This is a genomic window from Candidatus Symbiopectobacterium sp. 'North America' (assembly GCF_015762685.1).
Taxonomy (GTDB): Bacteria; Pseudomonadota; Gammaproteobacteria; order Enterobacterales; family Enterobacteriaceae; genus Symbiopectobacterium.
In genome coordinates this window covers 1-57,671 of the sequence record NZ_PEHF01000012.1, presented here as the reverse complement: position 1 = coordinate 57,671, position 57,671 = coordinate 1, and the positions used below count along the sequence as shown (strand labels likewise).

General features: G+C 52.9%; 49 protein-coding genes and 20 pseudogenes (1 of these 69 running past the window's edge). 19 read left to right on the top strand and 50 right to left on the bottom strand.

Translation table 11 applies throughout. From position 1 onward, the window contains the following. The 8 genes and pseudogenes from CS369_RS02850 to CS369_RS02815 form a co-directional block, all read right to left on the bottom strand. On the bottom strand, nt 1-31 hold the 5' portion of the coding sequence (locus tag CS369_RS02850) for a peptidase (protein ID WP_244664740.1). The gene continues 284 nt to the left of window position 1, outside the view; the window shows 31 of its 315 coding nt (coding positions 1-31); its start codon is at nt 29-31; the stop codon falls past the left edge of the window. A 237-nt stretch (nt 32-268) separates the two neighbouring features. Then, a pseudogene (locus tag CS369_RS02845) lies at nt 269-805 on the bottom strand (lysozyme); the annotation flags it as partial. Next, the gene (locus CS369_RS02840; protein ID WP_196905896.1) at nt 789-1,091 is read right to left on the bottom strand and encodes a phage tail protein; all 303 of its coding nucleotides are present in this window, start codon (nt 1,089-1,091) and stop codon (nt 789-791) included. The pseudogene CS369_RS02845 and the gene CS369_RS02840, both read right to left, overlap by 17 nt. Then, the gene (locus CS369_RS02835) at nt 1,082-1,282 is read right to left on the bottom strand and encodes a tail protein X (RefSeq protein WP_196905895.1); all 201 of its coding nucleotides are present in this window, start codon (nt 1,280-1,282) and stop codon (nt 1,082-1,084) included. The genes CS369_RS02840 and CS369_RS02835 overlap by 10 nt, the downstream gene beginning before the upstream one ends. Next, a complete protein-coding gene (locus tag CS369_RS02830; protein WP_196905894.1) occupies nt 1,282-1,776 on the bottom strand; it encodes a head completion/stabilization protein in 495 nt (164 codons plus the stop codon). The genes CS369_RS02835 and CS369_RS02830 overlap by 1 nt, the downstream gene beginning before the upstream one ends. 97 nt (nt 1,777-1,873) lie before the next feature. Then, a pseudogene (gpM, locus tag CS369_RS02825) lies at nt 1,874-2,677 on the bottom strand (phage terminase small subunit). A gap of 42 nt (nt 2,678-2,719) precedes the next feature. Continuing rightward, on the bottom strand, nt 2,720-3,757 hold the full coding sequence (locus CS369_RS02820) for a phage major capsid protein, P2 family (RefSeq protein WP_196905892.1): 1,038 nt from the start codon (nt 3,755-3,757) through the stop codon (nt 2,720-2,722). Between the two features lie 25 nt (nt 3,758-3,782). Continuing rightward, nucleotides 3,783-4,622 (bottom strand): annotated as a pseudogene (locus CS369_RS02815) (GPO family capsid scaffolding protein). Between the two features lie 153 nt (nt 4,623-4,775). Here CS369_RS02815 and CS369_RS02810 point away from each other — a divergent pair. Then, nucleotides 4,776-6,467, top strand: coding sequence for a terminase large subunit domain-containing protein (locus CS369_RS02810; RefSeq protein ID WP_196905891.1), 1,692 nt, complete (start codon nt 4,776-4,778; stop codon nt 6,465-6,467). A gap of 35 nt (nt 6,468-6,502) precedes the next feature. After that, nucleotides 6,503-7,565: pseudogene (locus tag CS369_RS02805) on the top strand (phage portal protein). Nucleotides 7,566-8,003: 438 nt separating this feature from the next. On the opposite strand, the gene CS369_RS02800 reads toward CS369_RS02805, so the two are convergent. From CS369_RS02800 to CS369_RS02740, 14 genes and pseudogenes are all read right to left on the bottom strand, one after another. Beyond that, nucleotides 8,004-8,366 (bottom strand): type II toxin-antitoxin system HicB family antitoxin, encoded by a 363-nt coding sequence (locus CS369_RS02800; protein ID WP_196905890.1) that lies wholly within the window; start codon nt 8,364-8,366, stop codon nt 8,004-8,006. Then, complete coding sequence (locus tag CS369_RS02795) at nt 8,363-8,638, bottom strand: type II toxin-antitoxin system HicA family toxin (protein WP_196905903.1); 276 nt, start codon at nt 8,636-8,638, stop codon at nt 8,363-8,365. Before CS369_RS02795 ends, CS369_RS02800 begins: the two co-directional genes overlap by 4 nt. 68 nt (nt 8,639-8,706) lie before the next feature. Beyond that, nucleotides 8,707-9,384 (bottom strand): annotated as a pseudogene (locus CS369_RS02790) (DNA adenine methylase). After that, nucleotides 9,384-9,713: a ClpX C4-type zinc finger protein gene (locus CS369_RS24815; RefSeq protein ID WP_196905889.1), complete on the bottom strand. Its 330-nt coding sequence runs from the start codon at nt 9,711-9,713 to the stop codon at nt 9,384-9,386. The pseudogene CS369_RS02790 and the gene CS369_RS24815 overlap by 1 nt, the downstream one beginning before the upstream one ends. Before the next feature lie 92 nt (nt 9,714-9,805). Further along, nucleotides 9,806-12,349 (bottom strand): annotated as a pseudogene (locus CS369_RS02780) (replication endonuclease). Then, on the bottom strand, nt 12,346-13,260 hold the full coding sequence (locus tag CS369_RS02775; RefSeq protein ID WP_196905888.1) for a DNA cytosine methyltransferase: 915 nt from the start codon (nt 13,258-13,260) through the stop codon (nt 12,346-12,348). Before CS369_RS02775 ends, CS369_RS02780 begins: the two are co-directional and overlap by 4 nt. Continuing rightward, a pseudogene (locus tag CS369_RS02770) lies at nt 13,260-14,206 on the bottom strand (DNA adenine methylase). Before CS369_RS02770 ends, CS369_RS02775 begins: the two are co-directional and overlap by 1 nt. Further along, entirely contained in the window at nt 14,203-14,772 is a 570-nt protein-coding gene (locus tag CS369_RS02765; protein WP_196905887.1) for a 3'-5' exonuclease, read from the bottom strand. Before CS369_RS02765 ends, CS369_RS02770 begins: the two are co-directional and overlap by 4 nt. Further along, on the bottom strand, nt 14,769-14,870 hold the full coding sequence (locus CS369_RS25020; protein WP_374191021.1) for a DUF2732 family protein: 102 nt from the start codon (nt 14,868-14,870) through the stop codon (nt 14,769-14,771). The genes CS369_RS02765 and CS369_RS25020 overlap by 4 nt, the downstream gene beginning before the upstream one ends. Continuing rightward, nucleotides 14,827-15,003, bottom strand: a complete 177-nt coding sequence (locus CS369_RS02760) for a DUF2732 family protein (protein WP_374191020.1) — start codon at nt 15,001-15,003, stop codon at nt 14,827-14,829. Before CS369_RS02760 ends, CS369_RS25020 begins: the two co-directional genes overlap by 44 nt. A gap of 64 nt (nt 15,004-15,067) precedes the next feature. Continuing rightward, on the bottom strand, nt 15,068-15,409 hold the full coding sequence (locus tag CS369_RS02755; RefSeq protein ID WP_196905886.1) for a DUF5347 family protein: 342 nt from the start codon (nt 15,407-15,409) through the stop codon (nt 15,068-15,070). Nucleotides 15,410-15,413: 4 nt separating this feature from the next. Further along, nucleotides 15,414-15,647: a phage filamentation protein Fil family protein gene (locus CS369_RS02750; RefSeq protein WP_196905885.1), complete on the bottom strand. Its 234-nt coding sequence runs from the start codon at nt 15,645-15,647 to the stop codon at nt 15,414-15,416. Further along, complete coding sequence (locus CS369_RS02745) at nt 15,637-15,855, bottom strand: DUF4761 domain-containing protein (RefSeq protein WP_196905902.1); 219 nt, start codon at nt 15,853-15,855, stop codon at nt 15,637-15,639. The genes CS369_RS02750 and CS369_RS02745 overlap by 11 nt, the downstream gene beginning before the upstream one ends. Beyond that, nucleotides 15,840-16,112: a Cox family DNA-binding protein gene (locus CS369_RS02740; protein WP_196905884.1), complete on the bottom strand. Its 273-nt coding sequence runs from the start codon at nt 16,110-16,112 to the stop codon at nt 15,840-15,842. The genes CS369_RS02745 and CS369_RS02740 overlap by 16 nt, the downstream gene beginning before the upstream one ends. 150 nt (nt 16,113-16,262) lie before the next feature. Here CS369_RS02740 and CS369_RS02735 point away from each other — a divergent pair, with 150 nt between their 5' ends. Beyond that, on the top strand, nt 16,263-16,496 hold the full coding sequence (locus CS369_RS02735; RefSeq protein ID WP_196905883.1) for a hypothetical protein: 234 nt from the start codon (nt 16,263-16,265) through the stop codon (nt 16,494-16,496). Between the two features lie 144 nt (nt 16,497-16,640). Here CS369_RS02735 and CS369_RS02730 read toward each other — a convergent pair whose 3' ends face one another. Further along, nucleotides 16,641-16,865, bottom strand: a complete 225-nt coding sequence (locus CS369_RS02730; RefSeq protein ID WP_244664739.1) for a hypothetical protein — start codon at nt 16,863-16,865, stop codon at nt 16,641-16,643. 165 nt (nt 16,866-17,030) lie between these two features. Between CS369_RS02730 and CS369_RS02725 the strand changes: the two genes are divergently transcribed. Beyond that, the gene (locus CS369_RS02725) at nt 17,031-17,324 is read left to right on the top strand and encodes a DNA-binding transcriptional regulator (RefSeq protein ID WP_196905881.1); all 294 of its coding nucleotides are present in this window, start codon (nt 17,031-17,033) and stop codon (nt 17,322-17,324) included. A 69-nt stretch (nt 17,325-17,393) separates the two neighbouring features. After that, a pseudogene (locus CS369_RS02720) lies at nt 17,394-18,377 on the top strand (tyrosine-type recombinase/integrase). Between the two features lie 238 nt (nt 18,378-18,615). Here CS369_RS02720 and CS369_RS22935 read toward each other — a convergent pair. Further along, nucleotides 18,616-18,813 (bottom strand): annotated as a pseudogene (locus CS369_RS22935) (Spy/CpxP family protein refolding chaperone); the annotation flags it as partial. 15 nt (nt 18,814-18,828) lie between these two features. Next, nucleotides 18,829-19,119: a hypothetical protein gene (locus CS369_RS22930; protein WP_244664737.1), complete on the bottom strand. Its 291-nt coding sequence runs from the start codon at nt 19,117-19,119 to the stop codon at nt 18,829-18,831. A gap of 148 nt (nt 19,120-19,267) precedes the next feature. On the opposite strand from CS369_RS22930, the gene cpxR reads away from it, so the two are divergent. Then, nucleotides 19,268-19,966, top strand: a complete 699-nt coding sequence (gene cpxR, locus CS369_RS02710) for an envelope stress response regulator transcription factor CpxR (RefSeq protein ID WP_196905880.1) — start codon at nt 19,268-19,270, stop codon at nt 19,964-19,966. Between the two features lie 16 nt (nt 19,967-19,982). Further along, nucleotides 19,983-21,356 (top strand): envelope stress sensor histidine kinase CpxA, encoded by a 1,374-nt coding sequence (cpxA, locus tag CS369_RS02705; RefSeq protein WP_196905879.1) that lies wholly within the window; start codon nt 19,983-19,985, stop codon nt 21,354-21,356. A gap of 43 nt (nt 21,357-21,399) precedes the next feature. Here the strand turns inward: cpxA and CS369_RS22925 are convergent, their stop codons facing one another. Genes CS369_RS22925 through CS369_RS02690 form a run of 4 tightly spaced genes read right to left on the bottom strand, consistent with a single transcriptional unit; the run spans nt 21,400 to nt 24,385 of the window. After that, nucleotides 21,400-21,597, bottom strand: a complete 198-nt coding sequence (locus tag CS369_RS22925; RefSeq protein WP_280514703.1) for a metal-sensitive transcriptional regulator — start codon at nt 21,595-21,597, stop codon at nt 21,400-21,402. 9 nt (nt 21,598-21,606) lie between these two features. Continuing rightward, on the bottom strand, nt 21,607-21,744 hold the full coding sequence (locus CS369_RS22920; RefSeq protein WP_244664735.1) for a hypothetical protein: 138 nt from the start codon (nt 21,742-21,744) through the stop codon (nt 21,607-21,609). Beyond that, entirely contained in the window at nt 21,728-21,940 is a 213-nt protein-coding gene (locus tag CS369_RS02695) for a heavy-metal-associated domain-containing protein (RefSeq protein WP_195313109.1), read from the bottom strand. Before CS369_RS02695 ends, CS369_RS22920 begins: the two co-directional genes overlap by 17 nt. Nucleotides 21,941-21,997: 57 nt before the next feature. Next, a complete protein-coding gene (locus CS369_RS02690; RefSeq protein ID WP_196905878.1) occupies nt 21,998-24,385 on the bottom strand; it encodes a heavy metal translocating P-type ATPase in 2,388 nt (795 codons plus the stop codon). 336 nt (nt 24,386-24,721) lie between these two features. On the opposite strand from CS369_RS02690, the gene CS369_RS02685 reads away from it, so the two are divergent. Genes CS369_RS02685 through CS369_RS02680 form a run of 3 tightly spaced genes read left to right on the top strand, consistent with a single transcriptional unit; the run spans nt 24,722 to nt 27,592 of the window. Continuing rightward, on the top strand, nt 24,722-26,515 hold the full coding sequence (locus CS369_RS02685; RefSeq protein ID WP_244664734.1) for a hypothetical protein: 1,794 nt from the start codon (nt 24,722-24,724) through the stop codon (nt 26,513-26,515). Further along, entirely contained in the window at nt 26,496-26,879 is a 384-nt protein-coding gene (locus CS369_RS22915; protein WP_244664733.1) for a hypothetical protein, read from the top strand. Before CS369_RS02685 ends, CS369_RS22915 begins: the two co-directional genes overlap by 20 nt. Next, entirely contained in the window at nt 26,849-27,592 is a 744-nt protein-coding gene (locus CS369_RS02680) for a DUF3142 domain-containing protein (RefSeq protein ID WP_196905901.1), read from the top strand. Before CS369_RS22915 ends, CS369_RS02680 begins: the two co-directional genes overlap by 31 nt. Nucleotides 27,593-27,599: 7 nt before the next feature. Here the strand turns inward: CS369_RS02680 and CS369_RS02675 are convergent. Next, nucleotides 27,600-28,059: pseudogene (locus CS369_RS02675) on the bottom strand (tRNA (cytidine(34)-2'-O)-methyltransferase). 135 nt (nt 28,060-28,194) lie between these two features. Here CS369_RS02675 and CS369_RS02670 point away from each other — a divergent pair. After that, nucleotides 28,195-28,470 (top strand): DUF2756 domain-containing protein, encoded by a 276-nt coding sequence (locus CS369_RS02670; protein ID WP_196905877.1) that lies wholly within the window; start codon nt 28,195-28,197, stop codon nt 28,468-28,470. Nucleotides 28,471-28,474: 4 nt separating this feature from the next. On the opposite strand, the gene CS369_RS02665 is transcribed toward CS369_RS02670, so the two are convergent. The 6 genes and pseudogenes from CS369_RS02665 to ugpB form a co-directional block, all read right to left on the bottom strand. Continuing rightward, the gene (locus CS369_RS02665) at nt 28,475-29,431 is read right to left on the bottom strand and encodes an AEC family transporter (RefSeq protein WP_196905900.1); all 957 of its coding nucleotides are present in this window, start codon (nt 29,429-29,431) and stop codon (nt 28,475-28,477) included. A gap of 167 nt (nt 29,432-29,598) precedes the next feature. Then, nucleotides 29,599-30,348, bottom strand: a pseudogene (gene ugpQ, locus CS369_RS02660) (glycerophosphodiester phosphodiesterase). A 14-nt stretch (nt 30,349-30,362) separates the two neighbouring features. Then, complete coding sequence (locus tag CS369_RS02655) at nt 30,363-31,421, bottom strand: sn-glycerol-3-phosphate import ATP-binding protein UgpC (RefSeq protein ID WP_196905876.1); 1,059 nt, start codon at nt 31,419-31,421, stop codon at nt 30,363-30,365. A 6-nt stretch (nt 31,422-31,427) separates the two neighbouring features. Then, nucleotides 31,428-32,273 carry a sn-glycerol-3-phosphate ABC transporter permease UgpE gene (gene ugpE / locus CS369_RS02650; protein WP_196905875.1) on the bottom strand — a complete coding sequence of 282 codons (846 nt, stop codon included), beginning with the start codon at nt 32,271-32,273 and terminating at the stop codon, nt 31,428-31,430. Nucleotides 32,274-32,284: 11 nt separating this feature from the next. After that, entirely contained in the window at nt 32,285-33,115 is an 831-nt protein-coding gene (gene ugpA / locus CS369_RS02645) for a sn-glycerol-3-phosphate ABC transporter permease UgpA (RefSeq protein WP_244664732.1), read from the bottom strand. 147 nt (nt 33,116-33,262) lie between these two features. Then, a pseudogene (gene ugpB / locus CS369_RS02640) lies at nt 33,263-34,554 on the bottom strand (sn-glycerol-3-phosphate ABC transporter substrate-binding protein UgpB). A gap of 439 nt (nt 34,555-34,993) precedes the next feature. On the opposite strand from ugpB, the pseudogene CS369_RS24380 reads away from it, so the two are divergent. The 3 genes and pseudogenes from CS369_RS24380 to CS369_RS02620 all read left to right on the top strand — a co-directional run. After that, nucleotides 34,994-36,558: pseudogene (locus tag CS369_RS24380) on the top strand (methyl-accepting chemotaxis protein); the annotation flags it as partial. Between the two features lie 337 nt (nt 36,559-36,895). Continuing rightward, entirely contained in the window at nt 36,896-37,246 is a 351-nt protein-coding gene (locus CS369_RS02625) for a hypothetical protein (protein ID WP_374191019.1), read from the top strand. Nucleotides 37,247-37,558: 312 nt separating this feature from the next. Then, nucleotides 37,559-39,211, top strand: coding sequence for a methyl-accepting chemotaxis protein (locus CS369_RS02620; protein WP_196905873.1), 1,653 nt, complete (start codon nt 37,559-37,561; stop codon nt 39,209-39,211). Nucleotides 39,212-39,244: 33 nt separating this feature from the next. Here the strand turns inward: CS369_RS02620 and CS369_RS02615 are convergent, their stop codons facing one another. The 4 genes and pseudogenes from CS369_RS02615 to CS369_RS02600 all read right to left on the bottom strand — a co-directional run bounded on the left by CS369_RS02615 (nt 39,245) and on the right by CS369_RS02600 (nt 42,948). After that, entirely contained in the window at nt 39,245-40,105 is an 861-nt protein-coding gene (locus CS369_RS02615) for a fumarylacetoacetate hydrolase family protein (protein WP_196905872.1), read from the bottom strand. 42 nt (nt 40,106-40,147) lie between these two features. Next, nucleotides 40,148-40,756: pseudogene (ttdB, locus tag CS369_RS02610) on the bottom strand (L(+)-tartrate dehydratase subunit beta). Further along, nucleotides 40,753-41,619, bottom strand: a pseudogene (gene ttdA / locus CS369_RS02605) (L(+)-tartrate dehydratase subunit alpha). Before ttdA ends, ttdB begins: the two co-directional pseudogenes overlap by 4 nt. A gap of 69 nt (nt 41,620-41,688) precedes the next feature. After that, entirely contained in the window at nt 41,689-42,948 is a 1,260-nt protein-coding gene (locus CS369_RS02600) for an MFS transporter (RefSeq protein ID WP_244664741.1), read from the bottom strand. A 429-nt stretch (nt 42,949-43,377) separates the two neighbouring features. Here CS369_RS02600 and CS369_RS22900 point away from each other — a divergent pair, with 429 nt between their 5' ends. Next, nucleotides 43,378-43,587, top strand: a complete 210-nt coding sequence (locus tag CS369_RS22900; RefSeq protein WP_244664730.1) for a LysR family transcriptional regulator — start codon at nt 43,378-43,380, stop codon at nt 43,585-43,587. Beyond that, on the top strand, nt 43,580-44,263 hold the full coding sequence (locus CS369_RS02595; RefSeq protein WP_244664729.1) for a LysR family substrate-binding domain-containing protein: 684 nt from the start codon (nt 43,580-43,582) through the stop codon (nt 44,261-44,263). Before CS369_RS22900 ends, CS369_RS02595 begins: the two co-directional genes overlap by 8 nt. A gap of 80 nt (nt 44,264-44,343) precedes the next feature. Here CS369_RS02595 and CS369_RS02590 read toward each other — a convergent pair. From CS369_RS02590 to CS369_RS02565, 6 genes and pseudogenes are all read right to left on the bottom strand, one after another. Beyond that, nucleotides 44,344-45,531: pseudogene (locus tag CS369_RS02590) on the bottom strand (PLP-dependent aminotransferase family protein). Nucleotides 45,532-45,610: 79 nt separating this feature from the next. After that, complete coding sequence (livF, locus tag CS369_RS02585) at nt 45,611-46,312, bottom strand: high-affinity branched-chain amino acid ABC transporter ATP-binding protein LivF (protein ID WP_196905871.1); 702 nt, start codon at nt 46,310-46,312, stop codon at nt 45,611-45,613. Nucleotides 46,313-46,317: 5 nt separating this feature from the next. Then, nucleotides 46,318-47,071 (bottom strand): annotated as a pseudogene (gene livG / locus CS369_RS02580) (high-affinity branched-chain amino acid ABC transporter ATP-binding protein LivG). Continuing rightward, nucleotides 47,068-48,302 (bottom strand): annotated as a pseudogene (locus CS369_RS02575) (high-affinity branched-chain amino acid ABC transporter permease LivM). Before CS369_RS02575 ends, livG begins: the two co-directional pseudogenes overlap by 4 nt. After that, a pseudogene (gene livH, locus CS369_RS02570) lies at nt 48,299-49,218 on the bottom strand (high-affinity branched-chain amino acid ABC transporter permease LivH). Before livH ends, CS369_RS02575 begins: the two co-directional pseudogenes overlap by 4 nt. A 100-nt stretch (nt 49,219-49,318) precedes the next feature. Next, nucleotides 49,319-50,425 (bottom strand): annotated as a pseudogene (locus CS369_RS02565) (branched-chain amino acid ABC transporter substrate-binding protein). A 426-nt stretch (nt 50,426-50,851) separates the two neighbouring features. Here CS369_RS02565 and panM point away from each other — a divergent pair. Further along, a complete protein-coding gene (gene panM, locus CS369_RS02560; protein ID WP_196905870.1) occupies nt 50,852-51,253 on the top strand; it encodes an aspartate 1-decarboxylase autocleavage activator PanM in 402 nt (133 codons plus the stop codon). A gap of 362 nt (nt 51,254-51,615) precedes the next feature. Next, a complete protein-coding gene (locus CS369_RS02555; RefSeq protein ID WP_196905869.1) occupies nt 51,616-52,434 on the top strand; it encodes a hypothetical protein in 819 nt (272 codons plus the stop codon). An 87-nt stretch (nt 52,435-52,521) separates the two neighbouring features. Here the strand turns inward: CS369_RS02555 and rpoH are convergent, their stop codons facing one another. From rpoH to ftsY, 4 genes are all read right to left on the bottom strand, one after another. Further along, nucleotides 52,522-53,379: an RNA polymerase sigma factor RpoH gene (gene rpoH, locus CS369_RS02550; protein ID WP_196905868.1), complete on the bottom strand. Its 858-nt coding sequence runs from the start codon at nt 53,377-53,379 to the stop codon at nt 52,522-52,524. 236 nt (nt 53,380-53,615) lie between these two features. Continuing rightward, nucleotides 53,616-54,584, bottom strand: coding sequence for a permease-like cell division protein FtsX (gene ftsX, locus CS369_RS02545; protein WP_196905867.1), 969 nt, complete (start codon nt 54,582-54,584; stop codon nt 53,616-53,618). Next, the gene (ftsE, locus tag CS369_RS02540) at nt 54,574-55,242 is read right to left on the bottom strand and encodes a cell division ATP-binding protein FtsE (RefSeq protein ID WP_196905866.1); all 669 of its coding nucleotides are present in this window, start codon (nt 55,240-55,242) and stop codon (nt 54,574-54,576) included. The genes ftsX and ftsE overlap by 11 nt, the downstream gene beginning before the upstream one ends. A gap of 43 nt (nt 55,243-55,285) precedes the next feature. Next, nucleotides 55,286-56,644 carry a signal recognition particle-docking protein FtsY gene (gene ftsY, locus CS369_RS02535; protein ID WP_196905899.1) on the bottom strand — a complete coding sequence of 453 codons (1,359 nt, stop codon included), beginning with the start codon at nt 56,642-56,644 and terminating at the stop codon, nt 55,286-55,288. 312 nt (nt 56,645-56,956) lie between these two features. On the opposite strand from ftsY, the gene rsmD reads away from it, so the two are divergent. Further along, a complete protein-coding gene (gene rsmD, locus CS369_RS02530; RefSeq protein WP_196905865.1) occupies nt 56,957-57,574 on the top strand; it encodes a 16S rRNA (guanine(966)-N(2))-methyltransferase in 618 nt (205 codons plus the stop codon). Nucleotides 57,575-57,671: the final 97 nt, after the last annotated feature.

The following is a 57,671-nucleotide window of genomic DNA, read 5'->3' as shown; positions in this document are numbered from 1 at the left end:
TCGGCTTGCATATCAGAGCGCATCTGTTCACGGCGTTCTTCCCCTTGTGCATTGCGTTGTTGGTCACGGGCACGTATCTCGGCCAGCATCTTTTGCGTGTCCGTACTCAGCGCCCGCACTTCTGCCAAGACTTCCCTCTGCTGGTTAGCGCTGGTCGTTAACGCCTCACGGGTGGCGCTATCAATACCGCGCTGGTAGGTCTGCCACAGCAAACCGGCAACGGCCAATGCCAGCAACACGCCAAGCGCAGCAGCCAGCCTCGTGGCGTTGTACTCACATCACGCAGGCACCAGGCTTTAAAGTCAGTACGGCGATTCACGAGCCCGGCGGATCGCTTGCCGTCGCTGTTAACGAAATCCGTTAACCGGCCACAAATCGCGACCCACTCATGCGCCTGTGCATGTTTCCAAATCGTGGTGCGCTGCTTGCTGCCCTGCGCGTTGGTAAACCACATCAGGCCGGTACACCCGACGTTGAACGCCGCATCGGTCATCGCATCAAAGGGCGATTGCGGCATTGCCTGCCCCTCAAAACTGCTGTTGATGCAGTTTTCTGCCAGCTGCATATCGTTCACCCAGCGCCGTGCAATTTCTTCGTTGCTGTACTCGCGTTTTTGCACATTGCCGGTAGATCCAATCCCCACCGTCAGCACACCCGCCGGGCAGTAATAGGCCGATTGGCGGCAATCTTCCCAACTGGCGGTTTTTTGCTGTGCTTCCGGCGAGTTACGCAATGCGCCAGGCGAGAGCGTGACACCGAGTGCAACTATCAGGGCGATAGAACAACGTTTAACAACGGGTTTCATCGTCAACGTCTCCCTGATGCAAAATGGCAACGGCGCGGCGCTCAGATTCGGTCATGGCACGGTGTTCAGCCTGGCGTAATATCTGCTCAATCAAATCATTGCGGCGGCGCTGTGACTGCTCGATACGACGCCGGAACAACCAGTCGCGCCAGGCAGTGATCACGCCAACAATCAGGCCGGCCAGTGCCACTTTTTCACTGACGGTCATCACGCCTATGCTGGTGACCATGGCTGACATAGCGAAGGTCACCCAGTCATTAAGGCGCTGCAAATCACTTAATACCATAACTGCACCGTTTCCTGTTCTGCTTTGCGGGTAATGTCCGGTAACTCAACAGCCTGACCGGCGTTAAGGAAAATCTGGCGGCTCATGCCTGGATTGGCGTCAATCAACTGCTCGGTAACCCCCTGTGACCTGCCGTAATGGCGGTAACACAGCAAGTCCACCGTATCGCCCTGAAGGGCGTTAACCATCATCAGCACAACTCGGCAAACAGGCGTTCTTCGTCGCGGATATCGGCAATGCTCCAGCGCACATCACGCCACAGATCGTCTACCTGCTTCTCGAAGGTGTCCGTTTCCTTGTCGCCTTTGGGCGTGGTGTCCACATCGCGATGACGCTCCAGCAATGCCGCACGGCTGTGGGCATAAACCGCGTTCTTGTAGCTGTGTACCTTCACGCTTTCGCCATTGACCTCAGGCGCAAGCACGGCCTGCAATGTGGGATAACCGGCGGATACCTGCGCTTGCTGCAAGTCAGCCAGTTGATCGGTGACGTGGATCACCGCCTCAATGGCAACATGCATCAGGCGCGTGGTGGTAATACTGCCGGTGATACGAACCGCAAGACGCAATTCACGCAGCAGGATAGGCGGCCAGAAATCACCGGCGCTCACGCTTGCCTCGCCATCGTCTATGTCTGGCACGTCACTCGCAGCAGGGGTAACGCGTTTGGTTGCTACCAGACTCATGATCACATATCCCAAAAGTCAGGCGGTGGGCGCGCGGTCAAAATACCGTAACGGGCAGATCACCGCGTGCGCCGCCTGTCGGACGGGGCCGAAGTCGTTAATTCTGTTTGGTGGCTTTACGCGGCCGGGGTGTTTTTCCGGTTGCCGTTTTGCGCGCCCCTTTACGCACCGTGGTACGTTTGGCCGCCGCCGTGTTTTCACTGGCGGCCGTTGGCGGTATGGGTTATCGCTGCGTCTTCCTGGCCCGCGCCAGCCCGGCAATCTCTTTTTTCACACCGGCGTTAGGGTTGAGGCTGATAGCTTCACGGAACAGCTTCAGCGCTTCGCCCTTGGTTTCGGCATCGCGGGTTGCACGACGAGAGAACGCACGGGCTTTGCACAGCTTGGCGCACACCTCATCGGGCATATCCTTTCCGGCGACAATCTCCGCGACTTCATCCAGTGTCACGGTATAACCGGAAAGGTCGGTCTCTGCGTCGGTGGTTGCCAGCGTCAGCACCGGATTACTCATTTCCTCAACCAATACCGTTACCGCATCGCGGCGGAACCGGTCGGCAGGCAAAGACAGACCATGCTTAACCACATAGCGCCCCAGCTTCAGCGCAAGCGCGCTGTCCTGGCAGTCAATCGCCCAGACCATCAGCGTGGCAATCACTTCATCCTGACACCCTCTGTCACCCTCGATCGTGCCGTCAATCCAGCCCTCATAGGCGGGCAACATGGCCTTTTTCATCTCGGCTTTGGTAGCGTCTGACTGCACCCGGCTCAGTGACGCCATATCAAGGTGCAGTCGGTGCAATATCTCTTCATGGGCCGTGCGCGCGATATCTGATTGTTCATCAACCTGCCCGCGCCGCTCGGCCATTACCCGCTGAAAATGTCGCTGTGCTGGTGTCAGCATCGCGTGATCTCCCGTTAGGGCGGGGTTTCCCCCGCCGTACTGTTACTCGCCGCCGTTTTGTGACTGCGCCTGCGCAAACTGAATACCGTCGATAAAGGCCGTCTTGCCGTAATCCTCCACCACAAAATCGTCGTTAGAGGATTGGTAGGTCGCAATGCGGTTGTATTGTGGCTCTTCAATCACGCTGCGGCGCAGTCCACCCAACTGGTAATAAACCGACAGGTTTTTGAAGGAGGTGATTAACACGCCATCTGACGGGAAATAAGGCGCAAGAAAAGTCGGTAACCCGCCCACGCGTTCCTGACTGACAATCAACTGACCGGCCAGCAATTCGGTGTTGGGGTTGCTTTGGCTCAGCGCGTTGAGTTTAGGGAAGTTGCTTACAGTCAACAGGTCAGGGGCCTTACGGTGCCAGGGATCCAGCAGGCTGTTTTTGGCATCAAAAACGGCAGTATCAAGGTTGCCGTAGGTGCCTTTAACAATCACCTTGTTATCTTCATCGCGCGAGGTGAGCGTGACGTCATTGATAATGCGATGGGATGCTTCATTGCGGATTTTTTGCAACCAACCAATGCCGCAATCCTGGAATAACGGATTGACCACCCGATCAGACTTTTCGGCGTAGGTGGTGCCGTTAAAGCCGATCATGATGCGGTCAAGGCCAATTTGCTGAGCGTTCGCCTGGCTGATCAGCGCCTGAAAATTAGGTTGCTGTGACCAGGCATCAAGCTGGGCGTAGCCAAGTGCCGAATCGTAGTTAACTTTGCGGCAATGATGATTGCTCGGTTTTTTGGAATGATTATCTGCCGGGTTACGGCGTGATGATCCGTCGCTGCTGTTGTTGGTGCTGGCAATGGGAACTTTGCTGCCGATTAGGATTTTTTGCCCTTCCTGATCTTTTACGCCAAACACGTTTATTTTTTTCAGAAACTCATCACTTTCCTGTGAAGCCTTTTCCAAACGCTGCTGCACCGACGGTTCAACACTGAAGGTTGCCGCAAGGTCACCAATCTGCACGCCGTTAAGTTGTGCCTGACGAGCGCGGTACTCGTTGTAAAGTTTACGGATGTCATTTTGCATGTTCGTTTTTCTCGCTTAACGGGGCTTAAAAATCGGCCAACTGTGCGCCGCTGGTTGCACCGGGGGCCGCTGGGCGTTGGGTGAAACTGTTATCCTGTGTCGCCAGCGTTTGCTTGAGCGCGGCAAGTTCGGTAGTCAACTTCTGAATGGTCTGTCCGTCCTGCTGGCGCTGCGTCGTCAGATCGTTGAATTTATCCGGCAGGTCAGCATGGGATTGCGCGACGTTCTACACCGCTTCGCGTACCTGGGTGAATTGTTCGCTATCTGATTTACGGCCCTTGCCAATGATCCCCATCATGCGCGAAAACCACTGTTTCCCCTCATCGCTGTGTTGGCTGGCAAGTTCAATGATTTCAGCCTCAAGGGCGTCAGAAAACAGCGGGGCTTCGCCTTGCTGCTTGTTGAATGCCTGGATTTGGGCGCGTTGCTGGGCGGCAAACTTGAGGCGCTCAGTGCCAAGGCTGGCCGGGGTGTAGGTCATGGCAAGCCCCACAACATAGGCCTTGCCGTTGAGCGCAAACTGAGGATGTAACTCAATACTGGAGTACACCTTTTTGCCTTCATCGGTCAGCTGCTTCATGCGCGCTGAGGGTTCGATTTCCGCATAGAGTGCGGTGCGCCCGGCAAGCGGCCCCTCGCTAATATCTTCCGTGCTTAAAGCGGTCACATCCCCCATCGCGCTAAATTCGCTATTGGGCAGCATTGAAAGATAGTGCTCTACGTTGATGCGTGCGCCATACACATCAGTGTTGTAACTGGCGGCCGCGTCGCGCAAGTGTTCGGGGCTGATTTCGAGCCCGTCAACGGTCGATCCGGAGACAGCAACCCGGAATTTCTTACGAGCGGGTTTGGTTGTTGCTCTCATGCCTGTTTGTCCTGTCATGTGGTGTCAGTGGCATCATGATGGAAGAGCGTAACTTGCTGTCTCAACGCGTTTTTTGTCGGAGACGCGCCAGACCTGAAAGGCAGAGCAGACAGGATCGCGCGCGGTAATCTTCCCGGCAAAGGGGGAAAGCGCATGATCCAGAACGCTTTTGTAAGGCTCAGAGCAAAACAACTTTACTGGCAGGGTTACCCACCGGCGGAAATCTCACGCCTGATGGGTATCAATCAAAACACGGTGTATGCCTGGAAGAAGCGCGACGAATGGGACGAAACACTGACCATCCAGCGCGTCAGCCAATCCATTGATACACGCCTGTGCCAGCTTGCGCAAAAACCGAATAAGACCGGCGGCGACCTGAAGGAAATGGACGCCCTGACGCGGCAGTTGAAAAAGCTCAGCGACGGACAGCCAGCGGAAGCCGCAGGCAGCAAGAAACCGCACCAGCGCAAAGCCAAGAACCATTTTTCGGAGGCACAGATCGCCACATTGCGTGAAAAAATCCTCGGTTCACTGGCCTGGCATCAAACGGGATGGTATGCAGAGCGGGCAAGTCGTAACCGGATGATCCTGAAATCGCGCCAGATTGGCGCAACCTGGTATTTTGCCCGTGAAGCCCTGTTGCAAGCGCTGCTTGATGATGTGAAATATGGCTATCAGCGTAATCAAATCTTTTTGTCGGCATCGCGCCGCCAGGCGCACCAGTTCCGTGGCTTTATTCAACAGGTGGCGCAAGAGGTCGATGTTGAATTGAAAGGCGGCGATAAAATCGTGTTGAGCAATGGCGCAGAGCTGCATTTTCTCGGCACCTCTGCCGCTACCGCACAGTCTTATACCGGCAACCTGTTCTTTGATGAGTTCTTCTGGACAAGCAACTTTGCCAACCTGCGCAAAGTCGCCGGGGCTATGGCAACCCTGAAAGGGCTCACCCGCACCTATTTTTCTACGCCCTCCAGTGAAACCCATGAAGCCTACCCGTTCTGGACAGGGGCACGCTGGAATGAAAAGCGCAGCAAGGCGCAGAAAATTGATTTTGATGTGTCATGGAAAACGCTTAACAGCTGCTTGCTGTGCCCGGATAAAACCTGGCGGCAGATCGTCACTTTGCAAGACGCTATCGATCACGGCTGGGAGTACACCGACCTTGACGAAATCATGGATGAGAACAGCACGGACGAATATCAGAATCTGTATTGCTGTGAGTTTGTACGTGACGGGGAGAGCGCCTTCAACCTTAATCTGCTGTTCAGTTGCAGTGCCGACGGTTACGACGAGTGGCCGGACTGGAAGCCGTTTGCATCCCGCCCCATGGCCGATCGCGGGGTGTGGATTGGTTACGATGCCAACGGCGGTAGCGGTAACGGTGACAGCGGTAGCATTACCGTGACCGTGCCGCCATTAGTCGCCGGGGGAAAATTCCGCACCATCGAAACCCAGCAGATACGCGGGCTTGAGTTTGAAGAACAGGCAAAAGTGATCGAGGCGCTGACCTTCAAATACAACGTACAGCACATCGCCATTGACGGCACCGGCATCGGGGAAGGGGTCTGGCAGTTGGTGAAAAAGTTCTTTCCGGCTGCTGTCTGTTACCTGATGTCGGTTTCTTCCAAACGCGCGTTGGTGTTGAAGATGTTGCAGGTGATCCGCGCGGGATGGTGGGAGTATGACCGCAGCGAACAAGCCCTTATCAAAGCCTTTAACACCGTGCGCCGCATCACCACCCCCGGCAGCATTATTACCTATGACTCTGACCGCACGCGCGGTTCAAATCACGGCGATCTGGCCTGGTCAACCATGCTGTCAATCATCAATGAACCGCTCGGCTAGGAATTCGGCGGCGGCGGTTTTGCTATGGAGTTCTGATGAACAAGAAACAGCGTTACACACGGGTGGCCAGCACAGCCACTTCCAACACTGCCACGCAACCGGACGTTGCCACCGCACTGAAAAACGAACCCGGTTTAAGCGCGTTCACCTTCGACGGCCCTTATCCGGTGCGTGACAGTTATGACCTGCTGGATAACATGTATTGCGCGGATAACGGGCGTTACTACGAAACCCTGATTGACTGGTACGGGCTGGAGCGTTCATTCGGTAGCGCGTCATGGCATCAGTCAGCGCTTTATTTCAAACGCAATGCGCTGACCGGGTGTTTTATTCCGCACCCGTTGCTATCCCGGCAGGCGTTCTCTGCCTTTGTGCTCGACTGGTTTGTGTTTGGTAATGGCTACCTGGAGCGCAGAACAAACCGGCTCGGCGGTGTGCTGTCATTGCGTCATGTCCCGGCCAAGTACACCCGGCGCGGCAGCGACCAGGAAACCTATTGGTTTATCCTCCAGTAGAAAGACGAGCATCAGTTTGATACCGGCAGCGTGTGTCATGTGATCAACCCGGATATTCATCAAGAAATTTACGGCATGCCGGAGTACATCGGTGCCATGCTGTTAGCCAGCTTGTCACACTCCGCCGACATGTTCCGCAAACTCTACTACGACAACGGATCGCACGCCGGGTGCATCATCTACATCGGTGCATCGCAGGTTGATGACAAGAGCATGGCGAGCGTAAAAAAGACGCTGACCGAAGCGCGCGGCAAAGGGGCTTTCAAAAACCTGCTGTTGCATGCGCCAGGCGGGGGCGAGAAGGGGGTACAAATCATCCCGTTCAGTCAGATATCGGCCAAGGATGAGTTTTTGAATATCAAATCGGTTACCGCGACGATATCCTTGCCGCACACCGTGTGCCGCCGCAACTGATAGGGCCATGTCGGAAGGCAACGGCTCATTCGGTGACGTTGAGAAAGCCGCGCGCGTGTTTGCCATCAACGAACTGATGCCGGTCATGCAGGCGTTGAAGCACGTCAATGACTGGCTGGGCATGGAAGTGATCCGCTTCAACCCTTATTCCTTGCTGAAAGCCGAATAGAAATCCACTTCACCGCCACGCCCTGCGGCGGTTTTTCCTTCAAAAGTATTCACGCCACCGATAGCGCAAGCCCGCTAAAGTACCCGCATTGCACCTATAGACAACATCCACAAACGCGCCTCAACGCCACGCTGTGAGGCGATGGCGTGAGCCTGCTCACGACCTTGCCAAACGCACGGCAACCACGCAGAACGGCGAAAACCGGGCGACATTTCGATGAATCATACATACCCCCTACCTACCCCCCTTCGAGGGGGCTCTCCCCCCGTCACCTGCACGCAGCAAACCTGCGTGTTTTTGTGCATGTGCAGATCCCAGCCAAAACCGCTCAGGCGCAGGGCGCAAAGGGAAAAAATAGCATCAAAAAATTTGTGCATTATCGTGCATGATCTTGCAGTGATTTTCAGGCAAAAGAAAACCCGCTGAAGCAGGTGATCATTACGCGTGTTTCATTCGTTCGTTCAGTGTTTCAACAATAAACGCATTCACTGAAACCTGATGTTCAGCGGCAGCAACGGTCAGCCGTTCTCCGAATGATTCAGGGTAGCGGAGGGTGAACGTTTTCACTTTCTCTTCACGCTCATAGGGGGCGATGCCGTTTTCCTGACAATCTTCAAGATATTCACGTAGTGAGATTTCTCCCTCACTCTTTAGCCCATCAATGCTATCGGCCACAAAGTCACAATAGCCAGACAAGCCAATAAACTTACCGCGAAACATGCCAATTTTAGGCACATAACTGATGATGGCCGGTTGCCCGGCAACAACCATCGTATTTGGTGTATTGAGTGCTTTAGTCATGGTTTTACCCCTATGCTTTCCAGCCATTCACGCAGGCTGAACAATGCGCCTTTATCTGTATCCGGTGAAGGATTAGGACGATGGAATCGAGCAATGCTCCCATTCAGTAAAAATCGTACTCTTGATCCACTTCCTTCCTTAATTTCACCGCCTAACGCTGTAATAAGTGACTCAATACTTGACCATTTAACACCAGAAAGTACCGGCGTCTTGAAAATCTGATTCAACGTTTCCCACTGTTTTTTTCTCAGACTGGCTATTTTTTCCTGCATTGCCTGTTCCATGAAGTCACCTTTTGAAGTCATTATAGATACTCTTTTCATGAAGTCAATTAGTGAAGTCAATGAGCTCTATCAATTTTGTTTAGCTCGGCCATCACTGCTAATCGCTCCGCCGGTGGCATTGCCCGGTACTTCGCCGCCCAACGCTGCGCCTTGCGTTTGATGCGTTGCCGATCGATATAGTCTTGCCCCGCAAACGACGCACTATATGCCGCACCTTCTGGATAATTCATCCATAGTTTTTCCGTCCTGACACCGCCACGCGTCATCACCTAAAACTCAATAGCGCGCCAGTCATGCAACAGATCATCATAAAGCGCGGAAGGGTAGCCGGAAATCATCACGCTGGCCGGGACACGCCGCAGCGTGGCGATCAATGCACGGTGGTCATCGGTGGTGTATTCGTAGCGGTAACGGTTCCGACTGGTGCGTGTTTCGGGCAGATAGGGCGGATCGGCATAAATCAGTACCCGGCCCGCGCTGGAAAAATCGAACATACGCAGGTATTCCACCGCATCGCGGCTTACCAGGTTGACGTGCGATAACTGATGCGTAAACTCGAAATTTTTCAATGCGTCCTCATCAATATCTATCCCTATGCTCCGTAGCGCCGGTGGCTTGCGCTGGATCACAGCGCCGCCGCCCAAATTCGTTTCTATGTACGTATCGTGCGGCAGCATATTGGCAATGATTTTCTGATACGCGCCAGATGCCGCCTTGCTGCCCAGATAGCCCATTATTTTGCCTCCGCATTTGGTTTGAGTATTCCGACACAAAGCCAAACACACCCATCGCAGATACAGACATTCCCCGGCCCGACAATGATTTTCTTGGGTTCAGCTTTCGGTACATTACAGAATGAGCACCGTAATTCACCGTCAACAGCGGTCATCCCTTCACGTTTCAACGCCTGATAGCCATTTCTGACGGATTCGGCACACCCCACAAGCTCACCCGGCGTTAAATTTTCATTGAGCATGATGGTTTGTAATAGCGATGAAATACCCATGATTTTCATGTCTTTATTTGTGTACTTAGGCACTTCTTTACCTGTTGGTAATGTCATAACTCCCCCTTGTGGTACCACATAGATATTTTTAACTGTGCTTCAGCGACATCATTTCTGACTGTGCTCGATGCGTTGGCCAACACAGTCGGTTATGACTGCGAAACCTCTCCTAATGCCGCAACCCGTTGCAGCAACGTCGCTGCTTTATCCTGGTATTCAGCAACTTTTTGCCTTCTCGCCTGGGTGCGGTACAAACAGCCATCAGCACCGGCCACGGAACTGTGGCCGGCAAGCGTGATCGCGTTGCCTGTCTCCAGTCGCTGCAATTCTCCCGTGCTGATATCCCATCCCAACGAATGGGCAAAATCGGTAATACTCGCGCGCCAGTCGTCCGACCGCTTACTAACAGTCTGTTTTTCTGTTGATTCAGGTAGCTGATTTGTAGACGAGTGATGGTTATGCCGCCGATCCGGCGGCTGGGTTCGTAACCGATTGAGCAAGGCGCGCCGTTCTTTGTCGGTCATGTGGTCAAAGTCGATGTTTTCTTGTTCAGACGTCCTGCCAATCTCTCCATCGGACTGATCACATCTGGTGCAGGTATCCCCGTTTAAGCATTCTGGAATATCTATTTTTTCGTCGCCCTTAGAGTTATTGACAGAACTCCAAGCGCCGCCGGTTGGCGGCGTAACTGCCAACCCACGCCCAGTGCTATCATTAGCGCCTGCGTCTGATGCCTGTTTTTTGCGGATTTTCCACTTAACGAGACGGGTACAAATGCGGGATAGCTCGCCCAAACGCGGGGAGAAAACGCCAAAGATTTTTTCTGGTGTCTCGCCGTATTCGTTTTGCTCTTGTGCATCCTCGTAGGCGATGCGCACGGTGTAACGTTCACGGGGGATCAGCACGCCGCCTTGTTTTTCGATATACGACGCAAAGCAGCCTACATCAGCGGCAGCAAGTACCTCATCCATGGCGGGATCCTGAAGTTGTGCAGCACCACGCTTGAATATGCCTGCTTCTTTCTGCGCTGCCGTTAACTGATTCGCCAAGCGACGCAGTTCGCGCCAGACCGTTACCGGTGGTAAACCAAATGGCTGGAACTGGCGAATGTTATGTTGAGACGCCCAGGCCATAGCAAACTTGGCGGTTTCTTTTAGTGGCTTGCCGGTTTCGGTATCCCGTTCACCTTCCAGTGCGTAACCGTCGATATTCTTGCTGATGTATTTGGCAACATAGGCCGTTGCGCTGCCTTTCTTTGGATCGAGCCTTTTCGCTTTAAAGCGTGCACCGGTATTGCGCCCCAGTTCCGCGCGATCTTCAGCAATGAAATACTCGCGTAAAATACTGACGATTTCTTTTCGGTCGTTTGGTGGCATAAACAGCAAAACATGCCAGTGCGGTGTAGCGTCGTGATGTGGCTCGGCAACGCGGAAACCATAGGGACGCAGGCCACGGCGATTTAGCTTTGACATTGCTTTAGCTCAGGTGCGGCATAAGTAGCGCTGTCCCTGACGGGGGGAAGTGTGATCCCATTTGGGGTTTTGGTGCCCGTTTTGGATATTGGCGTGAAAGCGTGACGGGCACGTAATGGTAAGAAATACTCCTTCATCACTGCGCGATATAGCGACCAGCTCTACACCTTCCATGCGTCCCATCAATTCATGGCGACGGATAACCGGATTGCTGATGCTGGCGTACACCATGTTTTCTAACGAGGCGACGTTACCATCCTCATCAACCAGTTCATGCGCTTTGAAATACTCACGGTTTTTGCGGCGTTGCTCTTGCCACAGGTTAAGCGCATCAAGGCTTACATAGGGCATGCGTTTTTTGTGGATCACGCCAATGGCACGAAACTGGTTTTCACGCCATTCGCAGCGTAAACACCACAACTTACGCCCCCACCAATCTGCATTGGTGATGCGCAAGATTGCCGAGCAGATACGGTGTCGTGATACTTCATCACCAATAATTACGCCCCAGCAGGGAGGGGTAACCCGCAACGCCAGCATTTCACGCCCAAGATGCCAAAAAAGCGCCTGAATCTCGTCATTCGTCATATCAGAGGGCAATGTGTTGCCGCATTCGGTTTCAAACATTTCCGCGAGGCTGGCCGCGATAGCATGACTGGCGCTAATCACCTCATGCTTGGTAAATTCGGCAAGATGTTGCCAGCGCGTGCGTCAGTAGCTTGCAAGCTCAGATGTAAAACCATCGCGTACCCCTTGCCGGGTGCGCACAGCATCAAGACGCAGCAGGGCTTTTTTCACGGTTCCCATGAAAAAGGCGCTGACGTGTCGCGGCTCTCGATTGATGCGCAACCATTCGATTTTTTGCCGGTAAGTGTAGCGGATAAAAAACGGTTGTTCGTGTAAACGGCTTTCAACACCTTCCGGTGTGTTCATCCAGTCGCGCGAGGCTTGCAGATGTTCTTGCCGCAAAGTTTCAGCGGTATCGTGTCGAATGTGCAGAAAGGTGGCGTTAGGCTCCAAGTGATCCAGATACGCCACCGCCTGGTTAAAATTCATTGCAGCAGGTAGTACTGCTTGTGCTATCTGCCGCTCAAGGTGTCGCGTTACGGTCTGGTGAGACTCAACAGGCGCAGTGTTTAAGGCATGAAATGAATCAGCGATCCCCGGTGGTGCGGAGATCGCTGAACGTGGAGCATTCCACGAGTAGGCCCATAGGCTCATGTTTGAGATCTCACCGCTTTAATGATTCGACTCATAGCAACAGGAGGAACCGCATTACCCGCCATATTAACGGTTAATCTGTGGTTGTCCGGGCGCAAATAATCTCGTGGGAAGGTCATTGCCAACATGTTTTCATCGGCCGTCAGCATGCGCATTCTGTCACCGTCGATAATCGCCCAACAGTCGCGGGTGGTGATTGTGCCTATCGGTCTGTTGATATCCCTTCCTGATTTTGTGTTGCCGTAATAACTCATCAGAAAGCGGTCGCCGTATTGTTCACGCCCGTTTTTTACGCGTTCAAGCGTTGCCTTTGCTCGGCCGTTACGCTCAATCAGCGACCATTTGCCTACATCAAGATTGATAAAAGATGCGGCTGACATGTGCTCATATCTTGGTAACTCCAAGTACATGGGAGCCTTGCTGCGTGAGCACACAATAAACATGCGCACTCGGTTTTGCGGCACGCCAAGATCTGCACAGTAAACGATATGAGGAGAAAGTGAATACCCAAGCGCCTGCATCGCTACTGACCACGATGGATACAGCTCCCACTGCAAAAACTCTGGTACGTTCTCGACAATAGCGAATGACGGCCGGTGATACTCAGCGGCAGATACAACAGCCCACGCAGTTGAGCGACTTGCGTCATGCTGTGGATTTCTGTTTGTCTTACCTTGCGTCTTGCTATGCCCCTGGCAGCAGGGGGATACGAGAAGCAAATCATGGGCAGGAACCAGCGACCAATCAGCCTGATGTAAATCTTGGCAAATATGCTCTGTGTGGGGATGATTTGCGCTGTGCCACTTAACAGCCTCGGGCCAGTGGTTTGCAGCCCACACGATACGAATGCCCGCCATTCTTGCACCTGTTGATAAACCACCAAAACCAGCGAAAAGATCTATTGCATCCATCAGAACGCCTCCCCATCAAACGCACCGGATGCAACCATTTCCTGATACGTCGCATCACCCATGCATGGGCCACAATCAGGGCAGCAACCGCCACCCGCACGTCCGCAGCCGTCGCAGGTTTTCAGCACGCCAATCACTTCTTTGGCCTTTTTTCGTGACGCAGTTGCTGCACCGAGCGAGCGGGAAACGCTGATTTCATGAAACTGGAATCCCTGGTAAATCTCGCGCGTGGCAGGAGGTCGCTGTTTGAGATAACGATTGGTGCGCCGGTTTCACGGTTGGCGTGAAACAGTGCCACCACTAATTCCCGGTGATCGTCTGGCGCGAATGCCGCGGTGTGATATTGCGTAAAATTGGCTGTTTCACTGGTTTGCAGATAGGGCGGATCGCAATAGATAACGCTGCTTTTGTTTATCGCTGTGCTTGTCAGGGTTTTGCGGAAATCTGCCACGATAAAAACAGCTTTAGTGTCGTTTGCTTTTTCTGCAAACTGTCTGATTTTCTGTTCAGGGAAATAGGGATTTTTGTATTGCCCGTATGGGATATTAAAATCACCTTGGCGGTTATAACGGCACATACCGTTATAGCCGTGCCTGTTCAGATACAAAAACAATGCGGCGAGCTCTATGCTTGTGGCGTTTCCCGTATTGCGCTGATAGTTGAAACTGCGGCGGCGTGCCGAATATTCATCTTTATTGTTGCCATGCTGAAATAAAGCCTTTGCCACTGAAATTAACGATTCCGTATCAGTAGCGGCGACACGATAGCAATTAATCAAATCAGTATTGATATCAGCCAGCACATAGCGACGATAATCTGTATTCAGAAATACAGACGCACCGCCAACGAACGGCTCTATAAGACAATCACCTTTCGGCAGATGAAGGAGCAAATCAGGCAGGACACGGGTTTTACCCCCCGCCCATTTGATGAACGGGCGGATCATAACTGGCCCCCTTGAGCAATTGCGCGCTGTGCAGCAAACAACAAATGCACTTGATTAATGGCTCTATCTAACGCAATTGCATGTTCAATATCGCTTCTTTGGTAAGTTGATAGCGGCTCTAAGCCAAAATGCATCCCTAATGCGATAATTCCATCAGATCCCCATTCCTTGCCACGAGGCCATGGAATGCCATCAAAAGACAAACTAAAAGAGCGTCTTAAAATGGAAAATTCAATACTCGGCTTTCCTGACCATGCCCCAAGCGTTGCCAAATCATCAGCGTTAGCAGTCAACCAGTCGTAGAATTTTCCTCCTGCATCCCATAAGTTAGGGTTCTCATCGCTAATTAATTTTGCCCTCTCATCGCTACCTAAACGTAGGCAATATTCAATAGCGTCCCCTTCTGGAATCGTCCCTTTGATAAGGCAACTTTCAATATCCACTCGGGTGTAAAACTGCGCACCTAGCGAACAGGTAGCGGGGTCAAAGAAAACAGCTCCAACAACCATAAGTGGGGCAGTCGTTTTTTTACCCATGGCTTCAACAGCTATCATTACGTGGTTCATGCAATGATCTCCTGTGCTGAGTGTTCAAACCGTTCCGCCTCTTTGCGCAGCAACTCAATGATCTCTACGGCGGAATACTCTTTTTGCTGTGCGTGAATAGACAGAGTGGCAAGGCGAATTGAAAAAGGCTAAATGCTGGTCTTTTTTTTCTTCCTGACGCGCTTTGGCTAACAAGCCAACAAGCGCATTGTTATCTGCTACTCGCATTTGTTTAACTTCTGCATTTCTCATGGTGATTTCCTTTTTTCAGGTAATAGAATTCCCGGCGGGTTTACGCCTTTAAAAACTGGATTTATTACAGTGGTAAAATTAGATTTTTGGGGAATAAACTCACAACTGCCTTGAGCTTATTCATTGCTTTAATCAGCCGTTCTTTCTCGTCAGTTGTCAGTTCATTAAATTTCAAACGCTGCCGTTCCTTATCAATATCAGCCAAATCAAACATGGCTGACAGAACGCGAATGTTATCGTGATAACCCGGTTCGTATTTATCGCGCATATCATCGATAAAGCGACACATATCCTTTTCACCATTTGCCGGGAAAAACTTACCCCGTAATGCTGCAATATGGTTTAGCCCCTCAACCCTGGCGCTTATACCAATCTCAATGGCGCGGGCGGGTTCTGTGTTAGCCATGGCGCTACGCCTTTACACCTATCAGGCGCGCAAACCAACTGCGGCGTTTTTTTTCTGGTATGTAGGGCTTGTTGCTTTGTGGATGAAAATAAACTTGCTGCGGTTTTGGTGAGCAACGACGCCCGTTAGAATGTTCAAACCATCCGGCATTACGGCAGGTTGCGTAAACGCTCTGCTTAGGTGCGGGTGACTGAAATTTGAGGAAAGGCGCAACGCTAATTACGGTTTCATTTTGCATGATTAAGAATCTCATCAATTGTTTTACAAGCTTCTGATAAAGCAAAATCCAAACCTAAATAATCGCTTCCGCGTGTTATTTGATAACGCACTACATAGGGCTTTTTTCGCGGTAGTTTCAAAATAGTGAATCCGCGATAAAGCGAGGCCTTATCATCTAATTGAACCAATGCAAAAGCGGCCCCCAAATTACTTAAAGCCCCAACCATAATAGCCACGCATCACGCTGTTCTTTCCGGCGGTTCATATACGCATCACGCATTGCGCGATTGAACTCGGGTATAAATACCCAATTTTCAGCACGGCGCGGGTTGGGGTTTTCTGGGTTAACCCACGGAACCAGCGGCAACTTGCCTGCATCAACCATCCCTTTCACTGCTGCGTCAGACTTGCCGATCAGCTCTGCAAACTTCTGATACGGCACGGCATCAACTGGATAGCGAACCTCATAAATACCATCAGCCATTATTTCGACTCCCTATTGTTAATTAATGGAATGTATGCCGGAGTTTTTAGCCACGTCCGGAGCGTGGTTTTGTGGTATCTTTGCTGTGCCTACTCTGTTCTGGGCGGAACCATAGGCAAAACAACCAACCACCCACAAAAGGGCTTATTCATGTCTGATAGTGCGTTTATCACTAAAGAAACAAATGAAATTATCAAAGTTGCTTTAACTGGTGATAATTTCAATAAATTGTTAACTATCGTTGCCAATCAATTACCATTCCACAATGTTGTAGTGCGTGATCCGTATTCTGTACATTATGATGAATTTTATTCCGCCATTCATGAAATGGTTGAAAGATTTTTAAATCATAAGCCTACTGATACCGAGAGCGGTACTAATTAATCTAATCACTTCTACTTCTTGGCGGCTAATATTCAATCCCTTGTTACTGGCCGCTTTCTTCATTTCCTTTATCGCAGACTCAGCAATTAATAATAATTCTTCACCATTCGCTTTTCTGCTTTTATCGTCGTACCCATTCACTTTTTAGGTGACGTCAAAATAACCCACCACAAATAAATCAATGTCAGATTTCATCCGTACTAATTCATCTTCAATAGCATCAGCCTTAGCTCGGAGTCTTCCAGGACTTTCAATGATCAATTCGCGGGTTTCCAGTTTTTTGGCGACATCACGCAAGAATACAACCAACTCACTATCACTCAATCCTGCTCGAAATATTCTTGGTTGCGCTTTATTCTCTTTGCTCATCCGTTCACCCATTCAGTGTGTCGTGATACTCTCTTTCGATCGCCAACCGCTTACATTTGCTTATTGTGGCTTATGTTTGCGGTTGATTTTCTGCGCTCTCGCTCTTGCTCTTTCTTATATAGGAGAGAAGAAGGGAAATGTATTTTCTAATTAGGATGGTATCAAATGAAACTCAGTGAAAAAATCAAGGCCATACGGACGGCTGAGGGTCTCAGCCAAAAGAAATTCTGTGAAATCATAGCATTACCTATTGGAACATTAACGAAGTATGAAACGGGGTTGTTTGAGCCAGGAGGAAATGCATTGGTGAAGATAACTACCCACCAACGGTTCCAAAAATACACCCTGTGGCTGATGACAGATAAGACAGCGCCGGAAGCTGGTCAGATTGCACCGGCTCTCGCACACATTGGGCCAGACTCAACGCAATCAGGCCACTCAGAGAAACAGATTGGTTAACGCTTTATAAACATTACATTTTCACTATTTGCTACCAAGACAGTGAAATGACCGCCGGAGGGCTTTCTTATGGCAATTAAGAAGCTCGATGATGGTCGATTTGAAGTGGACATTCGCCCCATCGGACGTAACGGAAAACGTATCCGGTGGCAGTTTGATAAAAAGACGGAAGCGGTAGCGTTTGAGCGTTATACGTTGTCCAGAACGGACAAAAAAGAGTGGCAGCACGGTTACGGTGTTGAGCATCGCCAGTTAAGCGAACTGGTTGCGCTATGGTGGCTCTACCACGGCCAGAATGTGAAGAACGGACTGATTGAGCACCGACATTTAAAACGAACGGTTGCACAGATGAACGACCCGGAGATCTGCCGCATCAATAAGCGCTCTATACTGGAATTTCACACGATGCGATTAACAGGTGGCATCAGTTCATCAACAATCAATCGTGATATGTATCGGCTATCAGGTATGTTTTCCGCACTCATAAAGCTGGAAATCTACGCAGGAGAAAACCCGTTAAAAGGGTTGCCGCCCCTGCCAGAAAAACAGCCTGTTGTTACGTTTCTGACAGCACCAGAGATCGAACGGCTTTTATCGGTATTGGATGGCGATGCATACAGGCTGGCAGTGTTATGCCTGAGCACTGGCGCACGGTGGGGTGAGGCCAGCTCATTACGGGCTGAGCAAGTGATAAACAGCAGGGTAACATTCATGGAAACGAAAAACGGCAAGAACCGAACGATCCCCATATCGGAGGAAGTTTCACAGATCATCAAAACCCGTGAAACCTGAAAGCTGTTTAAAGTGGATTATCCGGCGTTCTGTGAGCAAATCAGAGCGGTAAAGCCAGACATTCCCAAAGGCCAGGCATCGCACATTTTGCGTCACACGTTTGCCAGCCATTTTGTGATGAACGGAGGAAACCTTGTGGCATTACAGCAGATCTTAGGGCACGCCAGCATACAGCAAACTATGACGTATGCTCACCTTGCCCCGGACTACATGCAACACGCAATTACCCTCAACCCATTGCGAGGGAAAATTGATGTTTAAGATCGTCCACATGTTGTCCACACTTGCGGAAAATGGCCCATTATTGACCACTTTTTAACCGCTTGTGATTGCTTGTAATCGCTTAATCGGCAACTGTTTTTGAAAGCTTTATCCTAAAAAGGCGCAAAAAAAGGCCCTCCATCATGGATGGGCTAAAAGACAGGGATGGTGTCTATGGCAAGGAAATCAACTTCTTACTACTCTCACTACACACTACAGGGTTACTCAGGGATTCGGTTCACTGTTCAGCGCTCCACAGGGGAAACATGGATGCTTCAGCTTGGGATAACTGCTGCCGCATCTCGTTCATTCGCTGTTGATAACGCTGTTCCAGAACTGTTTTTTGGTCAGAATTCAGCAAGTTATACATTTGATTGCGCACGCGCGTCATTTCTATCTGGCGCTCGACCTGTGCTTGCATCATCTGCGAAATCTGTTTTCTGACGGCCGCTTAATCAAATTTCTCTGCGGTCACCAAAGTGTGCATTTTTTCTATATCATTTAAGTACAGCACGGGCGCATCTTGCCTTGCCTGTTGCATCAGGTCACGCAGGTGTTGACGCTGTTGTTCCGTCAGTTTCACACCGTCAAACAGACCGCGCTGACTGATGGCGTTTCGCAAGGCTGCATCGCCAGGGTGCCAACCAGGCAGTGACGCACTATCGCTATCGGCTACTGATGCGTTAACAACACCGAACATCAGCAATAAAATGAGAGAGATTTTTATGCGCTGTAGCATCATCACCCCCGGTACAATGCGCCAATCTGTGAATCAATGAACACAAGTGTAAACACCTTGCTGCAAACATGCATCAGAGGATGTAAAACTACGTAAAGTCATGGAATAGCGTCGATCTATGACGTATTTTGCCCCTGGAGGTAGCCTAATCATGAACAAGATTCTGTTGGTGGATGACGACAAAGAACTCACCGCTTTGTTGAAAGAGTTGCTCGAAATGGAAGGCTTTAACGTTGTCGTTGCCCACGATGGCGAACAGGCATTAAACGTATTGGACAGTACGGTAGATTTGCTGTTGTTGGACGTCATGATGCCGAAGAAAAACGGCATCGACACCTTGAAAGAGGTACGGCAGCAGCATCAGACGCCCGTCATCATGCTAACCGCGCGCGGTAGCGAACTGGATCGCGTTCTGGGACTAGAACTGGGGGCAGATGATTATCTGCCTAAACCGTTTAACGATCGTGAACTGGTGGCCCGTATTCGCGCCATTTTACGCCGCTCATCGTGGACCGAGCAGCAGCAAACCACGGATAACGGTTCACCGACCGTTGAAGTGGACGGTTTGCGCCTTAATCCGGGGCGCCAGGAAGCGAGCTTCGACACCGAAGTGCTGGATCTCACCGGCACCGAGTTCACGCTGCTCTACCTGCTGGCGCAGCGGCTGGGACAAGTGGTGTCGCGCGAGCATCTCAGTCAGGAAGTGCTGGGTAAACGTCTGACTCCGTTCGATCGTGCGATAGACATGCACATTTCCAACCTGCGACGTAAACTGCCGGAGCGTAAAGACGGGCAACCCTGGTTCAAGACGCTGCGCGGACGCGGTTATTTAATGGTATCAATAAGTTAAAATAGGTAGCTGCGGCATGATCGACAGTTTGACTTCGCGCATTTTCGCCATTTTCTGGCTGACGCTGGCATTGGTGCTCATGCTGGTGCTGATGTTGCCCAAGCTGGACTCACGCCAGATGACAGCGCTGCTGGAAAACGAGTATCGTCAGGGCGTGATGCTGGAACAGCATATCGAAGCCGATCTTGCCGCCGAGCCGCCCAACGATCTGTTTTGGTGGCGACGCCTGTTTCGCGTGATCGAAAAATGGTCACCGCCGGGGCAGCGTCTAGTTTTCGTCACGAGTGAAGGGCGCATTTTCGGTACGCTGCAAAAAACTGAAATGCAGATTGTGCGTAACTTTATCGGCCAGTCCGATAATGCTGACCATCCGCAGAAGAAAAATTATGGTCGGCTCGAGCTGCTCGGGCCGTTTTCCGTGCGCGACGGTGAGGATAATTACCAGGTTTATCTGATCCGCATGGCGAACAGCCCGCAGTCCGATTTTATCAATTTGCTGTTGGACCGCCCGCTGTTGTTATTGATTGTCACTATGCTTATCAGCACACCGCTGCTGCTCTGGCTGTCCTGGAGCCTGGCAAAACCGGCGCGTAAGCTGAAAATTGCTGCCGATGAAGTGGCGCAAGGCAACCTGCGCCAGCACCCTGAGCTTGAAGCTGGGCCGCAAGAGTTCCTTGCCACTGGCGTCAGCTTTAACCAAATGGTCAGCGCGCTGGAACGCATGGTTACCGCGCAACAGCGTCTGCTTTCTGATATCTCCCATGAACTGCGCACACCGTTGACACGCTTGCAATTGGCTACTGCGCTGCTGCGCCGTCGCCAGGGCGAAAACAACGAGTTGAACCGCATTGAAACCGAAACGCAGCGGCTGGACAGCATGATCAACGACCTGCTGGTGTTATCCCGCAACCAGCACAAGAACGAGCTGGGGCGTGAATATATCCGCGCCGACGAACTGTGGGGAGACGTGCTGGACGATGCCCGCTTTGAAGCCGAGCAAATGGGTAAAACGCTGGACGTGCCCTATCCACCCGGCCCCTGGCCGCTGTTCGGTAACCGTTTCGCACTGGAAAGCGCTTTCGAAAACGTGGTGCGCAACGCCCTGCGTTACTCAAACACCCATATCAGCGTCGACTTTTCCGTTGATAATCAAGGGATAACTATTAACGTTGACGATGATGGCCCCGGCGTTAACCCGGAAGATCGCGAGCAAATCTTCCGCCCGTTCTATCGCACCGATGAGGCGCGCGATCGGGCATCGGGCGGTACCGGATTAGGGTTGGCGATTGTGGAGAATGCGATTACACAACATAAAGGCTGGGTTAAAGCAGGAGACAGCCCGTTAGGGGGGTTACGTCTGACCATCTGGCTGCCGCTGAACGAACGCTAAGCACAGAATGTACACGTGGGGTACGGCGCGTTGCGCCGCCCCGCTAGCGCATACGCTGAATCACTTGCAGCAATTCCGCGATCGCTGCTTCCCCGCCATCGTCCAATACCGCCTTACGCACGCAGCCGTTGGTGTGATCGGCCAGCAATTGATTGGCGACAGCATTAAGCGCGGAACGCGCCGCAGAAATCTGATTGAGGATATCAATGCAATAACGGTCTTGTTCGATCATCTGACCGATGCCGTTAACCTAACCGTTAATCCGATTGAGCCGGTTCAGCAGCGCTTTTTTACGCGGCTGAACCACACGGCGAACATCCGGGTCATCGGCAGAATTGGCCGCTTCAGTGGCAGCGGCACAAAACTCGTATTTACGCGACGACGTCAAAGCCGAGTCCTTCGACAGTGTCGCGGAAGACGTCTGGGTTGGCTTTTTCTGTCTCATTGTACTCCACGTTTACCAGACCGGTTTCCAGCGTGACCTGCACACCCTGAACCCCATTAAGCGCTTCCAGCGCGTTCTTGACCTTACTGGCGCAGCCGCCGCAGGACATACCTTGGACGTTGATTGTAGCATAGGACATAAAATACTCTCCATTTCACATTGTGTGACACTGGGCAGAGCCGGAAGGCTCAGAATATCAGTCGCGCCGGGTCGGTTTCCAATGACGTAACAGCAGTGAATTGCTCAGCACAGAAATAGAACTGAGCGCCATGGCACTCCCGGCAATAACCGGATTCAGTAACGACAACGCCGCCAGCGGAATGCCCAGCACGTTGTAGAAAAATGCAAAAAACAGATTCTGTTTCACCTTGCCGAGCGTTGCGCGCGACAGGCTGATGGCATCCAGCAGGCTATCAAGGCGGTTACGCATCAGCACCACGTCCGCCGTATCCAGTGCAATGTCCGAGCCCGCGCCAATGGCAAAGCCCACATCCGCCGCCGCTAATGCAGGCGCATCATTGATACCGTCGCCCACCATACCCACACAGCGTCCATTGGCCTGAAGGCGCTGTATCTCCGCCGCTTTGTGCTCCGGCAACACCTGAGCCACCACGTTGGTGATCCCCACCTGTTTGGCAATCACCGCCGCCGCACGAGGATTATCCCCCGTCAACATCATGACCTCGATCCCCTGATGTTGCAGGTCGGCGATTGCGGTACGTGCATCGTCGCGCACCTTATCTGCCAGCGCGATGTACCCCAGCAGAAGGTCAGCACGGGCTACGGAAATCACCGTTTTTCCCTGCGCTTCCAGTTTGGCAATCTGCGCCTGATCGAGCACAATATCATTTTCAGCCAGAAAACTCGGTGACCCCAACAGCCAGTTTTCACCGGCGACCTCGCCTTTTACCCCCCGGCCAATCACCGCCTGAAACACGCTCACCTCGACGGCTTCCACACCGACGTCCCGCGCATGCTGCACCAGCGCTTGTCCGAGAGAATGCTCAGAATGCTGATCGAGAGAAAGTGCGACGCGCAGCAGTTCAGCGTCGGCCACCGCAGCTTCTGGCAGTACGTCACTGACCGAAGGCTTACCTTCAGTGATAGTGCCGGTCTTATCCAGTACCAGCACTTGCAAGCGCTGCACTTGCTCTAACGCATTGGCATTGCCGAACAAGATATCGGCACGCGCCCCTTGCCCGGTACCCACCATGATCGCCGTCGGCGTCGCTAACCCCAGCGCACAGGGGCAAGCAATCACCAGCACCGCCACCGCACTCACCAGACTGGAGGCCAAATCCCCGCTGATAAACCAATGTATCAGCCAGGTGAGCAGCGCGATCGCCACCACCACTGGCACAAACACCGACGAAATTTTATCTGCCAACCTCTGCACTGCAGCTTTTGAGCCCTGTGCGTCTTCGACCATACGAATGATACGCGCCAGCGCCGTATTGCTCCCCACACCGGTGACTTTGACTCGCAGCATACCGCTTTGGTTAAGCGTCGCGCCAAACACTTCGGCACCCACCGCTTTTACCACCGGTACATTCTCTCCAGTGAGCATCGATTCATTGACCTCCGAGAGGCCATCGAGAATGACGCCGTCAACAGGAATACTCTCGCTGGGACGCACCACAAAGATATCGCCGCTGTGCAGGCTGGCTACATCGCGATCTTCAATTTCACCGTCCACTTCCACATGGGCGATGGGCGGTTGCAGGTTGAGCAAACCTTCAATGGCGGCACCGATTTTGGTTTTCGCTCTGCTTTCCAGCCGCTTACCCAACAGCACCAGCGTAATGATCGCGGCGCTGGCTTCAAAATATAGATGACCGTGCGGCGTGGTCAGTAACGTGAACAGACTGAACAGATAGGCTACGCTGGTCCCCAACGTGACCAGTACGTCCATGTTGGAGGTGCCGCTGCGTAATGCGCTCCAGGCACGGCGATAGAAATGGCGTCCGCTCCAGAACTGCACCGGCGTTGCCAGCAGTGCTTGCAGCCAACTGGGCAGCAGATGCCCGCTGCCGAAAAACATCCCGACCATTTCCGCCATCAGCGGCACAGTGAGCACCGCCGCAATCAGGAATTCGCGACGTTCACGCTGCCAGGCACGTTCGCGCCGTTCGCGTTCCTCACCGCGCTGACCGCCCTCGACAACATGGGCCTGAAAGCCACCCTGCTCAATCGCGCGCACCATCTGTTCCGGGCTAAACACGCCGGGGCGATAGCGCACACTGGCTCGGCTGCTGGCAAACAGTACCGTCGCATGTACATCCGGCAGGGCTTCGAGTACCGCCTGAATACGTTCGGCACAGCGTTCGCTGCTCATGCCGGAAAGTTCCAACGTCAGAGTCTGTTCAACGACGTCAAAACCAACTTTATGTATCGCTGCGACCACATCCTGCACCGTGCTGCTTTCCCCTTGCAGCCGAACACGCGCAAGCTCGCTGGCGAAATTGACATTGGCTTCCACCCCCGGCAAGCGGTTTAACACACGCTCAAGACGCACAGCACAGGCCGCGCAGGACATACCGCTGATTGGAAGGTGCAATGAGAGAGGATCGCTTCCATTAGTCATTTCGTTGTTATCCTTAGACTTTCCGTTAAAAGGCGTCGATATATGACTTGTCGGTGAAGGGATAACACTTCCCCTGATTTCGCTAAAAATGTTTATACCCTAAATAATTCCAGTTGCAGGAAGGCGGCACGTCCAGTCACATCACGTCAGCGGGCAGATGCAAACAATCACGGTCAACAGAAGCCTGCCGTGACTCGAATTTCAGCCATCTGCCTGTTGTGTTTTGCTGCTCCTTCAGTAGAGTGAGCGTTATTTCCCACTATTTATCAGGGCAGTCAGTTTGAGCAAAGCGTGGTGCGACCGCTTTGCTCCTTGTCCGTCAAACAGGAAGTGATAATGAAAGGTGTTTCCTTATTGGCTGGCGCACTTGCACTTCTTTTCAGCGGCCAGGCGTTGAGTTCAGGTGATGACGTATGCGGATTTTCCGATGCCGAATGCGGCATTGCGGCGCTGCCTTATCTGGAGCCTAATAACGACACCCGCGTCAACCTGATCCTGCTGCAAAGCAGCCGCCACCATTTGGCCCTTCCACTGCCACAGCCATTGCCCGATCAGACACGAACCCGTGTGAATCCGTTTACCGCCTATCGCGTCATGGGGCTGACGGCCAGCGAGGACGACACCACGGCGGACAATGCGAATCAACCCTCACCGCTGGCAGCCAAAGCTAAACAGCTAAACCTTCCTCCCGAGGTGCAAGCGCAGATGGATACGCTGGCGCCGGAGGAAAATGAAGGGCGTCATATCTCCAACGATATCAGCGCAGTAGAAACCTTTTTTGATGTGCTGCTGGCAGATACTCAACTCACCGAACCGCAGCGCATCCAGTTGGCACAAGCTCGCATCAACATGCTCTCCTCCGCCACCACGTTAGCCACCATGACTCGCGATCTCGCAACGCTGCCTGCGGATGGCCATGCCGGAGAGCTCAAACAGTATTTGATTAACGCGGTGGCCTTTTATCAGGGTCTGTTTGAACAGGCCAATAGCGGTTTTCAGTCGCTAACCACGGCCAACCATCCGTGGGTGGCCGAAACCGTGCGCTACATGTTGATTCGCGTGTCGCTGAATCAAGCGATGGAAAATGCGCTGGATGAATACAACATGTTCAATGTCGATAAGGCGGACAAGGAACAGGGACGACGCGCAGTCGAACGTATTGACGCCTATCTGCAAGCCTACCCGAAAGGCCGCTATGCCGATTCTGCCCGCGGGCTTTATCGGCGCGCCTACTGGGTGATCGGCGATGAAAATGCCTTGTCGGCACGCTATCAGCGCGTAATTGCCGCGCAAAAAGATCTGGATGCGTTGCAGACCATCAATAACGAAATCGACAATAAACTGCTGGAAAGAAGCAGCTTTATTCAGACGCCAGACGCACCGTTGCTAATGCTGGTGCAAGATCTGAAACAGCTACGCAGTGACAAAGGCTGGATGCAGTGGCCCGCATTATCAGAAGCTGAACTGATCGCCCAACAGGCGATGTTTGACGATGCTGGTATGCAGCAGCAGTATCGCTATCTGCACGCGGCCTTCCACTATTATCAGCAGCGAGATGCAGTGGCCACGCTGGCATTGATTCCGGAAGAAACGGGCAAGGATCTGACGGACACCACCGACTTCAGCCTCCAGGTACTGCGCGGTTTGGCGCTGGAGGCCGAGCACGGCTGGCAGGCGGCAGAAACGCACTGGCGGCATCTGCTGACGTTGAAAACCAACGAAACGCAGCAGAAGTATCTGCAACTTTCGCTGGCAGAAACGCTGGTCAAAGCAGGCCACCCTGAGGCTATTTTTGCGCCTGACAGTCCGGTCAAAAATCTGCGTTTCCGCTCTGCGGTGCTGAAAAGCGCTGCCAATGCCGACCTGCTACGCCAGCAAACCGGCGAACAACAAACCCATGAAGAACGCGCCGTGGCGCTGCACACGCTGCTGACCCAATCGCTGGTACACCGTGACTATGCGGCCTATCTCAAAGACAGCGAACTGCTGCGCACCATCGCGCCGTTGAAAAGCGCAGAAAACGTCAGTTGGAATATGGAAGACCTCACCGCGTTCACCTGGGATGGCAGCGATACCCGAAGAAGGGTATCAATGCCCGGCGCTAACCACGGTGGTATCCACGTTAAATAAACGACCTAATGACGCTCACGCTACCAATTGTCTGGGGGAATTCTTTTTTCGGACCGGCAATGAAGTCGGATTCGATTGGGGTGAGAGCAAACAGTTGGAAGCCTTAACCAACACGCCCAGCCAATTCAACGGAAAAACCTATTCCCGGTTGGATGCTTATCTGAAAGTGATTGCCGATCCGCAGGCACCACCGGAAGACAAAAGCTACGCGCTTTATCGCGCTATCTACTGCTATGCGCCCAGCAGCATGAACGATTGCGGCACACAAGAGATCAGCAAGGCAACGCGCAAAGCCTGGTTTACCCAGTTGAAAACCGAATTCAAAGGCAGCCAATCGGCCACGCAGCTCAAATATTATTGGTAGTCGCTTGCATTCTGTTCACGAACGTCGCCCATGCTGAACGTGTCAACGCCGCCCATTACCAGGATTTTTGGTTATGGGCGGCCGTCAAACCGCAGCCGGTGCTGCATCAGGCACACACGCTCTACCTGCATCAGGGTGAAATCGCCCGCCGTCAGGGGAAAACCGTGTTTTTACGTCAAGGGTTACCGGCCAGCGCGCTGCGAGTAGACCATCTGTGGCTCTCCTACCGCATTACCATGTTGGATCTTTCGGATAAACACCTGAACCGTATGCTGAAAGCACAGGCACGCTGGCGCGCATTGGGTAACCAGGTGAAGGGTATCCAGATCGATTTTGATGCCCGCAGCTATCAGTTGGCTCGCTACGTGAAATTTCTGCAAACACTACGCCAGCGTTTGCCCGCAGATACACAGCTCAGCGTCACCGGGCTATTGGACTGGGCCAAAACCGGGGATGTCGGCACGCTTAATCGGCTGGGCGGCGTTATCGATGAATTGGTGGTACAGACTTATCAGGGCCGATCGACGGTAACGCGCTATGCGGAGTATCTGCCCGCCCTGATGAAACTGCAAATTCCCTTCCGTCTCGGCCTGGTACAGCACGGGCAATGGGACGAACGCTGGCAGCGCCGTTTGGCCGCCTCTGCGTATTACCGTGGCAACGTAGTGTTTCTCGTCAATCCGCCGCCAGAAAGAGCCGTGTTCAGTAAATAGAGGCGCGTTAGCTGCCGCCGCCAAATCCGTTTTGCCGCCACGCTTCGTAGCTGATGATGGCAACCGCATTCGAGAGGTTGAGGCTGCGATTGTTCGACTGCATGGGAATACGGATTCTCTGTTCCGGCGTAAAACCGTTACGAATCGCATCCGGTAAGCCGGCAGTCTCCGAACCGAACAGCAGCACATCCCCCGGCTGATAGTCCGGTTGATCGTAAGGACGGCTGCCTTTGGTGGTGCAGGCAAAAATGCGCTGACCAGCTACGGCAGCCAGAAAATCCTGATAATTTTTATGGCGGCTGACGTTTGCCAGATCGTGATAATCCAGCGCGGCGCACCTTTTTCTCATCCAGATCGAAGCCCATCGGTTCAATCAGATGCAGTTTGCAGCCATTATTGGCAACCAGACGGATGATATTACCGGTGTTCGGGGCAATTTGTGGCTCATAGAGCGCAATATGAAACATGAGAATAGGTCAACAAAAGCGTTTTCAGGCCGTCAGTATATAACACGCCGCCCCTGCCCCCGAAGCAGGAATTCAGACAACATGCCGCGACGTTTTTCGGCCAGACGCGTACACTGTATACAGGAGGTACGCATCATGACCCGTTATCTGATTCCGATATTTTGTCTGGCCTTGGTGTCGCTGGGCACGCAGGCAAATACCCAAAGGCTCACCACCCAGCAACAACAGCTTGAAAACGGCATTCCCAGCCAGCAGCGCCTGCAACAGCAAATGCAGCAGAACCAGCAGTTGCAGCAACAGCAGTTGAATCAGGACATTCAGCGCCGTAGCGAACAGCAACAGCAAGAGTTGCGGCGTCAGCTCCAGCAAAATCAGCAGCGGACGCAGCAGCAAAACCAGCCCCGCTACTGATCCGCTACAGACTTACCCCCATCAGCGGCGTGGTCAGCGCCGCCAGCGCTGTCGATAACAGCAGGCTGGCGGCAATGGGGCCGCCCAGCACGTTAAACTGCCGCGACATCAGGTAGAGGTTAACCCCTACCGCCATTGAGTCCAGCAGAACCACTACGCGGGTTTCCATTTCCGGCAGCCCAAGCATCACCGCAAGCCCCCAGATCACCAAAGGCTGCACCAGCAGTTTGAGCACACACACCACCGCGCTGATTTGCCAGCCATCGCGCACCCGGTATTCTGCCAGCCCTATACCGAGTGAAATCAACGAGAGCGGCACCGCCGCCTGTGACAGCATCCCTACCGGCTGATCGACAAAGTCCGGCAGGGAGAACCCGGTCAGGCTGAACAGCGTGCCGGACAAGATGCCGATAATCAGCGGATTTTTCAGCACCCCCACCGCCGTTTTGCCAAATCCTTGCAGTGAGAGCGAGCCGTTGCGCGCCCACTCCACCGACACGGTGACCAGCGTCCACAAAATCAGGCCGTTAAACACCAACACCAGCACCAGCGCCACGGAAGGCACTGCTTCTTCGCCAAGAATCGTGGTCGCCAGCGGCAACCCCAGCATGACGTTGTTGGAAAAGATACCGCTCAGCGCAAAGACAGAGCCGGAGAAGCCATCCAAATCAAACACCTTGCGGGCCACGATACGGCCAATCACGAACACGATCAGGCAACTGCCGAAAAACGCGATCAGCAACCGGGCATCGACTGGGGGTCGTTTGGAGAAATCACTCATCATGCGAAACAGCATGGCAGGCAGGGCGACAGAGAAGACAAAGCGGCTGACGCCATCGGTGAACGCGGTGGGCCATTTAGCAAACCGGATCAGGCTGTAGCCAAGAATAATCAATACAAACAACGGTAGTGAAATCACCACCTGGTGCCAAAAGGAGAGTACAAAGGGGCATAGGGTAATCCTTCAATGCCTCACTCAGCAGCGCCAGATAGCCTGATTAATGTAAGCGCCCACTAACAAGTCCGGACACATCAGGCAATCTCGCACATACGGAAAGGCGCGCCATCACCGGCTTGTTAGACGAATTATTATTTCTCCTGAGCATTGCTCAGGGGATGTGGGCGGATTTAGCCGGCGACAAATTCCGCGCCGATTAAATCTATCCGGTCTGTACAGATGCAGTCAACGCCCCAGGCCAGCAAATCACGCGCGCACGCCGGTGCGTTCACGGTATAAACCAAAATGCGTAGCCCAGCCGCTTTCAGCAGCGCTACCCGTTGCGCATCCAGCAGCTCATGGTTGAGGTGAATGGAAACACAGCCGAGATCGCGCGTTAGACGCAGTCAGTCCTCTTCCCACTCATCCAGCAACAGCCCGCTCGGCAGCGCTGGCACTGCTTGCTGTGCGGCCGCCAATGCTTCAATGGAAAAAGAAGAGAGCAGCGGCTCAATCGGATGATCGCGCCACAGCTGTGCCGCCGCCTGCGCGACGATGCGACCGGTGAGGGTTTCTTGTCCGGTAGTCGGTTTGATCTCGATGTTGGCCGCTAAGCCATACTGCTTGCAGCGCGCCGCCACGTAAGATAACAGAGGTAAGCACTCACCAACAAATTATTTGTTGTACCACCAACCCGCGTCCAGTCCTACCAGCTTGTCCCAGGGCAAATCGCCCGCCACGCCCCAGCCGTTCGTGGTTCTCTCCAGTGTGTCATCATGCAGCAAAAAGATTTCGCCATCCTGAGAGAGCTTGGCATCAAACTCGATCATTTTATGCCCGTGCTGCGCCCCCACATCAATGGCGGCCAGCGTGTTCTCCGGTGCCAATGCGCCGCCGCTGCGATGGGCGACAATCGCCGGATAAGGCCACTGTTTTTCCATTATTCCACCCGCAATCAGCTTTCAGTATCAAAAAAATGCCACGCCTGCGCTGGCAGAGCCAGCCACAAGGTGTCGCCGCGCGCCGGGCACTGTTCGTGGGAAAGGCGCACCACCACCCGCTGTTCACCCCATGCACCGTGCGCCAGATTATCCGCGCCCAGCAGTTCAAGGGTGGTCAGCAATAGCGGTATGCCACCCGTCTCACGCGTGGTCAACTGAATATGCTCCGGTCTGACGCCCAACGTCAATGCCCGGCCGCCCCACGTGGGTTTTGCCACCGGTAGCGGCAAGACAAACTCCGCGCTAAACATAAACTGCGTGCCATCATCGCTAACGCGCCCAGCCCATAGGTTCATGGCGGGAGAGCCGATGAAACTGGCGACGAACAGCGAGGCCGGACGGCGATAGATTTCCGTCGGCGGCCCAATCTGTTCAGCAATCCCTTTGTTCATCACAATCACGCGCTCTGTCAGCGTCATGGCTTCCACCTGATCGTGTGTGACATACAGGCTGGTGGTGCGCAAGCGCTGATGCAGTTGCTGGAGCTCAAGACGCATCTGCACACGCAGTTTAGCATCCAGGTTGGAGAGCGGTTCATCGAACAAAAATACCGCGGGCTCGCGCACGATAGCGCGGCCCATTGCGACACGCTGACGCTGCCCGCCGGAAAGCTCGCGCGGTTTACGCTTCAACAGCGGCAGAAGCTCGAGAATACGCGCAGCATCTTCAACACGCTGGCGGATCTGCGCTTTACCAAAACCGCGGATTTTCAGTCCATACGCCATGTTGTCATAGACGCTCATGTGCGGGTACAGCGCATAGTTTTGGAACACCATGGCGATACCGCGATCTTTCGGTTCCCGCTCTGTCACCCGTTCACCATCGATATAAATATCCCCGCTGGTGGTGCGTTCCAATCCGGCCACCATGCGCAGCAGGGTTGATTTCCCGCAGCCAGAAGGCCCCACCATCACCACAAATTCACCGTCCGCCACATCCAGATCGATGGTTTGAATCACCTGTGTTTTACCGTCATCGGATTTGGTGACGGCCTGAAGTTTTAAACCTGCCATATCGTCTTATTTCTCACTATCCACCAGACCATGCACAAACCAGCGCTGCATCAACAGCACCACCAATAGCGGCGACAACAACGTCATCAACATCGCCGCCATCACGTGGTTCCACTGGGTGGCGACATCGCCAGAGGCGATCATGCTTTTCAATCCAGCCACCGCGGTGCCAAGGTTGACGTCGTTGACGATCAGCCGCGGCCAGAGATACTGGTTCCAGCCGTAAATAAAGGTAATCACAAACAGCGCCGCCAGATTGGTACGCGAGAGCGGCAACACCATATCGAAAAAGAAACGCATCGGGCTGGCACCATCAATGAGCGCTGCCTCCATCAGTTCATCCGGCAGCGTCATAAAAAACTGCCGAAACAGAAAGGTGGCAGTAGCCGACGCCATCAGCGGCAGCGTCAAACCGGTCATGCTGTCCGTCATGTTCAAATGAGCAATCACTTCCACCGTCGGGAAAATACGCACTTCCACGGGCAGCATCAGCGTCAAAAAAATCATCCAGAAGAACAGCGAGCGGCACGGGAAACGGAAGTAGACAATGGCGTAAGCAGAGAGAATGGAGACGGTAATTTTGCCGAAGGTAATGGCTAACGCCATCACGGCGCTGTTGAACAGCATCTTGCCGAACGGCGCGTTGTTCGAACCGGCACCGTGGTGCCAGACATACACCAGGTTATCCCACAGTTGCGTACCGGGAATCAGCGTCATCGGCGTTTGAAACACCTCCTGATTGTCCAGAGTTGCCGCCACCACGGCGACATAGAGCGGAAACAGAATGGCGAGTACGCCGACTATCAGCATCAAATGGCTGAAGATATCCAGCCCGCGACGATTTTCGATCATCGGTGCGCCCCTTAGTAATTGACTTTGCGTTCCACAAAGCGGAACTGAAGAACTGTCAAGCCGATCACCAGCAGCATCAACACCACCGACTGCGCCGCAGAGCTGGAAAGATCCAGACCGGCAAACCCTTCACGGTAAATTTTGAAAATCAGGGTGGTCGTGGCCTGCATCGGCCCGCCCACTGTGGCGACATCGATAATGGGAAAGGTGTCGAAAAAGGCATAAACCAGATTGACTACCAGCAGAAAGAAGCTAACCGGAGAAATCAGCGGCAGCACCAGATTGAAGAAACGGCGCACCGGACCTGCACCGTCAATGGCCGCAGCCTCCACCAGAGAGCGCGGAATGGACTGTAACGCGGCTAGGAAAAACAGAAAGTTATAGCTTATCTGCTTCCAGATGGACGCCAGCACCACCAGAAACATCGCCTGGCCGCTGTGGGTGGCGTGATTCCAGTCATAACCCCACAGGCTTAAGCCATAGGTGATTAATCCGCCGGGGCTGAACAAAAACATCCACAGCGCGGCCGCCACCACCGGAGCCACCGCGTAAGGCAGAATAAACAGGGTTTGGTAAAGGCAGCGACAGCGCAGCACATAATCCACCAACGCCGCCAGCAGTAACGACACGCCCATGCCGCACACTGTTACCAGCGAACTGAACACCATGGTGGTATAGAACGCGTCCAGATAGTAACTGTCGCTCATCAGGTGACGGAAGTTTTCCAGACCGACAAACTCGCTGGAGAGACCAAAGGGATCAATATGCTGCGTGGAATACAACAATGCCTGACCAGCGGGCCAGATAAAGAAAATCACCGTGATAGCCAGTTGGGGAAACACTAACGCATAAGGTAATCAGCTACGGCCAAAGACAGGGCGGGATGAGGTCATGCCACATACTCAATCAAAGAAGGGGAAAACAAAGCGACATCTATCGCCCTCCGTCATTCCCGCGCAGGCGGGAATGACGAGAAAGTGCCTGTAACCTTACCTGGTGGACTGCTCGAAGCGACGCAACAACACGTTGCCGCGCTCTACTGCCGTATTCAACGCTTGCTGCGGCGTTTTCTTACCGGTCCAGACGCTTTCCAGCTCTTCATCCACGATGGTACGGATCTGCGGCATATTGCCTAAACGCAGCCCTTTGGTGAACGCCAACGGCGGCTTGTTCAGCATCTGACGCGTCGCGATGTCCGCGCCGGGGTTCTTCTCATAGAAACCCTGCTGCTTGGTCAACTCATACGCGGCAGTGGTGATCGCCAGATAGCCGGTCTTCTGGTGCCATTCGGCAGCCATTTCCGGCTGCGCCAGGAACTGCATAAACTGCGCAACGCCTTTGTAAGTAGCATCGTCTTTACCGCGCATCACCCACAGGCTGGCGCCGCCGATAATGGCGTTCTGCGGCGTGTTCGGCACCTCAGCGTCATACGGCATCATTCCTACACCATAGTTGAATTTGGCGTGAGCGCGGAATCACCGTTGTAGAACTTCTCGGTCGACTCGTCCTTGCGACCGTAGTAGGTGAAGTCCCCTTTCTTGTTCATGTCCTGCAACAGCTGGATATGCTTGATTTGCGTCGACTTGTTGAATTCCAGCACCGCATCCGTGCCGTCAAAGCCGTTATTCTTGCTGGCAATCGGCAAGGCATGCCAGGCGCTGAAGTTTTCAATCTGGATCCAGCCCTGCCAGCCGCTGGCGTAGCCGCACTTAATGCCTGCCGCGCGCAGCTTGGCCGTGTACTCTGCCATTTGCTGCCAGGTTTTCGGCGGTTGTTCCGGGTCCAGTCCGGCTTTTTTGAAGGCGTCTTTGTTGTAGTAAAGCACCGGCGTTGAGCTGTTGAACGGCTGTGGCAGCAGGTGCCCCGTTTTCGCGTCGGCGTAGTAACCGGAGACGGTCGGCACAAACACGCTCTCATCAAAGTCGATCCCAGCATCTTTAAATACCTGATACACCGGTTTTATCGCCTTGCTCACCATCATAGTGGCGGTACCCACTTCATACACCTGAAGGATGGCGGGCGTGTTACCGGTGCGGTAAGCCGCAATCCCTGCCGCCAGGCTCTGCTCATAGTTGCCTTTGTAAACTGGCACAATTTTGACATCGGGGTGCGATTGGTTAAAACGCGTTGCCAGTGAATCCACCGTTTTTCCCAGTTCGCCTTCCATCGAATGCCAGAAAGGGATCTCAGTCACCGCGTTGGCGTTAGTCTGATACGCCAACGTCAGCGCCACCAGAACTGCCGCATTACGCAGCGTCCTTGTCTTAAGCGCGTTAAACATGCCTGTCTCCTGCCATAAAGGTGAGCACCTGTGCAAAGGGGGGTGCGTTTCTTGGTCGAGGGGTAACATGGCACGGACGCATGACAGCAAGATAACCAAACGATGACACCCGCATGACACCCTGCCTGTCACGCTCGCGTAGCAGAATTACCGACAAGATTTGTGGCCCATATCGCGGTTCGGGATAAATGTTTACCAACGGGGTGCCGATATCAAAGACATCATCTGTTTTTTTACTCATTTACCGCGTGAAATCACACAGCAAACGAATAATAAAGTAAATAACCCATTGATGATGCAAGCATAAAGATAACTGTGCGTTCGCAACACCGTTCTCGTGAATGGACGCAATGAGCAATGCCAGGGTGACTCACCTCTTCTTATGCCGTGCAGAGGCGAACCTGCTTTACCGACAAACTCGAAAAAAAATGGGGAACATATGCAGCGCATACGCAACATCAAATTGGGAACATTACTCGGCAGTGGCTTTGCTGCCGTGATCATTATCGGCGTGCTGGTCGCGGGTTTTGGCCGCATGCATCTTGCCGGTTTGGGCCAAACCACCGACAGCCTCGCCAAACAGCATCTGAATAACCTGTTTGTATACAGGAACTGAAAGACAACCTGAACGTCACCATTAAAGCCACGCTGCGTATGCTGCTGATGACGGACAAAAAGGAGCTGAGCGACAGCCAGGCATTGATTGAAAAAACCAGCGCACAAAACGGTAAGTTAGTGGAAAAACTGGAAGCTAATCTGCATGCGAAAGAAGTACGCGCAATCTTGGGTGAACTTCAGCAAAATCGCGTCGCCTTTGCCAAACTGGGACGTGAAGCGATCGGCATGACGCTGACAGATCGTCAGGCGGAAGCAGCCGTACTGGTTAAAGGTCAGTTGGAATCGGTGCAAACTGCCATGTTTGGCAACCTCAATACCATGCTCCAACTGCAAAAAGATCTCACTGCCCAGATAGCGACCAACGCCGTGGCTGAAGCCGAAGATGATGGTAACAGCCTGCTGATGCTGGCAACCCTCTCCGCCCTGTTAGCCGCCGTTATCGCCTGGTTCATCACCCGTCACATCAAAAAGTTGCTGGGCGGCGAACCGCTCTACGCCATGCAGGTGGTGTAAGAAATTGCGCAGGGTAATCTGGCCGTTCCAGTAACGCTCGCCGACGCGGACAACAGCAGCCTGCTGGCCGCCATGAACCAAATGCGTGACAGCCTGAGCAAGCTGGTGATTCAGGTGCGGGAAAGCAGCGAGTCTATCTCGACCGGTGCCAGTGAAATCGCCGCAGGCAGCACTGATCTCAGCCAGCGTACCGAAGAGCAGGCTGCCAGCCTTCAACAAACGGCGGCTTCGATGGAACAGATCAGCCAGACGTTGCGGCAAAACACTGATACGGTACGCTCCGCTACCGAGCTTGCCAACACCGCTAGCAGCACCGCTGCCAAAGGCGGAGAAGCGGTGGGCAATATCGTGGGCACCATGACTGAGATTCGCGATAGTTCCCATAAAATCAGCGATATTATCACCGTGATCGACGGCATTGCCTTCCAGACCAACATTCTGGCCCTGAACGCCGCGGTAGAAGCGGCTCGTGCCGGGGAGCAAGGCCGTGGTTTCGCCGTGGTGGCAGGTGAGGTCCGTTCGCTGGCACAGCGTTCGGCATCGGCGGCCAAAGAGATCAAAACGCTGATTCAGGATAGCGTTAGCCGCGTAGAAACGGGTTCGAAGCTGGTCACCGATGCCGGAGAAACCATCGATGAATTGGTGCGCCAGTAGCGTCATGTGGCAGATATGATTGATGAGATTGGTGTCACCACCCGGGAGCAGGGTTCTGGTATTCACCAGATCAATGATGCCATCACCCAACTGGATCAGGTCACACAGCAAAACGCGGCGCTGGTGGAGGAATCCAGCGGAGCGGCAGAGAGCCTGAACGATCAGGCGCGCCATCTGGTGGAGCTGATGAGCGCCTTTCAGGTAGAAGGTCGCGCATCCAGTACCGCGCCTCGCCACGTCCCACTGCGGCACCTATGGCCCTGGGGCATAAATAACCTCGCCACGCGATATCGGCAATGTCGCCCTCATCGGCGGCATCGTTCATCGTGGCGTACCAGAGAAAGATACCGCCAACGTGATACTGAATACGCCTTGCGCGAAAGCGTTATTCTTTTCTCTTAAGCCAAATTAAAGGCGTATTTGATTACATTAATAGCAACATCATAAAATAAATCGTTAAGCCATCAGTCACTATTATTCCCTCACCTGTAAAACCACCTCTTTATAAACACCATGAAGATCGGCACCCTATTAGACGCCGGCTTTAGCGGCGGCGTTGCCAGGGGCATTAGTCTCCTTTCTGGTCACCGGTACGCTGCGTCAGGCCCACAACGTCGCAGATCTGATTACCGAAATCGGCGTTACCCCGCAGGAACAGAAATCGGGCATTGCAGAAATCCATAATGCCATCGCACAGCTCGATCAGGTCACACAGCAAAATGCCGCGTTGGTGGAAGAATCTGCCAGCGCTGCTGACAGCCTCAACGAACAGCCGGCCAATCAGGTCGATTTGATGCGCGTATTTCGCTTGCGCGCGGGCAGTCATGTACCGTCACCGACACCTATAAAAGCCATCGTAACGCCAATGCCCAAGCTAACGCAGGGCGCACAATGGGAACGCTTCTAACCTCATCACCACAGCTCCCGACACGGCATTTAATGACGGGAGCTTCACCCCAGTGAAAAATACGTTTTTTTGATAATTTATATTATCGCTCACTAAGCAAAATTAAATGAAGCGCAGGCCCGTACACCAGAAACGATTTTCCTTAATACAGCACAATATCTTTCCGCACTAAACCAAGCTGACGCTCCATTCTATTATTTACCGATTTTTCTCGCGCTTATCTTTTCAGCAGATATCCATTAATAATCACGCACAAGACGCGCGTTAAGGACGCCGCCACACATCAGGACGATATAAGGAATAAGGACGCCTATGCGATTTATTAAAAAGATGAAAGTCAGCACCATGTTGGGCTCGGGCTTTGCGTCAGTGATTATCATCAGCCTGTGCGTGGCCATTCTTGGTCGCTCCCAGTTGATTTCACTGGGAAGTGACATTGAACTGCTCGCCAACCGTTCGCTTAATAATCTGTTAATCACTCAGGAATTAAAAACCGGATTTGATGCCGTCGACCGTTCCGTGCGCAATATGGCGCTGTATCAGGATCGTGCACGGAAACAGGAAGAGAAGCAGGTGATTGATTTTACGATTGCCCGCAATACTGAACTTCTGGAAACGTTGAACCACAATGCCAGCATCCCCGCCGGGAAAGCACTGTTGGCTCAGCTCGCTCAGGTACGCCCTGCCTATATGAAAGACGTCAGCGAAGCCGTTGCCCGAGAACTCAGCGATAACCCGGAAGAAAAAATGAAGCTGGACGAGATGCGTCGCGCGCAGTTACCCGTGTTCAAAATGCTGGATGATATGATTGAGCTGCAAAAAAAATCAGGCGATAAAGCTGGCCCAACAGCCATGACGCAGGCCAGCAATGGCGGAAACCTGATGTTGCTTCTGGCGCTACTTGCAACAGGATTGGGTGCGCTGCTCGCCTTCCTGATAGCCTATACCTTGAGAAAGCAGCTGGGTGGCGAACCGGCCTATGCCACCCTCATCACCCAGCAAGTCGCTCAAGGTGATTTGGCCGCAGAGATTACCCTGCGCGCGAACGACAGCAGCAGCATGCTGGCTGCCATGAACACCATCCGTAACAGTTTGAGCGCCATGGTGGAACAGGTTCGACACAGTAGCGAATCCATCGCCACCGGCTCCAGCGAGATTGCCGTCGGCAGTACCGACCTGAGCCAACGCACGGAAGAGCAGGCGGCGAATTTGCAGCAAACCGCCGCCGCGATTGAACAGATAAGCCAGGCGGTAGGCCAAAACGCCGATGCGGTGCACAGCGCCACACAGCTCGCTAATCAGGCCAGCGCCACAGCGGCGAAAGGCGGGGAAGCCGTTAACCAGATCGTAGCAACCATGAAAGCCATTACCGCCAGTTCCGGCCAAATCAGCGATATTATCGGCGTGATTGACGGCATTGCATTTCAAACCAACATTCTGGCGCTAAACGCCGCCGTCGAAGCCGCCCGCGCAGGCGAGCAAGGGCGCGGTTTTGCCGTGGTGGCCGGTGAGGTTCGTTCGCTGGCGCAGCGCTCAGCCTCCGCCGCTAAGGAAATCAAAACGCTGATCCACAACAGCGTCGAAACCGTGAATGCCGGATCTACGCTGGTCGAAGAGACGGGCAGCACCATTGCAGCGTTGGTGGCTCAGGCAAGTGAAGTCGCCCACCTGATCGCCACCATCGGGGGAACCATGAGTGAACAAGAGTCGGGCATTGAGCAGGTTCACAGCGCAATCAATCAGCTCGATCGCGTGACTCAGCAAAACGCCGCGTTGGTCGAACAGTCGGTCAGCGCGGCAGGAAGCCTGAACGATCAGGCGGCCAACCTGGTATCACTGATGCAAATGTTCCACATTGCCTCAAACAGCAAGGCGTTACCGCCTCACACCACGCTCCAAAGCCCCCCGCCAGCGCGCGAACTTCCGCTACCACTGGGCAGCCGGGAGAATTGGACACAGTTTTAGCTCACAGGCTCCCAGACCACGCTGGGAGCCGCCTCAGGCGTAGGCCAACACGTCACGCTCTGCGGCAACCGTATTCACCAGCCGCCCAATCTGGATGATTTCCACTTCAACCACATCACCGGCTTTCATAAACAGCGACGGCGTGCGCTTTTTCCCCATGCCCTCCGGTGAACCGGTGATGATAACGTCCCCCGGTGCCAGCGGTGTAAAGCGTGAAATGTAGGCAATCAGCTCCGCCACGGAGCGCACCATATTGTTGGTGGTATCATGCTGCACGCGCACGCCATTCAGGAAGGTGCTGATATCCAACTGTTGCGGATCGCCAATCTCATCAGCGGTGACCATCCAAGGACCAAACCCGCCGGTGTGGCGCCAGTTTTTGCCGGAGGTGAACCAGGTGTATTGCATATCGCGCACCGAGCCATCCATAAAGCAACTGTAGCCTGCCACCACGTCCAGAGCGGCTTCACAACTGACATTATCCGCGTGCTGACCGATAACCACGGCCAGTTCACCTTCATAGTCAAACTCGTTGCTCGATTCGGGTTTCATCAGCGGCTGACAGTGGGCAGACAGCGTATCGGCAAAACGGATAAACAGGGTTGGCGCATCAACGGTTTGTTGGAACTCGATGCGTTTTTCCATGTAGTTCATGCCTACACACAGGATTTTTCCCGGCTGTTCGATCACCGGTAAAAAGGTGACCTGTTCAAAACGAAAGTCCGGCGCGCCCTGCACCGCCTCAAACTGTTTCAATGCACCGGCGCGCAGTGCAGCGGGGATATCCGCATAGGTGTCGGAAAAGCGCCGTCCCAGATCGATGATGCCGTCAGCATCGATAAGCCCATAGGTCTTTTGCCAGGTTTCGGGGTTAATAAAACTTGCCAGTTTCATAGGTTACCTTCAGTGTTTCAGGGTGGTGCTGTGCGCCAGAACTCATTTGATAAAGTGAATCTGCTCATTGATGGCCGCAATCACCGGCGCTTTGCGCGCGTTGTAGACCTTCTTGTTTTGCTCGAACAGGTTATTGCCGTGAGTATCGATAGAGATAATCAACGGACCAAAGGCTTTCACCCGGTTTACCCACAGCGTTTCGGGCATACCAAGATCGCACCACTGGGCATCCTCAATAGCTTCAACTCAGGTCGCGGCAAGCACCGCACAGCCGCCAGGGAACGCGGCGTGCACCGCCTTGAAGGTCTTGCAGCCTTCTTCGGTGTTCGGCCCCATACCGCCTTTACCAACAATCAGCTTCACGCTGGTTTGTTCGATAAACTCTTTTTCGAATTTTTCCATGCGCATGCTGGTGGTTGGCCCGATGGAGATCATTTCAAAGCTGCCATCGTCCTTTTCCACCACAATCGGCCCAGCGTGGAAAATAGCGCCTCCGCGCAGATCGACTGGCAATTCGCGGCCCAACTCAATCAGACGACGGTGAGCGACGTCTCGGCAGGTCACCAGCGTACCGGTCAGGTACACCACGTCACCAATATTCAATTCGGCCAGCGCTTCATCGCTAATCGGGGTAGTAAGCACTTTTTTCATAGTACAGCGCCTTTATGGGAAAGAATTTCATAGAACAAATCAGCGGAGAAACGGATGGTTCCACGACGGTGCGCCCAGCATCCGGTCGACACCGCCACGCCAATGGTGGAAGGGTGGCGTGCAGAGGACTCGATATTGACGCCCATCACCGATGAGGCACCGCCCAGCCCCTGCGGCCCCAGGCCCACGCTGTTCAGCCCCTCTTCCAGCAGCTTCTCCATCTTCGCCGCATCGGCATTGGGGTGGGACGAATCTACCGGGCGCAGAATCGCTTTTTTCGACAACCGCGCCGCCGTTTCCACCGACGTGGAAACCCCGACGCCAACCAACAGCGGCGGGCAAGCATTCACGCCGTAAGAGGTGATCACATCAAACATGAACTGGTTAACGCCTTCATAGCCCTGGCCCAGCATCAATACTTTCGCGGCACCCGGCAATGAACAACCGCCCCCCGCTATATAGACTTCAATGGTGCAACTATCATCATTAGGAATGATTTCCCAATCGAGCCACGGAATACGCGATCCGGTATTGGTACCGGTATTTTTCTCAATAAAGGTTTCGACCGCATTATGGCGTAATGGCGCTTTTTTAGTGGCCTCTTCGGTAGCCGTTTGTAATATGCTTTCCAACTCACCTAAATAAGGGAATGCCGATCCTGCCGTAATAAAATACTGAATTACACCGGTGTCCTGACAGCAGGGTCAGTCTAATAGATCCGCTTGCTTTTGGTTTTCAAACATCGAGTCATAAACCACTTTGGCAAGCGACAGTTCATCTTTTTCTTTACTGCGTAATTCTTCCAATTTCTTGATGACATCGGTTGGCAGACGTTTGCCAACATACCCGGTAAAGCGAGTCATTATCTCTGTCAATGTCGACACATCATTTTGATGATATCACACAACCTCCAATAAAAAACAGATACGACTTTATTTCGTTGAATGGGTTAATTCGAACTTTGCTGCATCGCGACGACAACGCACTTCAATAGACAGGGTTAATATCGCGGAAACTACCAACATGCCCGCGACACAATACAGCGCGATGGAAAAGCTGCCGGTGTTGCTTTTTAGCCAGCCGATCAGCGCAGGACCCGCAAAGCCGCCCAGATTACCGATAGAGTTGATGGCGGCCAGTCTGGCAGCTGCGGCAGGTCCGCTCAGGAACAGCGACGGAATACTCCAGATCGGCGGTTTACAAGAAGAGATACCCATATTGTCCATGACAAGCGCGGCGATCGCCAGCGGTAACGACTGTGCCCAGCCCACCAGCACAAACCCGGTGCTCGCCAGCAAACACGCGCTCACCACATGCCAGGTGCGCTCTTTGGTTTTATCGGAATGCCGCGCCCACATCACCGTCGCAATCGCGGCCATGGCCGAAGGCACTGCATTGATCAGGCCAATCTGCATGGTGGTTAAACCAAAGGATTTGATAAACTGCGGCGACCAGATATTGAGAGAATAGAGCCCGGCAGAGGTGCCGAAATAGACCACGGCCAGCGTCAGAACGCGAATATCGGTCAGCCCTTTCCAGATGCTGACTTTAACCACTTCGCCTTTGTTCTGTTTTTCCGCCGCCAGCGTCGCCACCAACCACTGCGTTTCCTCCGCCGTCAACCAGCGGTTTTTCTCCGGCTTGTCGTTAACATAGAACCAGGTAAACACACCCATTACCGTCGCCGCGACGTTACAAATCAGGAACATTAACTGCCAGCCCGCCAGGCCAAGCGCGCCGTGAGCGCTGAGAATAGCCCCTGCCAGCGGTGAGCCAAACATCGCGGAAATCGGGGCGGTGGCCATAAACAAGGCAATCATCTGCGCCCGCCGTTTCATTGGGAACCAGGTGCTGAGATAGAGAATAATGCCGGAGAAGGAACCGGCTTCCGCGACACCCAGCAGAAAACGCAGAATATAAAACCCTTCCACGGTTTTCACATTAATCATAAACGCGGTGATCACTGCCCAGCTTAGCAAAATACGCGTGAGCCAAATACGTGGTCCGACTTTCTGCAAAATAATGTTAGAAGGAACATCCGTAAGAAAATAACCGAGAAAAAACAAACCCGCACCTAAACCAAAAACCGCATCGGAAAAACCTAAATCCTGATTCATGGTTAACGCTGCAAACCCGATATTAATACGGTCAAAAAAGCCGACAAAATAAACTACCATGACATAGGGTATAATCCGTCAGGTGATCTTTTTCAGCGTCACACTTTCAATATCTGTTTTCATTATGCATTCCAGAATAATAGGGTAAGAGTAGAAAAAAATAATAAGACTGGTTAATACACGTTATTTCTGGTCAAACTATGCGTCAGAACATTGGCGGGATCATTCACCTGGAATTATATAAAAAATTTGCATAATCCAGCTGCGTCATCAGGGTGGTGCTGAATTCGATGATGGCGATCAATATTCACCTATTTTTAATATGGAAAAGCGATAAAAACAAACATTTAAGATGCACACCATTAACAATCACACCCGTTTTACGCCTTACGGTTCTGTGATAGGGATCACAGCCAACAACGTGAGCATTTTTCCACCGCTTGTTCAGGCTGAAAACGGCTCTATTATCTACGCGCTCGCTCTACCTACTACTGAGGGTCGCCCATGGAACTCCGCCAGTTGCGCTGCTTTATCGCGGTGGCAGACGCACTACATTTCGGCCACGCAGCCCAGCAGCTCGATATGTTGCCCTCCGCCCTCGGACGCCATATTCGCCTGTTGGAAGAGAGCCTCAACGTGCGTCTGTTCGTGCGTTCCACGCGCAGCGTGGCACGGCCACAAGCAGTTGGAAGAAGGGAAGAAAATCGTGGCTGAAGTTGATGCACTGGAAGTCCACTTTCGCCGTCAGGGACGCCTTCAGGCACGCACGCTGCGCATTGGAGCCATCGACAGCGCAGCGATTGCGCTAGTGCCTCATCTGCTACCCGCATTTCGTCACGCCTGTCCCGACGTAGATGTGCGCATTGATGAAAATAAAACCGCGCAACTGCTGCCCAAGTTGAAATCCGGCCAACTGGATATGGCGTTTATCTGCCCGTTGAAAGAAAGCGATCCGCAACTTACCACCCGCTTTCTGCTCTACGAAAATGTGGTGCTCGCCATCGCCGAGCGCCATCCGTTAGCGATGCGCCGCAGCGTGACCATCGAGGATATCGCCACGCTGCCGCTTATCGTACCGGCACGCCGCGCGCGTCCACATAGCCACGATGTCACCATCAAGCTGTTCTATCAGGTGGGGCTTAAACCCCATATTGTGCAGCTCGTCGATGAAAAACAGACCATTCTCAGCATGGTGGCAAGCGAAGTGGGCGGAGCCATCATGCCGCGCTGGGCGGCGCGCATGGCAACCCCGCACGTGCGTTTTGTGGCTATCGATCATGGCGAGGGGGCGTTTACCGCCTTGCCGCTGGCGGTGGTGTGGGTAGGAAATCGCCAGACGCAGCGCGCGATACCCTGCTGGAGATCGTCAGTCAGGAACTGCCGCATCTGATTCGGCAACTGTGCTGACGCGCGGTTTAACGTAGGAAGCAACCGCTGCCCACAGGCAGCGGTTTTGGTACACCACTCAACTTAGAGCGCGCGTTTCAGGCGAGCAACCGCCTCGTGCATCTGCTCATCCGTTGCGGTAGCAAACTAGAAACGCAACGTGGCGTAATCAGGGCGTTCCGGGAAGAAGAACTCACCCGGCACGAACACCACGCCCTGTTCCAGCGTTTTTTCCAGCCACTGCGTGGTGTTGAACGGCTCGCGGAAGCGCGCCCACAGGAACATACCGCCTTTGGGTTTATTGAAGGCGATCACATCGCCCAGCTCTTGCTCAATCAGCGATCCCAGCAGTTCACCTTTATGCTTGTAGGCTTCACGAATCTTGTCGATTTGGGTCGGTAAACGCCCCGACGCCAGATAGTATTCCGCGATGGTTTGCGACAGCGAGCTGGCATGCAAATCCGCCGCCTGCTTGATGATCGCCACTTTATGCAGCAACCACTGCGGCAGGATGGCCCAGCCGAGGCGCAGGCCCGGTGCCAGAATTTTTGAGAAAGTCGAGGTGTAGATCACCGCATCGTTGTGGCCCAGCATCTCTTGCCCAAGCTGGAACAGCGTCGGGTTGCGCTCGTCGGTGAAATGCAGTTCTCCGTAGGGGTCATCTTCAATGATCACAAAGCCATAGCGATCGGCGAGTGTAATCAACTGGCGACGACGCGCTTCATTCAGCACCACGCCGCTCGGATTACCAAAGTTCGGCACCAGATACACCGCTTTGATGCGCTGGGTGTGCAGCAGGGTTTCCAGCTCGTCCACTACCATGCCGTCTTTGTCGGATGCGACCGACATCACGCGCGCTTCCGCCAGTTCCAACGTTTGCAGTGCCGCCAGATAGGTCGGGCGTTCCACCACTACCACATCATTCGGGTCAATCAGCGAGCGCATCACTAGATCCAACGCCTGCTGCGAGCCAGCCGTGACCACCATGTCGTCAGCGTGGGCTTTCACACCGCGCAGCGCGCACAGTTCAGCAATACTCACACGCAGCGTATCGCTGCCTTCCGTCAAACTATACTGAAACGCGTTTTTCGGCTGCTCGGTAATCGCACGCTGGGTCGCCTGGTTTAATCCCTCAAAATCGAACAAGGCATCTGAAGGAATTCCCCCAGCCAGAGAAATCACATGATCCATCTTGCTGTGTTTCAATAATTCCCGAATCGCCGAGCTTTTCAGTCTCGCCATACGCTGAGACAGTAATCCTTCCGTTGCCATTTTCATTCTCTTGATTCATCAGATAACACGATGGGCCAGACACGACGATTGTCGCGCAATAATGGTCGTTCAGACAGGGTTATCCACCGAGATAGGCAAAACGCACAGCCTCATTTGCAAGCAAGGAGGCACCCGTATCTTCCAATACTACCCGACCATTCTCCAGCACATAACCACGATCCGCCAATTTCAGCGCCTGATTCGCATTCTGCTCGACCAGGAAGATGGTCATCCCTTCTTCACGCAGTTGAGCGATAGTATCAAAAATCTGCAAAATAATAATCGGAGCCAGCCCCAGAGAAGGCTCATCCAGCAGCAGCAGGCGCGGTTGGCTCATCAGGGTGCGTCCGATGGCCAACATCTGCTGCTCACCGCCGGACATAGTGCCGGAACGCTGCGCGCGGCGCTCATACAGATGCGGGAACAGATCGTATACCCGCGCAATGCGCGACTGATACTGCTCCTTGTCGGCAAAGAAGCCCCCCATCGCCAAATTCTCTTCCACCGTCATGCGTGAAAACACGCGGCGACCTTCCGGCACAATGGCGATGGCTTCACGCATAATCTGCGCCGTTTGCCACTGAGTGATGTCTTTTCCATCATAAATGATGGAGACCACCGTCGCACGCGGATCGCCGCACAGGGTGCCGAGCAGCGTGGTTTTCCCCGCACCGTTGGCCCCAATCAGCGTCACAATTTCACCCTGTTCGATGTACAGACTCACGTCATGCAGCACCTGTATTTTTCCGTAATGCGCTGAAACCTGATTAAATGACAACATAGTGCTTATCCTTCCCCGAGATACGCGCGGATCACGTCCGGGTTATTACGAATTTCAACCGGTGTTCCCTGCGCCAGGGGCGTTCCCTGATTTACCACGTAAATGCGGTCGGAAATGCCCATCACCAGCTTCATATCGTGCTCAATCAGCAACACCGATACCTGATGACGATCGCGCAGCTCAGCAATCAGGTGGTCCAGTTCTTCGGTCTCTTTCGGGTTCATCCAGCATCAACACTTCCGGGCGCGTCATCATGCAACGCGCAATCTCCAGACGACGCTGCTGACCATACGCCAGATTACCTGCCTGACGATTAGCCAAATCAAGCAGGCCAACGCGCTCCAGCCACATGGCACCCAGCTCTTGCGCTTGGGCTTCCGCACGACGGAAACCCGGCGTTTTCAGCAGGCCGGCAAACACGCCGCTTTTCAGGTGTTGATGTTGCGCCACCTGCAGGTTTTCAATCACCGTCATTTCGCGAAACAGACGCACATGCTGGAAGGTACGCACCACGCCCATGCGGGCAATCTGCTGTCCCGGCAACCCTTCCAGATGGCGATCGTGCAGCATGATGGCGCCACCGGTCGGACGATAAAAACCGGTCAGGCAGTTAAATACCGTGGTTTTACCCGCACCGTTTGGCCCGATCAGAGAGACGATTTCACCCTGATTCAGGTCCAGTTCCACATTGTTGACCGCCAGAAAACCGCCAAAGCGCATGGTCAGGCCACGAACCGATAATAATGGTTGCGTACTCATGCCTGTTCTTCCTTCTTCTCAACCTTCAGCTTCATCTCTGGGCGCTTCATCGGCAACAGCCCTTGCGGACGCCAAATCATCATCAGCACCCAGCAGCAGCATGCTGTACTCGTTCAGATCGCGCATCAATTCACGCGATACCACCAGCAAAATGGTCGCGAGGATCACCGCGAACTGAGAGCCCATACCGCCTAACACCACAATGGCGAGCTTCAGCAAAGCTAAAGGATTCCGGACTGACAAACCCCTGACGCGCGGCAAACAGCGTGCCAGCGAAACCGGCAAACGCCACACTGATGGTAAACGCCGTCAGCTTGATACGGGTTAGGCTTAATCCTAAAGAACGACAGGCAATCTCATCGTCACGCAGCGCTTCACAGGCACGCCCCAGCGGCATGCGCAGTAACCGGTTGATGACAAACAGGGTTACGATAACCAGCAGCAGCGCCACCAGATAAAGGAAAATGATGCGATCGCTGGGGTCATACTTCAGGCCAAACATGTCGTGGAAAGTGCCCCAACTGCCTTCGCTGACGCGGCGGCTGAACTCCAGACCAAAGAAAGTAGGCTTAGGAATCTGGCTGATGCCGTTCGGGCCACCGGTAAATTCGGTGTTGTTGAGCAGCAGGATACGCACGATTTCACCGAAACCGAGCGTCACTATCGCCAGATAGTCACCGCGCAGGCGCAACACCGGGAAACCGAGCAGGAAACCGGACAATCCAGCCGCGATACCCGCCAGCGGCAGGCTCTGCCAGAAGCCCAGCCCGTAGTAGTGGTTCAGCAACGCGTAGGTATAAGCGCCAATGGCGTAGAAGCCACCATAGCCCAGCACCAGCAAACCGGACAGCCCCACGACAACGTTCAGGCCCAGGCCCAGCATGACGTAGATCAGCGTCAGCGTGGCGATATCCACCGAACCGCGCGACACCAAAAATGGCCAGACCACCTCAATGATAATCAGCACCGCCGCCAGCACTTTTTGACGCGGCGTGCTACCGTCAAAGCTCGTAAGCACCAGTGAGGAGCCACTGCCAGACAGTTTCCGCATTCCGCTTTGGAAGAAGGGGCGCAGCAGTTGGAAGAAGAACACCACCACGCAGCCAACGCCGATCAGGTTCCAGCGCACGGCATCTGCCCCGCGCACCACCAACGTGGTGCCATCCAGCCCCAGTTGTATTCCCATCAGGAACGCCGATATCACCGCATTTAACAGGTTGAGCTGTTTCATACTTTCTCAACCTCTGGGCGGCCCAGAATACCGGTTGGCATCACCAACAGCACCACAATCAACAACGCGAAAGAAACCACGTCTTTGTACTCAGGTAGGCACTGGTCAGGGCTTCCGCCACCCCCAGCACCAGGCCACCAATCATGGCGCCCGGAATGCTGCCGATCCCACCTAACACCGCGGCGGTAAAGGCTTTCATGCCCGCCATAAAGCCGATGTAGGGGTTGATCACGCCATAGAACTGGCCCAGCAACACGCCAGCGACCGCCGCCATCGCCGCGCCGATCACAAAGGTCAGCGAGATCACGCGGTCAGTGCTGATGCCCAGCAGGCTGGCCATTTTCAGATCTTCCGCGCAAGCACGGCAGGCGCGCCCCATGCGGGAATAGCGAATAAAGGTGGTTAGTGCCAGCATAGTGATGAAGGTGACAACCCAGATGGTCACCTGCATGATAGTAATGGTGGCGGCAAAGCCGTTGCTTTCCCCGACAACCAGTTGACCATGCACCAGCGTTGGCAGCGCTACATCGCGCGAACCTTGCGTCAGGCTGACGTAGTTTTGCAGAAAGATGGACATTCCGATGGCGGAAATCAGCGCAATCAGGCGCTTGGAGTTACGCACTGGCTTATAGGCCACCCGTTCGATGCTCCAGCCGTAAGCACTGGCGATCACAATGGCCGCGATAAATCCGGCACCTATCAGCACCCAACTGACGTCGATACCCATCATCATCAGTGCAGCGATAACGATAAAAGAGACATAGCTACCGATCATATAGACTTCGCCATGGGCGAAGTTAATCATGCCGATAATGCCGTAAACCATGGTGTAGCCAATGGCAATCAGCGCATAAGTGCTGCCCAACGTCATGCCGTTGAACATTTGCTGAAGGAAATAGAGTAACTGCTCGGACATACCTTTACCTTAGAATTAACCTTTACACCTTAAGATTTTGCCCCCACGGCCTGAAGGCGGTGTGGGCATCGGTGTTCAGGAACTGAGTGGGCGGCAGCGATTATTTTGCGCTAGAAGTGCCGTCTGCATGCCACTCGAATACGCCAAACTCAAACCCTTTTAGGTCACCTTTTGTATCCCAGCTCAACGGACCCATTACGGTCTCCACAGTGTTGGCTTTCAGGTCTTTTGCGATAGCTTCCGGTTCTGTACCGCTGCGCTCCATAGCGGTAGTCAGAGACTGCAACGCGGCGTAGGTGGTCCAGACGAACGGCCCGGTTGGATCCAGTTTTTTCGCTTTCAGCGAATCCACGATCGGCTGGTTAGCAGGAACCTGGTCATAACGTTTCGGCAGGGTCACCAGCATGCCTTCAGACGCCACGCCCGCGATGTTGGACAGTGAGGAGTTGCCTACCCCTTACGGTCCCATGAATTTGGTGGTCAACCCAGCCTGGCGTGCCTGACGCAGAATCTGGCCCATTTCCGGGTATTAGCCGCCAAAGTAGACGAAATCCACGTTCTCTTTCTTCAAACGCGCCACCAGCGTGGAGAAATCTTTGTCCCCAGCGGTTACACCTTCAAACAGTACCAGGTTGGCACCCGCTTTTTTCAGGCTGTCCTGCACAGAGCGCGCCAGACCTTCACCGTACTGCTGTTTGTCGTGTACCACAGCGATACGCTGCGGTTTGATGGTATTCACGATATAGTTAGCGGCGGTCGGGCCCTGATCGGAATCCAGACCGGTGGTACGCAGCACCAGTTTATAACCACGGGTAGTCAGATCCGGTGCAGTCGCCGCTGGCGTAATCATTAGCACGCCTTCGTCTTCATAGATATCAGAGGCCGGCTGGGTCGAAGAGGAGCACAGGTGACCAATCACGTAACGAATGCCATCGTTAATCACTTTGTTGGCAACGGCAACGGCCTGTTTCGGATCACAGGCATCATCGTATTCCACGGCAACCAGTTTATTACCCTTCACGCCACCTTTGGCGTTGATGTCAGCAATCGCCTGACGTGCACCGATAAATTCCATGTCGCTGTACTGGGCAACCGGGCCGGACATGGCACCGACAAGGGCAACCTTAATGTCTTCTGCATGGGCCATGTGTGCGAACGCTGCTGCCATACACCCTAACAGTACGACTTTACCTTTAGCTACTTTCATTCGATTCACCCTATCTGTCGTTATGAAGTTCGTCTGCAAACCTGTATCAACCCGCCGTACTCAATCTTTTTCTTATAAGTAAGAAAATGTTAGGTTTTTTATTAGCTATGCTTCGCTAATAAGACGTTATTTTTTATGTCATTAATCAGGAGTTTTATGCTGCAAATCAACTCCCGCAATCAGAAACAAGCGGTGTAAACAGCATAAAATACCAGCCTTATAAGCCACTATTTATTTTATACATAGTCAGTTATGCTGCTTTATGCTGCAATGGGCAACTCAATACTCGAAAAATTATCGGCGAGGAAAACATTTTCCCTATTAACCGTATAGAAAAACTTACACAACTGTTTATCTACATCGCTACTACATTATGCTTTAGGCTACAGCTATGCTTTATGCAAACGCATTGAGAGGGTTATCAAAATGAAGCTCGCCGTCGAATGTCTCTCGTTATTCAGCGACCAGGATAGAACTGATCTCGCCAAGATTTGGCCCCACCAGAATCTCGACCTGCTGGAACAGAGCCTTGATCTGCACCAGCGCCTGTTCGCGTCACGCTTCAATGGCCGCTTGCTGGCAGCGGTGATGGTGGAAATTGATGGCGAATACGCGGAACTCGATGATCTGATGGTCAGAGATGCAACGCGCCGCCGTGGTGTTGGCCTGCATCTGATTCAGGAAATGGTGCGTCAGTTACCTGGCGTGAAAGAATTTTGGCTGACAGCTGCAGATCATGCTGGCGTTAGTGAAGTCGTGCTGGACCGCTTTATGGAAAGTTATGGATTCTTTCCGGTATCAGGAGGGTGGCTCTACACTCGAAGTTAACCGCTAACAAACGGCAGGAGCCCTACCAAAAATAGTGATGGATTCATGCATAACCCATGCGCTACCTATCGTAGCGCTAGGTAAATCTATTGGCCTCTTAATAATAGCCTCTGATACGACTCGTTTTTTCGACTACACGATAAAACACCTCATCCGTTAGCCTAGGGTACGGATGACGATATATCCTCACTTCCCTACGTTAACAAATCTTATTTTAGTTCCCGTCATGTAAAGCTCGTTAGAACACTATAAATATTGATATATTTATAATAAAGACCGTGAAAAAATTTCATTATGTATGAAATTTAAAAAAATTAAATGACAATAGACACTAATAAACACATTCACATCAGGGAGAAAAAATGAAAATAACATTATCAAATGTTTACCCATCATATTATAACCAGGAAAAATCGATTACTAATGTATCAAAATACAATTCTGATTTACTCAAAATAGAAAATGAGATCTATCAAAAAAAAGAGCTTTGTGATACACAAATAAATATATTGAATGATGAACTCTCAGTTAAAACTGAACATTTAAAAACACTATACAATGCCTGGATGAGTATACCTTACAAAAAAAGACCAAAAAAAGAAGATATAGAATATTTGCAAATTCTCATTATAAAATATGCAATGAACATCATCGGAACTGGATATACGACATGGGAACGATTCAATAACGCATCGAATATATACAAAGAAATACTAAACCTTATGTCATCACACCATTATATGGTCACCCATGATGAGGTACGTAAACAACATATTGAACAAGAACACATTGAGTTAATATGGTCATATTTCATACAAAATTTCCTTATTCAGTTGATATACAAAGACACACCGCTTGAAAAAAATTTTTTACCCTCTGAGTTTCAATTTAGTAATCAATATGACATAGGCATTACCGAAAGTGTTGGTAATAGCATTACTAACGCAAGGGTAGCTGAATTTATTTTCAATGATATATTGACGAAAAGAGTTGATGAGAGAGATTACGAAATACTCGCATTGAATATAAAAAAATTAAACGACTTTTATTTCATGTATATGATGTCAAAAACGCATGGTGAGTATTTTCATTTAAAGCAAGAATACCATTCCATAACAACAGACACCATATTATTTATACCCCAGGAAATCAAGGATGAAATCACATCTTACTCTGACTAATATTCCCGCTACTTATCCTTCAATATGCGCTACAAAAAAGGCCAACATACGTTGGCCTTTTCACTATCCGAAATAAGTACTGTTACATCAAGCTTCAATCGCTGCCCGCAGTTTCTTCATGGCGTTTTTCTCTAACTGACGCACACGTTCTGCGGACACGCCGTATTTATCGGCCAGTTCCTGCAAGGTGGATTTATTGTCATCATCCAACCAGCGCGCCCGGATAATATGCTGGCTGCGTTCATCCAGCCCTTCCAACGCGTAGGCAAGCTTGTCCGTTGCGTGGTTATCCCAGTTATCTTCTTCGATGCCATCGGCAAAATCAGAGGATTTATCCTGAAGATAGAACATGGGTGCCATCGCCTGGCCATCATGCGATTCGTCATCCGGTGTGGGATCGAACGTCATGTCTTGCGAGGCCATACGTGATTCCATCTCGCGCACATCTTTGCTGGTAACACCCAATTCACGGGCCACCAGTTCTACTTCGTCCTGATTAAACCAGCCCAGACGCTGTTTGGTCTTACGGAGGTTAAAGAATAGCTTGCGCTGCGCTTTGGTAGTCGCGACCTTGACGATACGCCAGTTACGCAACACATATTCGTGAATTTCGGCTTTGATCCAGTGCACAGCAAAGGACACCAGACGCACACCCATTTCCGGGTTGAAGCGGCGCACCGCTTTCATCAGGCCGATATTGCCTTCTTGAATCAGGTCTGCCTGGGGCAATCCATAGCCCGCATAGGTACGGGCTACGTGAATCACAAAGCGCAGATGCGACAGGATCAGCACTTTCGCAGATTCCAGATCGCCCCCGTAATGCAGCCGTTCAGCCAGTGCCCGCTCTTCCTCCGCCGTTAGCATCGGATAGGCGTTGGCGGCACGAATATACCCTTCCAGACTGCCCTGGGGAACTAAGGTGAAAGTTTGCATATCTTTGGTCATTCGACCCCTCTTCAATTAGCGTGAGTGAATAAAATACAACGTTAAACCTCACATTATGTACAACAAAACCGATGCACCTTACTGCCGCTCCGGCACAGAACCTTTGACTATGTCGTATGCCAAGAGTTCCTTCTGCTCATCGACCAACCCTATTTTATCGCCTAACGGCGACAGATCAAGGTGAACCTGTCGATGATTTTGCCCCACCCTCGGCACGCCAAGGCACCAGAAAAAACTCATTCTGGTGTAAAGCGACGTAAATGTTGCACGGTTGCCAGCCATGCTGCCAGCCAGCCAATCATCCCGGCAATCAACAGCAGCAGCAGTGATTCATCCCAGGTGAGTCCGGTCACGGCAAAGCGCGTACCAAATACCGTAGCGACCTGATCGACCACGGCAGAGAGCTTCCAGACCAACGCTTGCGACAGAATCAGCGACAGCAACGCGCCACCGCCGCCCAACAACGCACCACCGTTGAGGAAGGGACGTAAAATAAAGCCGTCCGTCGCCCCAATCAGCTTCATGACATTGATGGTTTCACGGCGGCTGAAAATACTCAAACGCACGCTATTGCCGATGACCAGGAACACGGCAACAATCATCAGGATACCGATGGTAGCGGCCACCTGACCCACCAGTGAGGTCAGCGCCACCAGGCGCGCAAACCAGCTATCGTCCATACGGACTTCACTCACACCGTGCACCGCCGCCACACGATCGCGCAACGAGGTCAGCGTCTGTGAACTTTGGAAGTTCAGCTTTGCCGTAATGATGGCAACGGCGGGCAGCGGATTCTCTTCCAGCATGTCCAGCGCTCCACCGAAACCGGACCAGTTGCGAAACTCCCCCATCGCTTCATCACGGGACAGGTAGTTGACCTTCTCCACCCCATCCTCTGCCGCAAGCGTGCCAATCACGCCCTGCGCCGCATCATTGTCCAACGCTTTATCCAGATAGACCGTCAGTTGCGGCGTGGGATACCACTGCGCCGCAGCCTGACTGACGTTTTTCCACACCAGATAACAGATACTTGGCAAGGTCAGCGAGATGGCAATCACCATCACGGTCAGCAGCGTCTCCAGCGGCTGGCGCAGCATATCGGCCAGCGTATTGTCCCAAGCATAACGCCACTGTTCTTGCCAGCCACCGCGCAGTGCCTTTTTCTTGTTTACGCGGGGTTTCACGTTACGGGAATTAGTCGCCATAAACGCCTCCCAACATACGTCCTTGCGACAGCGTCAGTACTCGATACTGACGGCTGGCAATCAGCGTCGTGTCGTGCGTTGCCATCAACACCGTGACGCCAACGCGATTAAATTCTTCGAACAGACGCAAAATATCCTGAGACAACGCGTTATCCAGGTTACCGGTCGGTTCATCTGCCAGCAGCACCGTCGGTTTGTTCACCACCGCGCGGGCAATGCCCACACGCTGCTGTTCACCGCCTGACAATTGAATCGGGTAGCTCTTGGCTTTGTCCAGCAAGCCCACCTTATCGAGAGCGGCCGAAACACGGCGGCGGATATCTTCACTGCTCGTCCCGGCAATAATCAGCGGCATCGCCACGTTATCGTAAACGGTACGATCCATCAGCAGATAATGATCCTGAAAAATCATGCCGATCTGGCGGCGCAAGAAGGGTACCTCTCGCTTTTTCAAGCGGCTGATATTGTGCCCGCTGAACAAAATTTGGCCCGCGCTCGGGCGCTCTATGCCACAAATCAGTTTCAGCAGGGTACTTTTCCCGGCACCGGAATGGCCCGTCAGAAACGCCATCTCCCCAGGGAGCAGATGGAAATCCACCCCCTGCAACGCCTGACGTCCACCGAGATAAGCCTTACTGACTTGTTCAAAGCGAATCATCCGTTTTCATCCTCTCGGGCAAGCTGTTTATCTTCACGAGACATCAGTCTTCGCGGGCAAAAAGCGCCTCAATAAAATCGTCAGCCTTAAAGGGACGCAAATCATCAATACCTTCCCCTACACCAATATAGCGGATAGGAATCCCAAACTGATCGGCGATGGCGAAGATCACCCCGCCTTTCGCGGTGCCGTCCAGCTTGGTCAGGGTGATGCCGGTCAAGCCGACGGCATCGTTAAACAGTTTCGCCTGGCTGACGGCGTTTTGTCCGGTGCTGGCGTCCAACGTCAGCATGATTTCATGCGGCGCAGACTCATCCAGTTTTTTCATCACGCGGACAATTTTCTTCAACTCTTCCATAAGGTGCGCTTTGTTCTGCAAGCGTCCTGCGGTATCAGCGATCAGCACGTCAGCGCCGCGCGCTTTTGCCGCCTGAATGGCATCAAAAATCACCGAGGAGGAATCCGCCCCCGTGTGCTGCGCGACCACGGCCACGTTGTTGCGCTGGCCCCATACCTGCAACTGCTCTACGGCGGCGGCACGGAAGGTATCCCCGGCAGCCAGCATCACCGATTTACCCTGCGCCTGGAATTGGCGCGCCAATTTACCGATGGTGGTGGTTTTCCCGACGCCGTTAACGCCCACCATCAGGATCACGTAAGGGGTTTTTCCGTCGATGTTAAGCGGCTCATACACCTTGTTAAGGATAGCGCCCATCTCTTCTTTCAGTTTCACCAACAGCGCATCGGCATCTTTCAGTTGTTTACGGCTGGCGTGCTCTGTCAGGTCGGCAATAATCTTGCGCGTGGTTTCCACGCCAACATCAGCAATCAATAATTGCTCTTCCAGTTCCTCAAACAGATCGTCGTCGATTTTCTTGGCGCGAAACAATCCGATAAATCCGGAACCGAGGTTTTCTCGGGTTTTTACCAGACTGAGTTTTAGCCGGGCGAAAAAAACCTCTTTGGTCGGTCTTTCCTGCTCCTGTGCCACAGGCACAGGCTCAGCAACGTGTTCTGCAACTTCCGTTATCGCTTGCTCATCGGCACTGTCCTGTGATGGCAGAACATCTTGTGATAGCAAAGTATCCTGCGCTTCAAGACTCACCTGCGCCTCTGCACGGTCTACCGTCTCAGCGGTTTCAACGGCATCAGCAACGCGCGGCGATTCTGGCTGCGCGGCAGCCGGTTCTTCAAGCACCTGTGCGCTGTGAACCTCAGTCTGCACGTCAGGCTCATAGTTTGGCGTTTCGGCCTGAACCTCCGATACTACAGGCACATCACTGTCCTGAGGCTGCGCCATATCCTGCTGCTGTTCTGCTGCTTGCGGTTGCTCAGTCCGTTCCTCTTCCTGACGCCCTAATCCCAGCCAGGAAAAGAAACCGCGTTTTTTCTCTTTTGTCATATCGCAATCGCGCCCCATGCTGCTGCTCACAGCAGCGCTTAAATAATTGAAGTCAATAACCCGGTCAGAGTCGAGCCCAGAGTCTACCACTTTCCGCCCGGCAGCAACACGCACCATAGCAGGGCTGGTGGACACAATCTCGGTAACGAAGTATGTCATCTCGATAACCGGGTAGGCCAAAACCACGCGTCACCGCAGAGAAACCTGATATTAACATTCCTTCCCCTCCTAACCCTCGTTAGAATAGCGCCTACCTATTACCGATAGCGAATCTCAGCATCCGACAACCCGGAGTTCTACAGTAAACAGACTATGGCAAAAAAAAATGCACCTGCACAGGCAGGCCAAATCCGCATTATCGGCGGCCAGTGGCGCGGACGAAAACTTCCCGTGCCAGACAGCTCAGGGCTGCGCCCCACCACCGATCGCGTTCGTGAAGCGCTGTTTAACTGGCTGGCGCCAGTCATTCAGCAGGCCCGTTGCCTGGATGGCTTCGCAGGCAGTGGCGCACTGGGGTTTGAAGCGCTGTCACGCTATGCGGCACATGTCACCCTGCTGGAAAATGAACGCAGCATCGCCCGGCAACTGGAACAAAATGCGGTGCTGTTGAAGGCGAACAACGCCCGCATCATCAATACCAATACGTTGAACTGGCTGGCGCAGGCCGGTGAACCCTATGACGTGGTGTTTCTCGATCCCCCATTTCGCCGGAACTTATTGAACCAGACGCTCCGTTTGCTGAAACAGCAGGGCTGGCTGGCACCTGAGGCGTGGATTTATGTAGAAACCGAGGCCGAGAATGGCGAGCTCGAGATTCCGGTTACCTGGACGCTACACCGCGAAAAAGTGGCAGGACAAGTGGCATACCGGCTGTATATCCGCCAGGCTACGCCCACACAGCATGAAGAGGCAGACGATGATTTGGATTAACCTGGGTCGGATATTGATGATCGGCGTGTGGGGCTAATGAGATGGTCACCCCCACCCTGTAGCGGTACGCTGACAGGGTGTTTTTCTTTCAGGAGAG

Excerpts from the sequence above, each read along its gene's own strand:
- CS369_RS02655 (WP_196905876.1), bottom strand. The coding sequence starts at position 31,421 with ATGGCAGGTTTAAAACTTCAGGCCGTCACCAAATCCGATGACGGTAAA.
- CS369_RS02830 (WP_196905894.1), bottom strand. The coding sequence starts at position 1,776 with ATGAGTCTGGTAGCAACCAAACGCGTTACCCCTGCTGCGAGTGACGTG.
- cpxA (WP_196905879.1), top strand. The coding sequence starts at position 19,983 with ATGATCGACAGTTTGACTTCGCGCATTTTCGCCATTTTCTGGCTGACG.
- CS369_RS02725 (WP_196905881.1), top strand. The coding sequence starts at position 17,031 with ATGAAACTCAGTGAAAAAATCAAGGCCATACGGACGGCTGAGGGTCTC.
- CS369_RS02670 (WP_196905877.1), top strand. The coding sequence starts at position 28,195 with ATGACCCGTTATCTGATTCCGATATTTTGTCTGGCCTTGGTGTCGCTG.
- ugpE (WP_196905875.1), bottom strand. The coding sequence starts at position 32,273 with ATGATCGAAAATCGTCGCGGGCTGGATATCTTCAGCCATTTGATGCTG.
- CS369_RS02620 (WP_196905873.1), top strand. The coding sequence starts at position 37,559 with ATGCGATTTATTAAAAAGATGAAAGTCAGCACCATGTTGGGCTCGGGC.
- cpxR (WP_196905880.1), top strand. The coding sequence starts at position 19,268 with ATGAACAAGATTCTGTTGGTGGATGACGACAAAGAACTCACCGCTTTG.
- CS369_RS02760 (WP_374191020.1), bottom strand. The coding sequence starts at position 15,003 with ATGAGAAATGCAGAAGTTAAACAAATGCGAGTAGCAGATAACAATGCG.
- CS369_RS02795 (WP_196905903.1), bottom strand. The coding sequence starts at position 8,638 with ATGCAGGAAAAAATAGCCAGTCTGAGAAAAAAACAGTGGGAAACGTTG.
- CS369_RS02775 (WP_196905888.1), bottom strand. The coding sequence starts at position 13,260 with ATGGATGCAATAGATCTTTTCGCTGGTTTTGGTGGTTTATCAACAGGT.
- ftsE (WP_196905866.1), bottom strand. The coding sequence starts at position 55,242 with ATGATTCGCTTTGAACAAGTCAGTAAGGCTTATCTCGGTGGACGTCAG.
- CS369_RS02685 (WP_244664734.1), top strand. The coding sequence starts at position 24,722 with ATGAAAGGTGTTTCCTTATTGGCTGGCGCACTTGCACTTCTTTTCAGC.
- rpoH (WP_196905868.1), bottom strand. The coding sequence starts at position 53,379 with ATGACCAAAGATATGCAAACTTTCACCTTAGTTCCCCAGGGCAGTCTG.
- ftsY (WP_196905899.1), bottom strand. The coding sequence starts at position 56,644 with ATGACAAAAGAGAAAAAACGCGGTTTCTTTTCCTGGCTGGGATTAGGG.
- CS369_RS02740 (WP_196905884.1), bottom strand. The coding sequence starts at position 16,112 with ATGGCTGATGGTATTTATGAGGTTCGCTATCCAGTTGATGCCGTGCCG.
- CS369_RS02730 (WP_244664739.1), bottom strand. The coding sequence starts at position 16,865 with ATGAGCAAAGAGAATAAAGCGCAACCAAGAATATTTCGAGCAGGATTG.
- CS369_RS02735 (WP_196905883.1), top strand. The coding sequence starts at position 16,263 with ATGTCTGATAGTGCGTTTATCACTAAAGAAACAAATGAAATTATCAAA.
- CS369_RS02840 (WP_196905896.1), bottom strand. The coding sequence starts at position 1,091 with ATGGTATTAAGTGATTTGCAGCGCCTTAATGACTGGGTGACCTTCGCT.
- CS369_RS02810 (WP_196905891.1), top strand. The coding sequence starts at position 4,776 with ATGATCCAGAACGCTTTTGTAAGGCTCAGAGCAAAACAACTTTACTGG.
- CS369_RS02695 (WP_195313109.1), bottom strand. The coding sequence starts at position 21,940 with ATGTCCTATGCTACAATCAACGTCCAAGGTATGTCCTGCGGCGGCTGC.
- CS369_RS02690 (WP_196905878.1), bottom strand. The coding sequence starts at position 24,385 with ATGACTAATGGAAGCGATCCTCTCTCATTGCACCTTCCAATCAGCGGT.
- panM (WP_196905870.1), top strand. The coding sequence starts at position 50,852 with ATGAAGCTCGCCGTCGAATGTCTCTCGTTATTCAGCGACCAGGATAGA.
- CS369_RS02755 (WP_196905886.1), bottom strand. The coding sequence starts at position 15,409 with ATGGCTAACACAGAACCCGCCCGCGCCATTGAGATTGGTATAAGCGCC.
- livF (WP_196905871.1), bottom strand. The coding sequence starts at position 46,312 with ATGTTGTCATTTAATCAGGTTTCAGCGCATTACGGAAAAATACAGGTG.
- CS369_RS22930 (WP_244664737.1), bottom strand. The coding sequence starts at position 19,119 with ATGATGCTACAGCGCATAAAAATCTCTCTCATTTTATTGCTGATGTTC.
- CS369_RS02745 (WP_196905902.1), bottom strand. The coding sequence starts at position 15,855 with ATGGTTGGGGCTTTAAGTAATTTGGGGGCCGCTTTTGCATTGGTTCAA.
- ftsX (WP_196905867.1), bottom strand. The coding sequence starts at position 54,584 with ATGGCGACTAATTCCCGTAACGTGAAACCCCGCGTAAACAAGAAAAAG.
- CS369_RS02555 (WP_196905869.1), top strand. The coding sequence starts at position 51,616 with ATGAAAATAACATTATCAAATGTTTACCCATCATATTATAACCAGGAA.
- rsmD (WP_196905865.1), top strand. The coding sequence starts at position 56,957 with ATGGCAAAAAAAAATGCACCTGCACAGGCAGGCCAAATCCGCATTATC.
- CS369_RS24815 (WP_196905889.1), bottom strand. The coding sequence starts at position 9,713 with ATGACATTACCAACAGGTAAAGAAGTGCCTAAGTACACAAATAAAGAC.
- CS369_RS02835 (WP_196905895.1), bottom strand. The coding sequence starts at position 1,282 with ATGATGGTTAACGCCCTTCAGGGCGATACGGTGGACTTGCTGTGTTAC.
- CS369_RS02765 (WP_196905887.1), bottom strand. The coding sequence starts at position 14,772 with ATGAACCACGTAATGATAGCTGTTGAAGCCATGGGTAAAAAAACGACT.
- CS369_RS22900 (WP_244664730.1), top strand. The coding sequence starts at position 43,378 with ATGGAACTCCGCCAGTTGCGCTGCTTTATCGCGGTGGCAGACGCACTA.
- CS369_RS02820 (WP_196905892.1), bottom strand. The coding sequence starts at position 3,757 with ATGCAAAATGACATCCGTAAACTTTACAACGAGTACCGCGCTCGTCAG.
- CS369_RS02750 (WP_196905885.1), bottom strand. The coding sequence starts at position 15,647 with ATGCAAAATGAAACCGTAATTAGCGTTGCGCCTTTCCTCAAATTTCAG.
- CS369_RS02800 (WP_196905890.1), bottom strand. The coding sequence starts at position 8,366 with ATGACTAAAGCACTCAATACACCAAATACGATGGTTGTTGCCGGGCAA.
- CS369_RS02615 (WP_196905872.1), bottom strand. The coding sequence starts at position 40,105 with ATGAAACTGGCAAGTTTTATTAACCCCGAAACCTGGCAAAAGACCTAT.